This window comes from Pedobacter anseongensis (genome assembly GCF_037482965.1).
Lineage (GTDB): Bacteria > Bacteroidota > Bacteroidia > Sphingobacteriales > Sphingobacteriaceae > Pedobacter > Pedobacter anseongensis.
Map to the genome: position 1 here is coordinate 288,357 of NZ_JBBHKB010000002.1, position 57,671 is coordinate 346,027.

At 37.4% G+C, this 57,671-nt stretch carries 51 protein-coding genes (2 of these 51 cut by a window edge); 36 read left to right on the forward strand and 15 right to left on the reverse strand.

Annotated features, from left to right (window positions below; genetic code table 11):
• On the forward strand, positions 1 to 1,847 hold the 3' portion of the coding sequence (locus tag WG904_RS08360; protein WP_339578853.1) for a DNA polymerase III subunit gamma/tau. 31 nt of this gene lie to the left of the window's left edge; the window shows 1,847 of its 1,878 coding nt (coding positions 32-1,878); its start codon lies off the left edge, out of view; its stop codon occupies positions 1,845 to 1,847.
• A 13-nt stretch (positions 1,848 to 1,860) separates the two neighbouring features.
• Here the strand turns inward: WG904_RS08360 and WG904_RS08365 are convergent, their stop codons facing one another.
• Complete coding sequence (locus tag WG904_RS08365) at positions 1,861 to 2,271, reverse strand: hypothetical protein (RefSeq protein ID WP_339578854.1); 411 nt, start codon at positions 2,269 to 2,271, stop codon at positions 1,861 to 1,863.
• Between the two features lie 48 nt (positions 2,272 to 2,319).
• A complete protein-coding gene (locus tag WG904_RS08370; protein WP_339578855.1) occupies positions 2,320 to 3,513 on the reverse strand; it encodes a redoxin family protein in 1,194 nt (397 codons plus the stop codon).
• A gap of 123 nt (positions 3,514 to 3,636) precedes the next feature.
• Between WG904_RS08370 and WG904_RS08375 the strand changes: the two genes are divergently transcribed.
• Positions 3,637 to 5,139, forward strand: a complete 1,503-nt coding sequence (locus tag WG904_RS08375; protein ID WP_339578856.1) for a sensor histidine kinase — start codon at positions 3,637 to 3,639, stop codon at positions 5,137 to 5,139.
• Positions 5,136 to 5,825 carry a response regulator transcription factor gene (locus WG904_RS08380; protein ID WP_339578857.1) on the forward strand — a complete coding sequence of 230 codons (690 nt, stop codon included), beginning with the start codon at positions 5,136 to 5,138 and terminating at the stop codon, positions 5,823 to 5,825. The genes WG904_RS08375 and WG904_RS08380 overlap by 4 nt, the downstream gene beginning before the upstream one ends.
• 40 nt (positions 5,826 to 5,865) lie before the next feature.
• On the opposite strand, the gene WG904_RS08385 is transcribed toward WG904_RS08380, so the two are convergent.
• On the reverse strand, positions 5,866 to 8,085 hold the full coding sequence (locus WG904_RS08385; RefSeq protein ID WP_339578858.1) for an NADP-dependent isocitrate dehydrogenase: 2,220 nt from the start codon (positions 8,083 to 8,085) through the stop codon (positions 5,866 to 5,868).
• A 142-nt stretch (positions 8,086 to 8,227) separates the two neighbouring features.
• Here WG904_RS08385 and WG904_RS08390 point away from each other — a divergent pair, with 142 nt between their 5' ends.
• The 4 genes from WG904_RS08390 to WG904_RS08405 are packed head-to-tail and all read left to right on the forward strand — an operon-like array spanning position 8,228 to position 13,869.
• Entirely contained in the window at positions 8,228 to 9,541 is a 1,314-nt protein-coding gene (locus WG904_RS08390) for a PQQ-dependent sugar dehydrogenase (RefSeq protein WP_339578859.1), read from the forward strand.
• Positions 9,538 to 11,577, forward strand: coding sequence for a TonB-dependent receptor (locus WG904_RS08395; protein ID WP_339578860.1), 2,040 nt, complete (start codon positions 9,538 to 9,540; stop codon positions 11,575 to 11,577). Before WG904_RS08390 ends, WG904_RS08395 begins: the two co-directional genes overlap by 4 nt.
• Positions 11,578 to 11,622: 45 nt before the next feature.
• A complete protein-coding gene (gene glpK / locus WG904_RS08400) occupies positions 11,623 to 13,116 on the forward strand; it encodes a glycerol kinase GlpK (protein WP_339578861.1) in 1,494 nt (497 codons plus the stop codon).
• A gap of 24 nt (positions 13,117 to 13,140) precedes the next feature.
• Complete coding sequence (locus tag WG904_RS08405) at positions 13,141 to 13,869, forward strand: MIP/aquaporin family protein (protein WP_339578862.1); 729 nt, start codon at positions 13,141 to 13,143, stop codon at positions 13,867 to 13,869.
• 230 nt (positions 13,870 to 14,099) lie between these two features.
• On the opposite strand, the gene WG904_RS08410 is transcribed toward WG904_RS08405, so the two are convergent.
• Positions 14,100 to 14,456 carry a single-stranded DNA-binding protein gene (locus tag WG904_RS08410; RefSeq protein WP_339578863.1) on the reverse strand — a complete coding sequence of 119 codons (357 nt, stop codon included), beginning with the start codon at positions 14,454 to 14,456 and terminating at the stop codon, positions 14,100 to 14,102.
• 210 nt (positions 14,457 to 14,666) lie between these two features.
• Here WG904_RS08410 and WG904_RS08415 point away from each other — a divergent pair, with 210 nt between their 5' ends.
• The 4 genes from WG904_RS08415 to WG904_RS08425 all read left to right on the forward strand — a co-directional run bounded on the left by WG904_RS08415 (position 14,667) and on the right by WG904_RS08425 (position 16,212).
• On the forward strand, positions 14,667 to 15,020 hold the full coding sequence (locus tag WG904_RS08415; protein WP_339578864.1) for a hypothetical protein: 354 nt from the start codon (positions 14,667 to 14,669) through the stop codon (positions 15,018 to 15,020).
• Positions 15,021 to 15,170: 150 nt separating this feature from the next.
• Positions 15,171 to 15,311: a tyrosine-type recombinase/integrase gene (locus tag WG904_RS19620; protein ID WP_431844421.1), complete on the forward strand. Its 141-nt coding sequence runs from the start codon at positions 15,171 to 15,173 to the stop codon at positions 15,309 to 15,311.
• A gap of 271 nt (positions 15,312 to 15,582) precedes the next feature.
• On the forward strand, positions 15,583 to 15,885 hold the full coding sequence (locus tag WG904_RS08420) for a nucleotidyltransferase family protein (RefSeq protein WP_339578865.1): 303 nt from the start codon (positions 15,583 to 15,585) through the stop codon (positions 15,883 to 15,885).
• A gap of 33 nt (positions 15,886 to 15,918) precedes the next feature.
• On the forward strand, positions 15,919 to 16,212 hold the full coding sequence (locus WG904_RS08425; RefSeq protein ID WP_339579329.1) for a HepT-like ribonuclease domain-containing protein: 294 nt from the start codon (positions 15,919 to 15,921) through the stop codon (positions 16,210 to 16,212).
• Positions 16,213 to 16,762: 550 nt separating this feature from the next.
• Here the strand turns inward: WG904_RS08425 and WG904_RS08430 are convergent.
• On the reverse strand, positions 16,763 to 17,143 hold the full coding sequence (locus WG904_RS08430) for a Fur family transcriptional regulator (RefSeq protein ID WP_339578866.1): 381 nt from the start codon (positions 17,141 to 17,143) through the stop codon (positions 16,763 to 16,765).
• Between the two features lie 199 nt (positions 17,144 to 17,342).
• On the opposite strand from WG904_RS08430, the gene WG904_RS08435 reads away from it, so the two are divergent.
• The 3 genes from WG904_RS08435 (at position 17,343) to WG904_RS08445 (ending at position 19,914) form a co-directional block, all read left to right on the forward strand.
• Positions 17,343 to 18,251, forward strand: coding sequence for an NAD(P)/FAD-dependent oxidoreductase (locus WG904_RS08435; RefSeq protein WP_339578867.1), 909 nt, complete (start codon positions 17,343 to 17,345; stop codon positions 18,249 to 18,251).
• A 757-nt stretch (positions 18,252 to 19,008) separates the two neighbouring features.
• A complete protein-coding gene (locus WG904_RS08440; RefSeq protein WP_339578868.1) occupies positions 19,009 to 19,725 on the forward strand; it encodes a DUF3667 domain-containing protein in 717 nt (238 codons plus the stop codon).
• A gap of 3 nt (positions 19,726 to 19,728) precedes the next feature.
• Complete coding sequence (locus WG904_RS08445; RefSeq protein ID WP_339578869.1) at positions 19,729 to 19,914, forward strand: hypothetical protein; 186 nt, start codon at positions 19,729 to 19,731, stop codon at positions 19,912 to 19,914.
• 234 nt (positions 19,915 to 20,148) lie between these two features.
• Here WG904_RS08445 and WG904_RS08450 read toward each other — a convergent pair whose 3' ends face one another.
• Positions 20,149 to 20,475 (reverse strand): cysteine peptidase family C39 domain-containing protein, encoded by a 327-nt coding sequence (locus tag WG904_RS08450; protein ID WP_339578870.1) that lies wholly within the window; start codon positions 20,473 to 20,475, stop codon positions 20,149 to 20,151.
• 153 nt (positions 20,476 to 20,628) lie between these two features.
• Positions 20,629 to 21,942, reverse strand: coding sequence for a TlpA family protein disulfide reductase (locus WG904_RS08455; protein WP_339578871.1), 1,314 nt, complete (start codon positions 21,940 to 21,942; stop codon positions 20,629 to 20,631).
• A 360-nt stretch (positions 21,943 to 22,302) separates the two neighbouring features.
• On the opposite strand from WG904_RS08455, the gene WG904_RS08460 reads away from it, so the two are divergent.
• From WG904_RS08460 to WG904_RS08470, 3 genes are read left to right on the forward strand one after another with little or no spacing between them, the layout of a single operon-like run.
• The gene (locus WG904_RS08460) at positions 22,303 to 23,205 is read left to right on the forward strand and encodes a helix-turn-helix domain-containing protein (RefSeq protein ID WP_339578872.1); all 903 of its coding nucleotides are present in this window, start codon (positions 22,303 to 22,305) and stop codon (positions 23,203 to 23,205) included.
• 11 nt (positions 23,206 to 23,216) lie between these two features.
• On the forward strand, positions 23,217 to 23,981 hold the full coding sequence (gene map / locus WG904_RS08465) for a type I methionyl aminopeptidase (RefSeq protein ID WP_339578873.1): 765 nt from the start codon (positions 23,217 to 23,219) through the stop codon (positions 23,979 to 23,981).
• Position 23,982: 1 nt separating this feature from the next.
• On the forward strand, positions 23,983 to 24,582 hold the full coding sequence (locus WG904_RS08470) for a dihydrofolate reductase family protein (RefSeq protein WP_339578874.1): 600 nt from the start codon (positions 23,983 to 23,985) through the stop codon (positions 24,580 to 24,582).
• Here the strand turns inward: WG904_RS08470 and WG904_RS08475 are convergent.
• Positions 24,564 to 25,544 carry a GlxA family transcriptional regulator gene (locus WG904_RS08475; protein ID WP_339578875.1) on the reverse strand — a complete coding sequence of 327 codons (981 nt, stop codon included), beginning with the start codon at positions 25,542 to 25,544 and terminating at the stop codon, positions 24,564 to 24,566. The two genes, WG904_RS08470 and WG904_RS08475, sit on opposite strands and share 19 nt — an antisense overlap.
• 116 nt (positions 25,545 to 25,660) lie before the next feature.
• Here WG904_RS08475 and WG904_RS08480 point away from each other — a divergent pair, with 116 nt between their 5' ends.
• The 9 genes from WG904_RS08480 to WG904_RS08520 all read left to right on the forward strand — a co-directional run bounded on the left by WG904_RS08480 (position 25,661) and on the right by WG904_RS08520 (position 32,357).
• Positions 25,661 to 26,140, forward strand: a complete 480-nt coding sequence (locus tag WG904_RS08480; protein ID WP_339578876.1) for a DinB family protein — start codon at positions 25,661 to 25,663, stop codon at positions 26,138 to 26,140.
• Between the two features lie 6 nt (positions 26,141 to 26,146).
• Positions 26,147 to 27,058: an SRPBCC domain-containing protein gene (locus tag WG904_RS08485; RefSeq protein WP_339578877.1), complete on the forward strand. Its 912-nt coding sequence runs from the start codon at positions 26,147 to 26,149 to the stop codon at positions 27,056 to 27,058.
• Positions 27,059 to 27,286: 228 nt separating this feature from the next.
• The gene (arr, locus tag WG904_RS08490; RefSeq protein ID WP_339578878.1) at positions 27,287 to 27,685 is read left to right on the forward strand and encodes an NAD(+)--rifampin ADP-ribosyltransferase; all 399 of its coding nucleotides are present in this window, start codon (positions 27,287 to 27,289) and stop codon (positions 27,683 to 27,685) included.
• Between the two features lie 71 nt (positions 27,686 to 27,756).
• Positions 27,757 to 29,772, forward strand: coding sequence for a M1 family metallopeptidase (locus tag WG904_RS08495; protein WP_339578879.1), 2,016 nt, complete (start codon positions 27,757 to 27,759; stop codon positions 29,770 to 29,772).
• Positions 29,773 to 29,786: 14 nt separating this feature from the next.
• A complete protein-coding gene (locus WG904_RS08500) occupies positions 29,787 to 30,425 on the forward strand; it encodes a hypothetical protein (protein ID WP_339578880.1) in 639 nt (212 codons plus the stop codon).
• A complete protein-coding gene (locus WG904_RS08505) occupies positions 30,388 to 31,020 on the forward strand; it encodes a class I SAM-dependent methyltransferase (RefSeq protein ID WP_339578881.1) in 633 nt (210 codons plus the stop codon). The genes WG904_RS08500 and WG904_RS08505 overlap by 38 nt, the downstream gene beginning before the upstream one ends.
• 4 nt (positions 31,021 to 31,024) lie before the next feature.
• A complete protein-coding gene (locus WG904_RS08510; RefSeq protein ID WP_339578882.1) occupies positions 31,025 to 31,354 on the forward strand; it encodes a TfoX/Sxy family protein in 330 nt (109 codons plus the stop codon).
• A gap of 12 nt (positions 31,355 to 31,366) precedes the next feature.
• The gene (locus WG904_RS08515) at positions 31,367 to 31,708 is read left to right on the forward strand and encodes a TfoX/Sxy family protein (RefSeq protein WP_339578883.1); all 342 of its coding nucleotides are present in this window, start codon (positions 31,367 to 31,369) and stop codon (positions 31,706 to 31,708) included.
• A 226-nt stretch (positions 31,709 to 31,934) separates the two neighbouring features.
• On the forward strand, positions 31,935 to 32,357 hold the full coding sequence (locus tag WG904_RS08520; protein ID WP_339578884.1) for a secondary thiamine-phosphate synthase enzyme YjbQ: 423 nt from the start codon (positions 31,935 to 31,937) through the stop codon (positions 32,355 to 32,357).
• A 23-nt stretch (positions 32,358 to 32,380) separates the two neighbouring features.
• On the opposite strand, the gene ispG is transcribed toward WG904_RS08520, so the two are convergent.
• The 5 genes from ispG to WG904_RS08545 all read right to left on the reverse strand — a co-directional run bounded on the left by ispG (position 32,381) and on the right by WG904_RS08545 (position 37,489).
• Positions 32,381 to 34,378: a (E)-4-hydroxy-3-methylbut-2-enyl-diphosphate synthase gene (gene ispG, locus WG904_RS08525; protein WP_339578885.1), complete on the reverse strand. Its 1,998-nt coding sequence runs from the start codon at positions 34,376 to 34,378 to the stop codon at positions 32,381 to 32,383.
• A 59-nt stretch (positions 34,379 to 34,437) separates the two neighbouring features.
• A complete protein-coding gene (locus WG904_RS08530; protein WP_339578886.1) occupies positions 34,438 to 35,040 on the reverse strand; it encodes an RDD family protein in 603 nt (200 codons plus the stop codon).
• A gap of 2 nt (positions 35,041 to 35,042) precedes the next feature.
• On the reverse strand, positions 35,043 to 36,005 hold the full coding sequence (locus WG904_RS08535; RefSeq protein ID WP_339578887.1) for a toast rack family protein: 963 nt from the start codon (positions 36,003 to 36,005) through the stop codon (positions 35,043 to 35,045).
• Positions 36,006 to 36,115: 110 nt separating this feature from the next.
• The gene (locus WG904_RS08540) at positions 36,116 to 36,775 is read right to left on the reverse strand and encodes a PspC domain-containing protein (RefSeq protein WP_339578888.1); all 660 of its coding nucleotides are present in this window, start codon (positions 36,773 to 36,775) and stop codon (positions 36,116 to 36,118) included.
• An 18-nt stretch (positions 36,776 to 36,793) separates the two neighbouring features.
• Positions 36,794 to 37,489 carry an SDR family NAD(P)-dependent oxidoreductase gene (locus WG904_RS08545; protein WP_339578889.1) on the reverse strand — a complete coding sequence of 232 codons (696 nt, stop codon included), beginning with the start codon at positions 37,487 to 37,489 and terminating at the stop codon, positions 36,794 to 36,796.
• A gap of 144 nt (positions 37,490 to 37,633) precedes the next feature.
• Between WG904_RS08545 and WG904_RS08550 the strand changes: the two genes are divergently transcribed.
• From WG904_RS08550 to WG904_RS08575, 6 genes are all read left to right on the forward strand, one after another.
• Positions 37,634 to 38,368 carry an MlaE family ABC transporter permease gene (locus WG904_RS08550; RefSeq protein ID WP_339578890.1) on the forward strand — a complete coding sequence of 245 codons (735 nt, stop codon included), beginning with the start codon at positions 37,634 to 37,636 and terminating at the stop codon, positions 38,366 to 38,368.
• Complete coding sequence (locus WG904_RS08555; protein ID WP_339578891.1) at positions 38,365 to 39,117, forward strand: ABC transporter ATP-binding protein; 753 nt, start codon at positions 38,365 to 38,367, stop codon at positions 39,115 to 39,117. The genes WG904_RS08550 and WG904_RS08555 overlap by 4 nt, the downstream gene beginning before the upstream one ends.
• A 65-nt stretch (positions 39,118 to 39,182) precedes the next feature.
• A complete protein-coding gene (locus WG904_RS08560; RefSeq protein ID WP_339578892.1) occupies positions 39,183 to 40,067 on the forward strand; it encodes an RsmD family RNA methyltransferase in 885 nt (294 codons plus the stop codon).
• 86 nt (positions 40,068 to 40,153) lie between these two features.
• Entirely contained in the window at positions 40,154 to 41,194 is a 1,041-nt protein-coding gene (locus WG904_RS08565; RefSeq protein WP_339578893.1) for a hypothetical protein, read from the forward strand.
• Between the two features lie 121 nt (positions 41,195 to 41,315).
• Positions 41,316 to 43,145: a Xaa-Pro dipeptidyl-peptidase gene (locus tag WG904_RS08570; RefSeq protein ID WP_339578894.1), complete on the forward strand. Its 1,830-nt coding sequence runs from the start codon at positions 41,316 to 41,318 to the stop codon at positions 43,143 to 43,145.
• A 79-nt stretch (positions 43,146 to 43,224) separates the two neighbouring features.
• Positions 43,225 to 44,655, forward strand: a complete 1,431-nt coding sequence (locus tag WG904_RS08575) for a hypothetical protein (protein WP_339578895.1) — start codon at positions 43,225 to 43,227, stop codon at positions 44,653 to 44,655.
• Positions 44,656 to 44,670: 15 nt separating this feature from the next.
• Here the strand turns inward: WG904_RS08575 and WG904_RS08580 are convergent, their stop codons facing one another.
• Positions 44,671 to 47,598, reverse strand: a complete 2,928-nt coding sequence (locus WG904_RS08580; RefSeq protein ID WP_339578896.1) for a DNA gyrase/topoisomerase IV subunit A — start codon at positions 47,596 to 47,598, stop codon at positions 44,671 to 44,673.
• A 562-nt stretch (positions 47,599 to 48,160) separates the two neighbouring features.
• Between WG904_RS08580 and WG904_RS08585 the strand changes: the two genes are divergently transcribed.
• Entirely contained in the window at positions 48,161 to 49,192 is a 1,032-nt protein-coding gene (locus WG904_RS08585; protein WP_339578897.1) for an LLM class flavin-dependent oxidoreductase, read from the forward strand.
• A 4-nt stretch (positions 49,193 to 49,196) separates the two neighbouring features.
• On the opposite strand, the gene WG904_RS08590 is transcribed toward WG904_RS08585, so the two are convergent.
• Positions 49,197 to 49,685, reverse strand: coding sequence for a cytidine deaminase (locus WG904_RS08590; protein WP_339578898.1), 489 nt, complete (start codon positions 49,683 to 49,685; stop codon positions 49,197 to 49,199).
• A gap of 224 nt (positions 49,686 to 49,909) precedes the next feature.
• Here WG904_RS08590 and WG904_RS08595 point away from each other — a divergent pair, with 224 nt between their 5' ends.
• The 3 genes in view from WG904_RS08595 to WG904_RS08605 are tightly spaced (at most 4 nt apart) and all read left to right on the forward strand, a layout consistent with a single transcriptional unit that may run on beyond the window.
• Positions 49,910 to 54,829, forward strand: coding sequence for a translocation/assembly module TamB domain-containing protein (locus WG904_RS08595; RefSeq protein ID WP_339578899.1), 4,920 nt, complete (start codon positions 49,910 to 49,912; stop codon positions 54,827 to 54,829).
• Positions 54,813 to 57,131: a translocation and assembly module lipoprotein TamL gene (gene tamL, locus WG904_RS08600; RefSeq protein WP_339578900.1), complete on the forward strand. Its 2,319-nt coding sequence runs from the start codon at positions 54,813 to 54,815 to the stop codon at positions 57,129 to 57,131. The genes WG904_RS08595 and tamL overlap by 17 nt, the downstream gene beginning before the upstream one ends.
• A gap of 4 nt (positions 57,132 to 57,135) precedes the next feature.
• Positions 57,136 to 57,671: the 5' portion of a YihY/virulence factor BrkB family protein gene (locus tag WG904_RS08605; RefSeq protein WP_339578901.1), read on the forward strand. It continues 451 nt past the right edge of the window; 536 of the gene's 987 nt are visible here — the first part of the coding sequence; it begins with the start codon at positions 57,136 to 57,138; its stop codon lies beyond the right edge, outside the window.

The following is a 57,671-nucleotide window of genomic DNA, read 5'->3' on the forward strand; positions in this document are numbered from 1 at the left end:
ACCGTCCCGCTACATTCGAAACTGTAGTTGGGCAGCAACACATTACGGGTACCTTAAAAAACGCCATCAAAAACAATCAACTTGCTCAGGCCTTCTTATTTTGTGGTCCGCGTGGTGTTGGAAAAACCACTTGCGCACGCATTTTAGCTAAAACAATAAACTGTACTGCCCCAACGGCTGATGTAGAAGCGTGTGGTATATGCGAGTCTTGTGTTTCTTTTCAAACGGGTCACTCCTTTAACTTCCACGAGCTCGATGCCGCATCGAATAATTCGGTAGATGATATACGGAGTTTGATTGAACAAGTTCGCATCCCACCCCAAGCTGGAAAATATAAAATTTATATTATAGATGAGGTTCACATGCTTTCGGCGAATGCTTTTAATGCCTTTCTAAAAACGTTAGAAGAACCACCAAGCTATGCTATCTTTATCTTAGCAACTACCGAGAAGCATAAAATTTTACCAACCATTTTATCCCGTTGTCAGATTTTCGATTTCAATAGAATTCAGGTAGAAGATATTGCCACTCACTTAACTAAAATTGCTCTTCGCGAAAACATTAGTGTGGAGGCCGATGGTTTGCATATTATTGCGCAAAAGGCAGATGGGGGATTGCGTGATGCACTTTCGATGTTCGATCAGATTGTAAGTTACACCAATAAAAATGTAACCTATAAATCGGTAATCGATAACTTAAACATCTTAGATTACGATTATTATTTCAAATTGGTTAATTATTTAACTAGTGGCGATGTTAGTCAATCCCTATTGCTATTTAACGAGATATTGAACAATGGCTTTGATGGAAATAATTTTATCAATGGCTTAGCGAGTCACCTTCGCAATTTATTGGTGGGCAAAGATGGGCAAACCATCCAACTGCTTGAAGTGAGCGATAACATTAAGCAAAAATATTTAGCACAGAGTAAGCAAACTGATCTTGGCTTTATATTAACCGCTTTAAATCTGGCCAATCAATGCGATTTGGTATATAAAAACAGTAAAAACCAGCGTTTACAAGTAGAGTTGTCGCTCATTAAAATGTGTCATATCCATTCGGTTATTCAACTCGCATCAAATCCTGGCACTCCTCAAAAAGCAACTGACACCGATCAGGATAAAAAAAAAACTTTAATTAGTTCGGCGACTGGGAAGACCGAAAGCCGGGAAGAACGAAAGAACGAAAGATTAGAACAAATCGTCCAAACAACGCCCAACGACTCACACCCTACGCTAAGTGATTTAAAAAGTTTCTTGGATAAAGAGGATTTGCACGACTTACCTGATCATTTGAATGTGGCATTGCCAACTGAAATTCCTGAGGAACGCCCAAAACCATCTGTATCTACTAGCAGATCAATTAAAATTCAACCCCTCAGTACAAATGCAGTAGCTTCTTTAATCCCATCGCTTACCGATTTAGAGCGAATTGCAAGTGGGGAGGAAGAAAAAGGCCCTCAATATGTAAGTGGGAATGAAAAGCAAGATTTTAGTGAAGAACAATTTTTTGAGCTTTGGAAGGCATATACGCAAAAAGCAAAAGATCAAGATAAAATCCATCTTTACACCTTAATGAACAACACCCCGCTGCTCAATGGAACAGAAATTACGGTTTTAGTAGAAAACTCTGCCCTAGAAAGCACATTACAGGACGAAAAAATCGAGCTCTTAAACTTTCTGCGCACCGCATTAAAGAACTTCGATTTACAAATTGCCATTAAACGTGCAGAAAACGTAGGAACCAAACGTATTTATACCAATAAAGATAAATATGCCTACATGGTTGATAAAAACCCACAATTAGAAGAAATGCGTAGACGATTTAACTTGGATATTAATCCGTAGAGAAACTTCTCGACTAACTCAAAGAATCATTCTTCGGATACCCCTCTTCATCTAAATCATCCCTAAGATCTTCGTCTGTACGTGCTAATATTTCATCTTCAGCGCTCAACAACACGCTATCGCCATTGCTATCAATATGCATACCCAGTTCATCTAGCTTATCTTTGACCTTCTCCACATCGGTTGCATACTCATCACCAACATAAGGATTAGCCTCATCGTAGGTAGAATCATCATCAATAGACCCTGCGGCAACGGTTTCGTAGGGCATCGGATGGTCGTACTCTTTATCTTCTCCTTTTACATCCAATTCATAGCTTTGTTTCTCTTTATCAAAAGATAAATCGTTAAAATCTTTTGTTTCTCCAAGATCGCTTTTATGCAACTTATCGTTCGATGGCTTATTGTTCGGTGCTGTACTCATGATGATTTGTTTTAGTACTAAGATAACGAACTTAATCGACGTATTGTTTTAATACAATACTAACATCCTCATTTTCCGTTCCTGTTTTTCAATTTTAAGGCCTAATGCTGTAATTGATTTAAAAATCTCCTCCTGTGTTCTCATTTCTACAGTCGTTTTAATATCAAATTTGCCTTTTAAATTAGTTTCATCTACTACGGGAAGCGTGAGTTCATTGCTCAAATAATCGTTAGCAAAATCCCTTATAGTTACCGCGGTACCCTCGTAGCCACGACCGCTAAAACCATAACCTGTTTTCTTATCAGACAACGCCAAGTTAAAACCAGCATTCGTAATCACATATACAGGAATAGTTTTATAAGTTATCCTAGCCTTAACCGGTAACACTGCATTTAGCTTTTGCTGGAAAATAGTATATAAGCTATCCTTTTCTTCGGGGCTTACCAAAATATCGACACAATAACGTTGGCTTTTATCTTGATAATTATTTACCTTTCTCTCGTCCACTTCGTAAATAATTTGGTTAGTAGACACAATATCATAGGCGGTTTTATACAAATTTGTAATACCTACATTTACAAAACTAAGCCTTCTGTTTGCATAGGGGCTTGTACCGCTGTAAATTGTCGACATTCCTTGTTGTCCAACCATATAACTTCGTACCGTGAAATTCGATGCTAAGGTGGTATCCACATTAAACACATCGCTAGTTTTGGCAACTGGCTTTTCCTTTAACTCGGCATCTGACCTAACTTTTTCACCCTTAAATAAACTATCCAATAGTCCTTGAGTAATGGAATGCGTTTTCACCAATGCAACAATTTCCTTGTTTGCATTTAAAATAGCACTGTGACTAACAGACGAAAAATTAAAAAGATTGTATAATAACCATGTGGTGTCGGTTGCTAGCCAAATGGTGGTGGGTTTGGTTTTAAGGTAGTTGCGTAGTTTTACTGGAGGATCGTCTGATAAAGCGACGACTTGAACTTTACCCGCATTTGCCTTTTGCAATTTAGAGAGTGCATCCATTTCGGGTATGCAAGGACTACACCACGTACCCCAAAAATTAAGAATATAGAATTTTTTGTCTTTTTGCTGGCTGATGTCTATATGGGCAGTTGGCGCATTGATCATGTTCGTTATGGGAATAGCAGGAAATTGATCGCCAGGTTTAAGGATTAGGCCTTGACAAAAGCCACCTAGTGGCATCAAGGAAATAAAAAAGATGAATATTGATTTCATGTTTGTGTGATTGATGAGCAAAGTTGAACATTGTCGATAAGAAATACAGTTAACGTTTAGTTATCGAATGTTATACTATGTTAACGGAGCTAAATGAAGTAGCTTTAATTACTAAATTTGAGGATGCAAAAAAACGGTTTCTTACTTACCATTCTCTGCTTAGTTGCCATTGCGGTTCTTTTAGGCTTACAGGGCTACTGGATCAGTAAGTATTATGCGCTCACCAAAAAGAACTTTGCTACTGAAGTAAATCTAGCATTTGAAGATGCCATTAAAAAAGAATTCAGCAATCGCGCCGACTCGATCGAAAAAATACTGACGGAAAGATTATTGGATACCAGTTATTTTTTGCTAACCAGCAAGTTTAATAAAACACAAAATCGGGTAATTTACACGGTTAAAAGTAATAAAAACAAAACCGATAAGTATTCGAGTTCTTTCTCTTTGGCAGATCTTAATATCGAAATTGGGAAAGACAACAGTGTAATCATTAGAAATAAAATTGCAGTATCTTTTGCCAATCTTCTGCGAAATGAAGACCTAGAAAATCATATTGTGTACTACAGAACCCAAGACCTCGGCAACTTCATGTTCGAAATTGTCGGAAAAATGCAGTTTGACACGCTTAATCTGCGTCCTGTTTTAAATAAATATTTAACAGAACGGTCTATTTTTGTTGATTATACTTTTTACACCAAAGAGAAAGACAGCACTACCAACAAGAGCAATTTTAATAGCGCTTTATTGAAAAAATATCCCGTAATTACGCGTGCACTTCCTACATATAGTCGAAAACCTGGCCAAAACTACGTAAGAGTAATGTTTAAAGACCCCTATTCCTATATTTTATCAAACATGTGGTTCATGCTCCTTTCCTCCCTTTTCTTAGTCGTACTCATTGCCTTTTGCCTAAGCTATCTACTTCGAAGTTTAAGAAATGAAAAAAGATTGGCACTCATAAAAAATGATTTTATCAGTAATATTACTCACGAGTTTAAAACGCCAATTGCCACAGCCATGTTAGCTGTCGAAGCCTTAAATGATAAAACCGTACTTGCAAACGAAGAAAAGACCGAGCGCTATTTAAAACATGCCAAGAACGAGCTTACGAGAATAAGCGCCCTAACCGACAAAATTTTAAAACTCTCGGTATACGACAATAATAACTACAGCTTGAAAAAGGAGGAGATCCAGATCAACAGCCTGATCGAAGAAATTATCGAATTACATGCCTTTCAAAAGCCAAACTGTACGCTAACATTCGAGAATAATACAGTCATAACTTCGATAAGGGTTGATAAAGAACAATTTCAACATGCCCTATCCAATATCATAGAAAACGCCATTAAATATGGAAACGATCCTATTGCCATTCAAATTACTTGCCAGCTCGATTCTTCTTACTTCATCATTTCGATAAAAGATAACGGACCCGGTATTGATGCTGCTGAAGTGCCATTTATATTCGAAAAATTTTATCGTGCAAAGCAATCTTCCACTACCACGGTAAAGGGCTATGGGTTAGGATTAAATTATGTAAAACAAATTATGCACCAGCATAACGGTTGGTATAAACTAACGAGCAGTGCAAGTGGAACTGAATTAAAATTAGCTTGGCCAGTATGAAAGGCGTAAAAATACTATTCGTCGAAGACGAACCTGCACTTGCCGAAATTATCAAAGAAAGTTTAGAGGGCAAGGGATTTACTGTATGTCATGCAACAACGGTTGCAACCGGATTAACCGCACATCATAATGAGTTATTCGATATTCTTATTTTAGATGTGATGCTGCCCGATGGCGATGGCTTTTCGATGCTTAAAAAGATACGCACCACAGACAGAACTACGCCAACCATCTTTCTAACCTCGAAATCCTTACCTACCGATGTGGTTAATGGATTTGAAAGCGGAGCAAACGACTACCTCAAAAAACCTTTCAGTATGGATGAGTTGGTGATCAGAATTCGTGCTTTATTAGGAATGGTAAACCTCAAACCTTTCGAAACGCACAAAAAGGGCATTTTTCCTATTGGTGAATTCTCATTTCATTATCCTGAAGGAGTACTTGTTTATAAGGGGACAAAAAAACAACTCACTTTCCGCGAGGCAGAAATACTTAACATGCTGCGCGTACAACAAGAAAAAATAATCTCAAGAAAAGCGCTCTTGCTAACGCACTGGGAAAACGACGATTATTTTTCGGGCAGAAGTTTAGACGTATTTATTACGAAGCTAAGAAAGTACCTAAAAGCAGACCCCTCTATTGCTATCTTAAACTTTAGAGGGCAGGGGTATAAACTGATTTATTGATTTTACACCTCGCAGGTTGGGAACCTGCGAGGTGTAAAATTTACAAACTTGCTAAAATAGTATTCAAGGTTTCGCTTGGACGCATCGCTTTTGAAGCCAATTCATCGTTTGGATGATAATAACCTCCAATATCTTGCGGTTTCCCTTGCGAACCAATTAACTCTTCCACAATCTTGCTTTCGTTTTCAAGTAAACTAGCTGCAAGTGGTGCAAATCTAGCTTTCAAATCGGCATCTTTCGATTGTGCCGCTAACGCTTCAGCCCAATACAAGGCTAAATAAAAGTGGGATCCACGGTTATCTATTGTACCCAACTTTCTACCTGGAGATTTATCTGTGGCTAAAAATTTTGCATTGGCTTCATCTAATGCATCTGCTAAAACCTGCGCCTTTGGATTATTTTGCGTTTGTGCTAAATGCTCTAAAGAAGCTTGTAAGGCTAAAAACTCACCTAATGAATCCCATCGTAAATAGCCCTCCTGGATAAATTGCTCGATATGCTTTGGTGCCGAACCTCCAGCTCCTGTTTCGAACAAGCCACCACCATTCATTAATGGTACAATAGACAACATTTTAGCAGAGGTTCCTAATTCTAGAATGGGGAATAAATCGGTCAAATAATCACGCAAAACGTTACCCGTTACCGAAATGGTATCTAAACCTTGGCGAATACGTGCTAAGGTAAATTTAGTAGCTGCTATAGGGTCAAGGATGCGAATATCCAAACCCTGAGTATCAAAATCTGCAAGGTATTTTTGCACTTTAGCAATAATCTGGCCATCGTGCGCTCTGTTTTCATCTAACCAAAATACCGCAGGTGTGGCCGATAAACGGGCTCTATTAACGGCCAATTTAACCCAATCCTGAATTGGAGCATCTTTGGTTTGACACATTCTAAAAATATCGCCCTTTTCTACTTTTTGATCAAAAAATACCTTTCCCGAAGCATCCGTTACACGAATAGTACCGTTTGCCTTCGCTTGGAAAGTTTTATCATGTGAACCGTATTCTTCAGCCTTTTGCGCCATTAGGCCTACGTTTGGTACCGATCCCATGGTGGTTACGTTAAATGCACCATGCGCTTTACAATCCTCAATTGTTGCGGTATATACCCCCGCATAACAACGATCTGGTATTAACGCCAAAGTATCCTGTGCTTTTCCATCTTTATTCCACATCTGCCCCGAGGTACGGATCATTGCGGGCATCGAAGCATCCACAATTACATCAGAAGGTACGTGGAGATTGGTTATTCCTTTATCAGAATTTACCATGGCCAAAGCCGGTCCATTTTCTATTGCCGCAGCCAATGCAGCTTCAACTTCTGCTTGTTCTGGTGTGCCGGCAATTTTTGCATACACATCGCCCAATCCATTGCTGGTATCAATATTTAATTTTTTAAAAAGTTCGGCATACTTTTTAAATACGTTGGCAAAGTAAACTTCAACAATTGCTCCGAAAATAATAGGGTCCGAAACCTTCATCATCGTTGCTTTTAAGTGGGCTGATAATAGCACACCTGCTTCTTTAGCAACACTAATTTCTTTTGCCACAAAGGCTTTTAAAGCCGATAAACTCATGGCCGAGCAATCAATTATTTCTCCTGCTTTTAGATTAGCTAAACCTTTTAATTCAGTTACCGCCCCACTAGCATCTACAAATTCTATTTTAAATTGCGATGCTTCAGCTACAGTTACTGATTTCTCTGAGCCATAAAAATCGCCTTCGCTCATGCTTGCTACTCGAGTTTTAGAATCTGCAGACCAAGCGCCCATGGTATGTGGATTTACTTTTGCATAGTTTTTAACTGCCTTTGGCGCTCTACGATCAGAATTGCCTTCTCGTAAAACTGGATTTACAGCCGAGCCTAATACTTTTCCATATTTGGCTTTTATCTCTTTTTCTTCATCTGTTTGTGCATTGTCAGGATAATTAGGCAATGCATACCCTTGAGATTGAAGTTCAGTAATGGCATCAACCAATTGAGGTATCGAAGCCGAAACATTTGGAAGTTTAATGATATTTGCTTCTGGAGTGGTGGCAAGTGATCCCAATTCGGCCAATGCATCTCCAATTTTCTGGTCATCCTTTAAATATTCAGGGAAGTTTGCTAAAATTCTTCCTGCCAATGAAATATCTCTAGTTTCTACATCAATCCCAGCCGAGGCAGTAAAAGCCTGCACGATTGGTAGTAAAGAATAGGTAGCCAACATTGGCGCCTCATCGGTTTTAGTGTAGATAATCTTCGAAGTATTTGACATATATGATTAATATTAGTAGTGATAGTTAAAATCGGCTAAAGATAAAATAAACGATTGAATTTATAGACATAGAATGGTAATTATCTACGATTTAGATTGTAAATTTGACTAAACATCATCAGCTAACATTTGTTACCATTATATGAAATATCGATTACTCCGTTCCGCTTTATGCATTTTTATAATACTAGTTGGCTTTATAAATTCTTCGAATAGTCAGACTACCCCAAAAACCACTGTTAAAACGGGATCTGGCAAAATAATAGAATTGCCGGAAGCCGACTTAACTGCAAGTAAAACCAATTTCAGTAAAGTAGTGCCATGGCCTGAAGGTAAAACACCTGTAGCTCCCGAAGGCTTTGTGGTGAGCAAATTTGCAGAGGGAATGAAAAGTCCGAGGAACATTGTAATTGCGCCAAATGGCGATGTAATTGTGGTGCTTTCGAATTCGCAGCGAACGCGGGTAGAGCAGGCGGCCAATGTGCTTTCGGGAAAGGCCCAGAGCGAAGTTCAGGGGAAAAGTGTAAACACGGTAATGTTATTTAGGGATGCTGATAAAGATGGAAAACCAGAGGTAGTTTCCACGTTCTTAACGGGGTTAAATCAGCCTTATGGCGCAGCATTCATAGGAAATTCGTTTTATATTGCCAATACCGATGGCGTTTGGATGTATCCATATCAAACTGGGGATATCGAGATAAAAGGGTCTGGCAAAAAAATACTGGAGTTGCCAGCAGGTGGTTATAATAATCATTGGACCAGGAACTTAATTGTAAATGCTGAAAAAACAAAAATCTATGTTACAGTAGGTTCTGGTAGCAATGTGGCTGAGCGCGGCTTACCGAATGAGGTGAGAAGAGCAAATATTTTAGAGATCAATCCAGATGGTTCTGGAGAAAAAATATATGGAAGTGGATTACGCAATCCTGTTGGGATGGCATGGGCGCCGGGTACAAATGCATTGTGGACAGCCGTTAATGAGCGCGATGGCCTTGGCGATGATTTAGTGCCGGATTATATCACCAGTATTAAGCCTGGGGCATTTTATGGCTGGCCTTTTTCGTATTTCGGACAAAATGAAGACCCCCGTTTAAAGGGTCAAAATCCCGAATTGGTAGCGAAGGCTATTGTTCCTGATATTCCGGTTGGTGCGCATACTGCATCGTTAGGTTTAGCGTTTTACACGGCTAAAAAATTCCCCCCAAAATATCAAGGAGGAGTATTTATCGGTCAACATGGCTCTTGGAATCGCTCTGAATTTGTGGGATATAAGGTAGCTTTTATTCCGTTTAAGCAGGGTAAGCCGACAGGTGCGATGGAAGATTTTTTAACAGGCTTTGTGAAAGACAATAAAGAGGTATATGGCAAACCCGTTGGCGTAGCTGTTGCGGAAGATGGAGCTTTATTAGTAGCTGACGATGTAAGTGGCATTATCTGGAGAGTTGCGGCAAAATGATGTTAAAATCTGTTTTTTCTTTTTTATTAAGTTTGTCGCTCATCAATTGTTTCGCACAGGTTAAAACTGCAGACAGCGTAAAGAAATTGGATGAAATTACAGTTAAAGGTTTTTATAATCAGCAGCCTTTGCTACGTTCGGTTAGTGCGGTTAGCCTAGTTGATTCTTCGCTAATCCGCTATCAAAATACGGCGTCTTTTGTTGGCTTAGCGAACACTGCCGCAGGTGTACGGATGGAAGAGCGTTCGCCAGGAAGCTATCGCTTTTCGCTACGGGGGAGTTTATTGCGTTCACCATTTGGTATTCGGAACGTTAAAATGTATGTAGACGACTTTCCGTTAACCGATGCAGGCGGTAATACTTATCTCAATTTAATCGATGTAAAAAGTGTAAGTGGATTAGAAATCTATAAAGGTCCAGAGGCGAGTACCTTTGGCGCAAATACAGGCGGAGCGATTTTAATTAACAGTACTTCGCTAGATAAAAATAGTATCGAAATAGGCACCTCAGTAGGCTCTTATAGACTCTTTAAACAATATGCAAATGTTGTACACACCTTTAAAAATTATCGTTTTAGTTTAACCCAAGGCTATCAAAAAAGTGATGGGTATAGAGAAAATAGCGCGCTAAAGCGAAACTTTATCCAAACCACACAGGCATGGGATTATAGTTCGAAAGGGCAGCTAAAAGCATTGATTTTCGTGAGCGATTTGTCCTATCAAACACCTGGGGGTTTAACTGCTTCACAATTCGCGTTAAATCCTCGTTTAGCGAGGCCAGCCACCCCTACCTTACCTGGAGCCCTTACCCAGCACGCCGCTATTTATAACAAAACCATTTTCGGAGGGTTATCGAATTCATATATATTTAACTCGAGGTTAAAGCATGTTATCGCCCTATTTGGAAGTTATACCGATTTTAAGAATCCATTCATCACGAATTACGAAAAACGGTATGAAAATACGGCCGGAATGCGGACTTTTTTAGATTATGCTATCCGTGGGGCCAATTTTAACTGGAATGCGCAATTAGGAGCAGAAAGTTCGTCTACAGGAACCGTATTTCATAATTTCAACAATGTTGCGGGCAATGCAACTTCATTACAGGCAAAAGACAATTTAACTGCCGCTCAAACTTTTGCTTTCTTCAGAGTTAATTTGGATATTGATCAGCGCATATTGGTCGAATTAGGAAGTAGCTTAAACTTCTACAAATATAGGTATATGAGCATTTTTCCAACGGCTATTTCACAAAAGCAAAAGAGATTTGCAAACCAACTTATGCCAAAGTTGGCGCTATCTTATCTCATAAAACCTTCATTTTCTATCCGCGGATCGATGAGTAAAGGTTATTCACCCCCTACCTTAGCCGAAGTACGCTCGTCAGACAACCTCATTAATATCAATTTACAACCTGAGTACGGATGGAATTATGAACTTGGATTCCGGTTTAAATCAATGAACAATAGATTCTATTCAAACTTCAATATTTTTTCCTATCACTTAAAAGACGCTATTGTTAGGCGACTAAACATAAACGACACCGAATATTTTGTAAATGCCGGCGGCACAAAACAACAAGGCCTTGAAATTGAAGGCATAGGATGGCTTATGCCACATGTTCTGCAAATACGAAGCAGTTATACCTATAGTAAATTTAGATTTCAAGATCTTTCCAATGCTGGTAATAACTATTCTGGAAATAAATTAACTGGCGTACCTGATCATTCTCTTGTAAGCAGTGCAGAAGTAACGTTTGCGAAAAGTGCTTTCCTTTTTGCACAACATAGTTATACCTCATCTATTCCCTTAAACGATGCAAATAGCATTGAAGCAAAATCTTATCATGTTACTGAATTAAAAGCAGGGTTAAGAAATTTAAGGATAGGAAAAGCTAAGGCAGAATTATTTTCAGGCATAAATAACTTATTTAGTGCAAATTATAGTTTAGGTAACGATTTAAATGCTGCAAATGGCCGCTTTTTTAATGCTGCTGCAAAAATTAACTACTACTTTGGGCTGGGTGTAAAGTTTTAATTTGTAATTACTTTACCTATATTCAAACTTTAAATCTAACCAAATATGTCGCAATATATCCTTTCCCTAGATCAGGGAACTACAAGCTCAAGAGCAATTATTTTTGATAAGAAAGGCGAAGTAATTGCCGTAGCTCAAAAAGAATTTACACAGATTTTTCCACAATCGGGATGGGTAGAGCACGATGCTTTAGAAATATGGTCGTCGCAGGCCAGTGTGGCCGCCGAAGCCACAGTTAAGGCCGGAATTAACGGAAAGAACATCGCTGCAATGGGTATTACCAATCAACGTGAAACCGTTATTGTATGGGATAAAAACACAGGTAAGCCAATTTATAATGCAATTGTGTGGCAAGATAGAAGAACAGCTCCTTTTTGCGAAGAATTAAAACAAGCGGGAAAAGAAGAGATGATCCGAAACAAAACAGGCTTACTCATCGATGCTTATTTTTCGGCTACTAAAATAAAATGGATGCTCGATAATGTTCCCAATGCTCGTGCAGAAGCTGAGGCCGGAAATTTAATCTGCGGTACGGTAGATACTTGGTTAATTTGGAATTTTACTAAGGGCGAATTGCATGTTACGGATGTAACCAATGCGTCGCGCAGCTTGCTTTTTAATATCCATACCATGGCATGGGATGATGAATTATTAGCCTTATTTACCATTCCGAAAAGCATGCTTCCCTCAGTTAAGCAATCTAGCGAAGTGTATGGAGAAACAAAATCTACCCTATTTGCCCACCCCATTCCAATAGCGGGTATAGCCGGCGATCAACAAGCAGCTTTATTCGGCCAAATGTGTACCCAACCGGGTATGGTGAAAAACACCTATGGTACAGGTTGTTTTATGTTAATGAATATTGGTAAAGAGCCTAAACTTTCGAAAAATAATTTATTAACTACCGTTGCTTGGCAGATAAATGGTGAAACAAATTACGCCCTAGAAGGCAGTATTTTTATTGCAGGGGCGGTAGTGCAATGGTTACGAGATGGGCTAGGTATAATTAAAACCGCTGCCGATATTGAAGAGTTGGCCTTAAAAGTTGAAGATACCGGTGGTGTTTATTTTGTTCCCGCATTTGCAGGCTTAGGTGCACCATATTGGGATTCTAATGCAAGAGGCACCATTGTTGGCTTAAGCAGAGGCACTACGGCTAGCCACATTGCACGTGCAGCAATCGAATCGATAGCTTACCAAACAGCCGATGTGCTAAAAGCAATGGAGGCGGATGCCGGCGTAAAGATTAAAGAACTACGAGTAGATGGCGGAGCAACGGCAAACAACATTTTAATGCAGTTTCAAGCAAACCTATTAAATTGTAAGGTAATTAAACCGCGAGTAGTCGAAACCACGGCACTAGGGGCTGCCTATTTAGCGGGCTTAGCTACCGGCTTTTGGAAAGACATTGCCGAAATACAGCAATTATGGGAAAGCGATACTGTATTTGACCCTATAGCAGCAACTAGCGAAACCGAAAAAGGTTTTGTAGAGTGGAAAAGAGCAGTACATGCTACCCAAAGTTGGAGCAAATCTTAAAAACTTAATTAAAATCTTATAAAAATGACACCAATTATTGCAGAATTTATAGGCACAGCCATCCTTATTCTTTTGGGCGGTGGCGTGGTAGCTAATGTTGTATTAAACGAAACCAAAGGAAATAATAGTGGGTGGATCGTGATTACCACGGCCTGGGCACTTGCCGTTTTTATCGGAGTAACCATTGCAGGGCCTTATAGTGGTGCCCATCTTAATCCTGCCGTAAGTATAGGCTTAGCTATTGCTGGGAAATTTGCTTGGGCCGATGTACTGCCTTATTGTGCTGCACAACTAGCAGGTGCGATGCTAGGTTCTACCTTAGTTTGGGTTTTTTATAAAGATCATTTCGATAAAACTACTGACAAAGGTTTACTCGCAGCCCCTTTTGCTACATCGCCAGCCATCCGTAATTTAGCGTCTAATTTAGTGAGTGAGATTATTGGAACATTTGTACTTATTTTTAGTATATTTTATATTACAGGCGCAGAGTTAAGTGAACCTAAAACGCCAATTGGTTTAGGGGCAGTGGGCGCCATTCCAGTTGCTTTTTTAGTTTGGGTAATTGGTTTAGCTCTAGGTGGAACAACGGGTTATGCCATTAATCCAGTAAGGGATTTAGGGCCTCGAATTATGCATGCCATTTTACCAATTAAGAATAAAGGCGGTAGTGATTGGGGTTATGCTTGGGTGCCAATTTTAGGACCGATAATTGGCGCGGCAATGGCAGCTTTGTTATATTTACAGTTGTTGTAGATTCTGTAATCTTTTTCACCCACTGAACCACCTTGGTAGCTGGCAACATTATATGGAAGCCAAATGGTTCAAGCATAGCTAAGCTACATTGGTTTTGGTTTGCACTTGCTAATTTTTATTTACCGATATGCCCTAAGATTTACTTGTGTCTCTGAAACGTTAACTATTAACGTAAACTATATAAAAATGCCAGCAACCAACAGCTGGCATTTTCGTCGCATTCTGAACAATTATACTTCAGTTTCTGTATCAGTAGGTTTTACTACCAATTGAACATCATGCACTACAATTTCCGTAGTGTAGCGCTTTTGTCCATCTTTGGTGGTATAAACCTGGCTGACTAGTTTTCCCTCAATTGCAATTTCTGCTCCTTTTTTTATTAATTTGACTGCATCGTCTGCCTTCGCATTCCAAAACACCAAATTAAACCATTGGGTTTGCTTACTGTCTTCGCCAGTTTTAGTTTTGTAGTATTCATTAATAGCAACACTTACCCGGGCAACTTTCTTGTTGCTTTCAAAAGGTGTTACAATTAAATCACTTCCTGCAAATCCTACTAAATGTACGCTGTTTTTTAAATTGTTCATTCTCTTAACTATTAAGGTTTCTGATTGTTAACGAACAGTAGTCAACCCGACTACCGACAGAACAAAGATGCAACTCAAAAAAGCGTTAGTCGTATGATAACCATATATATCCGGATAAAAACAGATAAAAATTTCCAGCATAATATTTTCTTTTCTTCAATACTATTTTGTAGGTTTAGGGTAATCATCCCATAATTAAATCTAATAATTATGGAACGTTTCTGTTTAGAATGTAAAACCCTGCTCAATGGTAGGGCAGATAAAAAATTTTGTGACGATCACTGTCGCAGCAGCTTCAATCACCACTTAAGAGCGGATGAATTTACCTTCGTAAATAGGGTGAATCAAATTCTTAAAAATAATAGAAGAATCTTAAAAAGCCATTATCAATTCACCAAAAACAACGTAAAACGGGAATACCTTTCCATTAAAGGGTTTGATTTTAATTATTATACATGTAGCCATCTGGCAGAAAAAGGCAAAACTTACTTCTTTTGTTATGAATATGGCTATTCGGTTCTTGAAAACGATGAATTGCTGCTTGCAAAAAAGGAGGAAAAGTGAACGAGAATGTAATTATTAATACGAGGACACAGCTTATTTTAAAAGAATTTAAAGAGAGACAACGTCTTTTTCGATAGATCACGGCCTAAAAGGCATGTTCAACTACCTAAAGTTATCAGCGAAGAAAAAATAATTGCTGGATTATTAATTATAGAAAACCTCAAACATCGAACATTATTATTACTGGCTTACAGTTACGGATTAAGGGTATCGGAAGCTGTAGGAATACGTGTCCAAGATATAAATAGCGACAGAATGCAAGTTTCGATTGTGAAAGTCATGGAGCAATAGCGATCAACAATGGAGAAAGTTTAACGAAAAAGAGATCAAGTTAATAAAAAGCATTGAGTAACCTTTCTCTAACAATTGAATACGCCTAACAGCGGTTTTACAAAATTGGCGGAAATTCAACTTCAACCTGTTATATTGCATAGAATTTAACGCAACCGCCAACTTGCGTAAAGCCCCCGGAACGTTATATGTAATGCCCAAGCGCCCCTGCATTTCGTAAAACAATCAGAATTAAGAAAAACTTTGTAAATTTGTTAAGCTATATTTGAAAATGGATAGACCTAAAGCATTCATACCGGAAATCAAAAAGCTTTGTAAAACGTACAAGGTCAAGACCTTATATGCTTTCGGATCGATTTTAACGGATAAATATAATAATAAAAGCGACATCGACTTAATTGTAGATTTCTCTAACATCCCTGTGGAAGATTATGCAGACAATTACTTTGACTTTAAATTCTCACTTCAAGACATCCTTAAAAGACCTGTTGATTTATTAGAGGAAAAGGCAATAAAAAACCCATACTTCCGACAATCTGTCGACAAACAAAGACAACTTGTTTATGGACAATGAAATAAAGCTTGGCTTTATGATATCCTAAATGCTATCATGGAAATCGAAAGTTTCTTTAATGATAGACCAAAAGAATTTATTAACTATCAGAACGATCTTCGAACAAAAAGAGCCGTCGAGAGAAATATTGAAATTATTGGCGAAGCTCTAAATAGAATCTTGAAACGTAATGAGACAATTGAAATAAAAAATTCAAGAAAAATTGTTGATGCAAGAAATAGAATAATACACGGATATGATTCTGTTTCAGACGATGTTGTTTGGGGAATTGTTGTACGACACCTTCCTATTCTGCAAATAGAAATTCAAACCTTACTGGAAGAGTAGCCAAGCACTACAAATAACAACAGTTTGACTAAATTGGTTGGAAATAATCTAAAAACTTTCCACCGCCTTAAAAATTTATCGTAACCTCCAACTTCGCCAAGCTGCGGCTCGTTATATGCAATACTGGACTCATACCTTTCTATCGGCTAGCCTCCAGTAGAACAACCATTTCAAGACCAATAATCCGTAACATTATTTGATAAATTGAGGATTAATGCCGATAAAAATCATCACTAGGCACTAACCTATCAATACTTAACTGATACATCTTGGGCTGAATATCGTTGCGTCCCTGCATAGTAGAATTATAAATTACTAACACAAGAATAAGAATAACGATTTGATTTACAATATTTTAAATTAATAAAACATCCTTTAAGCATAACTATTTATAGTGTATTTTTTTTGGAAAACAAGTTGTGCAACAAGCACAAAGGTTTTACAAAATTGGCGGAGAATTGAATTCCCACCTATTCCAATGCATAAAATTTATTGTAACCGCCACCTTCGCCAAACCCCAGAACGTTATAGGCAATTTTAGAGCAACACCCTACAACGTACAGGCTTTGCAAATACCGACAAGGACACAGTTCATTTGTTGGACTTGATATTTTTCGGGAACTGAAAATTCGACGAGTGTGGGCAGACACTCAATAGTTTCACATTTGGTGCATCTAAAATGAAAATGATTCCCCGGGATAATTACATCATCACATTTCACACAGACAGCAAAATACTGTTTGCCATCATCCGCAACAATTCTATGGACAATTTCATCTTCACAGAAACGGTTCAAAATTCTGTAAATAGTAGCTCTGTCAGCATTCACATCCATTTGCTTTACAATAGCATCTTGGCTCATTGCCCTTCTTTTGCTTGTTAAGACAGACAAAACAGCCTCTTGGGTTGCGGTATTTCTTCGTTTCATCATAAAACAAAGTTAGTCAAAAAAAACTAATGCGACAAATTTGCAATAATTATCGCGACAATGTTGCATTAATGAAATTAAATCCTATCTTTGCCCAAAATATTTGCAGAAATGACAAGAAGAGAAATCATAAAACAAGGCAGATTTGCACTTACAGCTTTGGCATTCCCCTTTTCGTTAACTGCATTCAAAATTCAATAGTATGACAGACAATAAAAATTTTGAAGTAATTATCATTGGTGGCAGCTATGCAGGTCTTTCTTCTGCAATGGCATTAGGGCGTTCATTACGAAATGTGTTAGTTATTGACAGTGGGAAACCCTGCAATATTCAAACACCATATTCACATAATTTTTTGACGCAAGACGGAAAAACACCTAAAGAAATTTCAACTATTGCCAAGCAACAAGTTGAAAAATATGAAACCGTTAAATTTTATCAAGGTCTTGCAACAATTGGAACAAAAACCGAAAATGGCTTTGAAATAACTACTAGCACAAACGACATCTTCACAGCGAAAAAAATAATTTTTGCAACGGGAATAAAAGACACAATGCCCAACATTAAAGGCTTTGCAGAATGTTGGGGTATTACAGTTATTCATTGCCCATATTGTCATGGATACGAATTTCGCAAAAAGGCAACAGGAATATTTGCCAATGGTGCAAGGGGATTTCATTTAGCAACTTTGGTAAATAATCTTTCTGATAGTGTTACTCTACTAACCAATGGTAAAGCTGATTTTAATGAAGAGCAATTTTCCAAACTCAAAAAACATAACATAGAAATAATAGAAACAACCCTAACAGAAGTTGAACATGAAAGCGGAAAAATCAAGCAGGTAATTTTCTCAGACGGCACTAAAAAAAGCTTTCACGCACTTTATGCGGCTTTACCATTTACACAACATTCAGACCTGTTAAAATCATTAGGTTGTGAATTTACAGAGCAAGGCTATATTAAAGTAAGTCCGTTTCAAGAAACAAATATCAGCGGTGTTTTTGCTTGTGGCGACAATACAAATATGTTGCGCTCTGTTGCCAATGCTGTGCATTCGGGCAACCTAACTGGTGCAGTAGTAAATGCAAAATTAGCAGAAGAAAAATTTTAAAAATGGTAGAAGTTTTTATAACCAATATTCAACGTAAAATTCAAGCAGAAGATATTTTAGACGCCATTCAAAACGCTGACTTGACCTTAATGAAACCGATTTGCCTTTTCCTTGTGGACATACAATTTTACGAGTTGAAGGTAGCCAAATCAATTCGGAAAACATCTTGGCGAAAGTCAATGACTTAGGTTTTAAATGCAAAATTTTGCAAGACAAAATTTGCATAAATAATTAAACCAATGACAGATACGGCTAAATTTACTTATTAGATAAAGCCGAAAGAGAAAAGCTAATCCAAGACTGCTACAATCAGCTTAATGAAAAGGGATTTATGGTTTTCACAGCAATTACAAAACAAGCAGAAATTTATGGGCAAGGAACACAAATTGGTATAGATAGATTTGAAATGTTTGGTGGCGTAAAAAATTTCTTCTGCGACAGCGAAACTATTTAAGAAGAGTTTGGTAAAACAGGCCATTTTGAAACGACAGAAGTAATAGAAAACTACCCCTTTAATCAAATGCCGAAAAACATAAAAACAAACTCCGCACAGAAATGAAGAAAAACTCCTATAACTGCGGCTTTGCATAATGGAGGATTTCGTTCTTCGTATGAACATTTATGCTATCTTTGAAGCGTGTGCTACGTATCAACATTTGTGGTATAAATCCGCCACTAAGCATAGCCGCCAACCATTAGTGGCAATTTTGCCTAACAACCTTAAACATAAGAACTGAAAAAATATTTGACCAAACAAATGAACTGTAAAAACTGTAATACCGAACTGAATTCAAAATTTTGCCCAGATTGTGGACAACCAACAAATCTTAAAAGAATTGATGGACATTATATAATTCACGAAATTGAACACGTTTTACATTTTGAACGTGGAATTTTGTTTACGGTCAGAGAACTTATAACAAACCCAGGTCAAAATATTAGAAATTATCTTTCTGAAAACAGAAGCCGGCTTGTTAAACCCATTATATTTATTATTGTAACTTCATTAATCTACACCATAATAAGCCACTTTTTTCATATTGAAGAGGAATATGTAAATTATAAAGGATTAGAAAAATCAAGTATTGGAACAATATTTAAATGGATACAAGGTAATTATGGTTATGCAAGTATATTGACGGGAATATTTATAGCAATTTGGCTTAAATTATTTTTTAGAAAATATGGCTATAACTTTTTTGAATTGCTTATAATGTTATGTTTTGTACAAGGAATTTCAATGTTAATTTTTGCTGTTTTTGCATTTGCTGAAGGACTTTTACATTTCAAATTATTAAGGGTTGCAGGAATTATTGGAGTAATTTATGTAATATGGGCAATCGGAAATTTCTTTGAAGCCAAGAAACTTGGAAATTATATGAAAGCATTAATTTCATTCCTTTTGGGTACAATAACTTTCTACATAATTATTTTTGCTATTGGAATAACAATTGACATACTAACTAAACATTAAAATATGAAGAATAAAATAGGCTTTAACTTGGGTTTTGCATTACTTGCATTTCCAATAGGAATTGCATTGTTCCGTGAGTTTGACTTTGAAACTTTCGCTTTCAAAAAAACTGCATTAGGTATTCTTTACCTAATTACATTTATATTTTGTATAATTTTTATGCTGAAAAAGAAAAAACAACAACCTTAAAAATAAAAAAAATTCTTTCATTAAACAGAATTCAAAAATTGACGGATAAGAAATTTGCGATGGAAATATCTTACGGTTAAATTAACATTCTATAGTCGCAAGGATGCAGTAACCGAAAATATAGCTTAGACTTAATCATTGCTCCTTATCTCCATCTTGTGAGTAGAATTCTGGAGCTGGCGAGAGCATTAACAGAATTCCTTGATCCTCTCCATCTTCATTAGTAGTGCCAAGCTAAAGCTTGAGAAATTCTTCATGAGTGTAGATAATTAAGCCACTTGAAGGATCGGAAATGTAATACTTTTTATTTTTTATACGATAGAGAACAACAAAATGGTTTTGCCTCCAATGTAATATAACTGGCAAGCTTACCTCATCGAGTGTTTCAAGGTTGACCTTTGCACCACTTGTTCTAAACCCGATTTTTTCAGCAGCTTCACTAATTCCTAAAAGGGATACACCCTCTCTGTTAATCCCACAAATCTCCCGAAGTCTTTGAATGCTGTAATTCTTGCCAAAGTGTTTTGCAACCATGCGCAAAAAGGTTGGACCACAATCCATTTAGTCTGGTTGCTTATAATTAGGAAATGATTTCAAAAATTATAAAGTTTATTAATACACATTTTTAGAAACTAAATAGGTTGTTTTATATGGCTACATATATAAGAGATTTTTATTTAATAATTTTATACTATAGATATGTAACAGAAAATATTATTTTCCTTTAAAAATCGTTGTCAAATATTGGCTTGCACTTTCTAGTCCTTCCTTTGCAACTGACCTAAAAACAACGTTCCCTTTAGGGTCAACTAAAATTGTCGTAGGGAATTCTTGAACTTTATAGGCATTAGAAATACTTTGTTTTCCTGCTTCCATATTATCGAATACATGATGCCAAGTCATGTTATTTTGATTAATTAGATTTTCTAATTTTTTCTTGTCTTGTAATTTATCGTACGCAATACTAACAAATTCAACTTTTCCTTTAAACTGTTCATAAGCTTTTTTCAGATCAGGGATTGCCTTAATGCATGGATTGCACCACGATCCCCAAAAATCAATTAATATATATTTTCCACTATTCTTTTTTAATGAAAATGATGAATTCTTAATAAGTTCAACTTCTTCTATAGGAGGAGCAGGAGTATTTAACTCCGCACCTGCATAACTTTTACTTCCTACATAGGTTAGCTTTAACTTACCTCGCTGGAATTCTTTGAACATATAATTTCGATACCTAATTGATATTGTATCTTTTGACGTATATGCAAATTTCATAAATGAATTCACAATTGGCTCCACCTTTTGAACTTCAATAAAAAAATTAGGTAATTCATAACATTGCTTTTGATTAACAACTGAAATGTTATATTCTTCCTTGCCAATTTTTAGCTTCCCACTATAATCTTGATATAACTTAAAAATTGTAAGGTCTAAGTCTTTATCCGTTTTGTTAGGATAATTAGCACTTGGAAACGTTATGCCGTAAGCATCTATCATTATAGGTATATTAGTACTTTTTAATAATTGTCCATCAAAATAATCAATTGAAACCATAATTTCAGGATAATTTTTTTGGCTTGATTTTAAATCAAAACTGAAAATTTTATCATCAGAAAAATCTCTATTATTGTTAGCGTCTACAGAAACATATTTAATTCCATTCGCGTCAATACCACTAGCTACATGAACATAATTGCGTACAACCTTAGTTTTCGAAATACGCGAAGTATCTAGCTTATATTCATTTGCAAACCAAACCCAGTTTTTTTGATCCATTTTCCCATCGATAACACGTTCATAGGATGCCTGTGTAGGGTCAATAGCTACTCGCCTTAAGCTCTTGTAAGGAAATATTTTAAAAGGGACATTTTTACATGTTAAGGTATCGGTTAAAGCCCTTACGGCAAGGCCTTCTCGAGAATAACCTTTTTTTGATAATTGCACTTCTACATCTTGTCCTTTTAAAGCTTGTATTGAAGTAATAGCAAAAAGGAACAGCAATATTGTTCTTTTATATGTAATCATTGATTTAAAAATATGAAAAATAATTGGCGATCTGTCATGACCGCCAAAAATTTGCTACTCTGGAGTTTGACAAGCTGTAGGACAAGACAAAAGGCCGAAGTCTCCTCTATGTACACCTTCACCAGCAGACCCGCAACCATACCCATAGTTAAATCGAAAATACAAGAAGGAATTATTGGAACTGCAGTACGAAAGCCGATAGAAGAAAATTAAGCGGAAATTTGTGGTAACTGAGAAAAACCATCCAATAATTGCCAAAAAACAACTAATAGTAGCACATTTACAACAAAAAGTAACCTAATTAACTCGCAATTAACTAGATTACAAAATACATTTGTCGAAGTAAAAAACAATTGTACCATGCTAAATTCAAAATCAATCGGTAATAAAATTGCCACAGCACGAAAAAAAATTAATTCTTCGCAAGCAGAACTTGCACAGCAAATATCCATAAGCCCACAAGCAGTAGGCAAATGGGAAAGAGGAGAATCAATGCCAGACATCGTCACTTTAAACCGACTTGCACAAATATTAGGAGTAGATCTAAACTATTTTTCCGACGACTTTCCATCCAATGCAACGCTAAAAGGAAATGAAAAACCTAACCTACAAGCGTTAGAAATACCAGAACCCAAGCCAAAGAAAAAATTTAACTGGAACTGGGACATGTCGAAAGCAAATTGGGTAGATGCCGACTTTTCTGGATTAAAAAATTTGAAAGAAAAATTCAGTTCATCGAATATGAAGAACTGTAAGTTTTTAAACTCCGATTTATCTGCACTTATCATCGCAAATAACAATATCGAAAGATGCGATTTTTCCTCCTCAAACCTCAGAAACACTAAAATTCAATCTTCCAACATCTTAAATAACCAATTTAATAACTGCTCTTTTATCGACACCGAATTTTCGAAGAATAATATCGAAAAATGTAATTTCTCTGAAGTTAATTTTTCAGGTGCAGAACTGATTAATTCAAATTTCGAGAATAATATCCTTAAAAATGCAATATGGAAATTTACATCCTTTAAAAATACCGGTATTGGCAATGTTACTTTTGAGGGGATCTTAGAAGATTGCCATTTTGAAAACTGTACATTTTATAATGTTATATTTGAAAATGCTACGATTTTAAACACATTTTTTAAATACAATGAGAAATTTAAACGCGTTAATTTTATAAATTGTAGCGTAGATAAAATCACCTACGCTTTTTTGCAAAGCAATCAAGCAAATTTGACAGGAATTACCTTGTTAGCATAAAAGAAAAAAACATGTCCATAACCACAGAAGCAGAATTAATCGGAATGCAAAAAGCTAGTGAAGCAGTTGCCTACGCCCTAAAAGAAATGAGAAACTTCGCCAAAGCAGGAATATCAACTAAAGAACTAGATAATTTTGGGGGACAACTACTTAACGATTTAGGCGCAAAATCGGCACCATTTTTAACCTATGGCTTCCCAGGCTACACCTGCATAAGTGTAAATCACGAATTTTGCCACGGCATACCCTCCGATAAAAAAATACTTACAGAGGGCGATTTAATTAATATCGACGTTTCTGCAGAATTAAATGGGTTTTGGTCAGACAATGGCGGCTCATTTGTAATCGGAAAAGACAGTAATCATCACCAAAAACTGATCGAAGCCTCCAAACAAATTTTACACAAAGCCATATACGCCATAAAAGGTGGCGTTCGCATTTCAGACATTGGGCACTTAATAGAAACCGAAGCTAAAAAACGTGGCTATCGGGTAATTAAAAATCTTACGGGTCACGGTATCGGACGAAGCCTGCACGAAGCACCTAGCGAAATCGCAAATTATAGAGATAAATATAACCAAACACGATTTAAGAAAAATAGCGTAGTAGCCATCGAAACTTTTATTTCAACCACCTCTACCTATGCAGAAACCCTGCAAGATGGGTGGACAATGATTGGAAATATGGGCGGCTTTATGGCTCAGCACGAGCATACCATCGTAGTTACAGATGGTAAACCTATCATCTTAACGGAAATGAACGAAATCTGGAATTAACATGAGAAAAATTATCGTACTTTCAATGATTTCATTGGATGGAGTGATGCAAGCACCTGGCGGACCAGAAGAAGATCAATCGAACGGATTTAGTTATGGTGGGTGGACAGCACCGTATAGCGACGAAGTCTTTGCTAAAGTGCTAAAAAAAGAATTGCAACCCGCCGATTATCTTCTGGGAAGAAAAACTTTTGAAATTTGGGAAGCCTATTGGCCTCAACATGGTGATTTTTGGCCTGCCATTAATGAAGGCGAAAAATACGTTATGTCTACGACAAGAGAAAAATCTGATTGGAAAAATTCGAAATTCGTAAATAATATTGCTACCATAAAAGAACTCAAAACCACCTCAGGCAAAGATATTCAAGTTTGGGGAAGTAGCCAACTCATCCAAACCCTACTCGAAAATGATTTGGTTGATGAACTCTCGCTTAAAATCTACCCCATACTCCTTGGTAATGGGAAAAAATTATTTCAGAACGGTAGGTTCGCATCCGCCTTCGAATTAACGCAAAGCACTGTCACCACAAAAGGGGTAATCATCGCCAATTATAAACGAACTGGAAAAGTCATCACCGGCGATCAAACCGCATCTTTATAAAATTTATCCTTGTAAGCTAAAGGCGACATCCCAGTAATTTTTCTAAATACTTCCCTAAATGCCTTAACATCGGTATATCCTACTTCATACATCACTTCGTTAACGGTTTTACGGTTCGCTTCGAAAGCCTTTTTAGCCGCTTCTACTTTAACACGCTGCGCATATTCTATTGGCGTATTTCCAGTAGCCCTAATAAATCTCCTGTCGAAATTCCTTCGCCCCACATTTAAAGCTGCCGACAAATCTTCGATAACAATTCTTTTATCTACATTCCTTTCAATATAGGCTTGCGCTTGTTGAACCACCTCATCATCGTGTGCTTTTTGTGGTGTAAATATTGCAAATTCAGCCTGTTGATTCCGATCCATTTCAATCTGAAAAACCTTTGAGCAATAAATGGCGGTGCTTCTATCGTAATATTTTTCAATGAGATAAATAATTAAATTAAGAAAAGAATAAGCCCCACCGTTAGTATAAATGCCATTCTCATCGGTTATTAATCGATCGGCCTGCAGCTTCACTTTCGGAAATAATGTCCTGAAATTATCTGCGGCAGACCAATGGGTCGAACAACTTTTCCCATCTAATAAACCCGTTGAGGCCAATAAGAACGCCCCGGTACAAATGCTAGCAACCTCAGCACCGTTTTTATATTGAGCTTCAATCCAATCGATTAACAATCGATTCTCTGCAACCGCTTTTAGATAATTATGATTTAACGAGGGAATAATTACGAGATTGGTTTTCTCAATCGCTGCAATCGTTGTGTGCGGTTTCACCTCGAATAATCCGCCATAAAACTCAACCTTAGTCGAAACACCAACCAACTGAATGTTAAATACAGGCGCATTCCCTTCGCACGCCCAAAAATCGTTGGCCCTACTAAATATTTTGTATGACCCAACAATGCTGCTTAGATTATTCTCCTCCCCTTCGGGAATAAGTATAGTGAGATCTTTCATTTTACAAAGATAAATAATAAATTTGTCCAAATCAACCCACTAAATTGTCTATTTTACACATCTTATAAGTACATTTTAGACTATACATTTGTAAACACATTAATAAAATTAAAACTATGACAACCACAGAAATTGCAGTTAAAATGATTTTCGATCGCTGGAATGCCTCGTTAACTAATTTCGACACGCTATTAAATTCACTCAGTAATGAGCAACTACAAAATGAGATTGCTCCCGGAAAAAACAGAGGTATTTATTTATTAGGACACCTCATTGCGGTACACGACGAGATGCTTATACTCTTAGATATGGGCGAAAAATTATATCCCGAATTGTATGAACCCTTTTTAAAATTAGCGGATAAAGCAACTGATCAATTACCTTCTGTTACAGAATTAAGGGCTTATTGGACAAATCAGTGCGCGGTGCAAAATCAAAAATTTTCAAACGTGGCACTCGAAGGATGGTTCGAAAAACATACAGCTGTTTCTGCAGAAGATTTTGCTAAAGAACCGCACCGTAATAAGTTAAATATCATCATTACACGAACCTCCCACTTGCAATACCATATTGGACAAGTGCGTTTACTTAAATAACATAAAATGACAGCTAATTATACAACCACACTTTTAGTGGATCACTCGGCACAGGAAGTTTTCGATGCCATAAATAATGTGCGTGGCTGGTGGAGTGAAGAAATTGAAGGTCAAACCAATAAACTTGGCGAAGAATGGGAATATCATTACCAGGATGTACACCGTTGCAAAATGAGAATAATCGAATTTGTTCCCAACCAAAAAGTAGTTTGGAAAGTGCTGGATAACTATTTTAGCTTTACCAGCGACAAAGAAGAATGGAAAAACAATACACTTGTTTTCGAAATCACTGAAAAAGGAAATCAGACGCAACTTCAAGTAACCCAAATTGGGTTAACTCCTGAATATGAATGCTATGATATTTGTGAGAATGCGTGGAATACCTACATTCAAAAAAGTTTACGTAGTCTCATCACAACTGGAGTTGGACAACCAAATAGCAAAGTAAATCCCCAAACTGAAGATGAAAAGAGGATGGCAAAATCTAACTTTACGACGACATTGTTCGTTAAACAGTCGCCCGAAGAAGTATTTACGGCAATAAATAATGTACGTGGCTGGTGGCAAGGCGACATCGAAGGGAATACGACCCAACTAGACGATGAATTTAGCTACCGAATGAATGATGTTCATTTTTCGAAGCAAGAAATCGTTGAACTAATCCCTAACGAAAAAATAACGTGGTTAGTTAAGGATAGTAACTTAAGTTTTACCAGAAAAACGGATGAGTGGACTGGCACGTCTATCAGTTTCGAAATCGCCGAGATAAATAATAAAACTCAAGTTCGTTTCACCCACGTAGGTCTAGTTCCCGAAATTGAGTGCTACGATGGATGTTCGAGTGCATGGGAACAGCTTATTCAAGAAAGTTTACAAAGCTTAATCACAACCGGAAAAGGAACCAAAGTTTTTGAATAAAATAATGGATGGGTTATGCTGCATCGCGATCTCGATTCACTCCCAAATCCGTCATCTCGATTCCCCCAGCCAGTTCGTCATCTTGATTCCCTCCCAAATCCGTCATCTCGAACGAGGAACGAGGAGAGAACTAACGAGGTGACGACACCCCAGTGTAAACTAATAGATAATTCTTAAAAATTCGCGATATTTATGTTTTGAAACCCAAAGACCAAAAAACTATCTCCTATGACTTCACCAACCTACTATCATGGTACCAAAGCCAACTTAAACGTTGGCGATTTAATTGAGCCCGGTTTTAACTCAAACTATGGGCAACAAAACAAAGCCAAATACATTTATTTAACCGCCACTTTAGAGGCTGCCACTTGGGGCGCAGAATTAGCTTTGGGAGAAGGTATAGGCAGGATTTATATTGTCGAACCAACTGGCGAGATCGAAAATGATCCAAACTTAACGGATAAGAAATTTCCCGGCAATCCTACAAAATCTTACCGCTCACTGCATCCTTTTAAAGTTATTGGGGAGATAACCGATTGGAAAGGCCATTCTGAAGAACAGCTTAAAACCATGAAAGATCATTTAGCAAAATTGAAAGACCAAGGGGTAGAGGCCATAGAAGATTAACTCGCGTTGCTTTTCCCCCAATTTTTTACTAAGTTAGCATCAACTAACTAAAAACCTTAACCGCTCATATCATGATTAAGCGCCTTACCTTTCTCGCCTTTTTAGCTACAATTACCGTTGCATCTGCTCAACAAACTACACCTATTCGTAAATCCTTAGAAACTACAAAACGTTCGATTAGGCTAGATGTACCGATGACCAATTCAATTAAGAAAGCTTTTGCAGCTGGTACACGAGATTTTTCGGGTAAACCTGGGCCAAATTACTGGCAAATGGAAGCCGATTACACCATTAACGCAAGTCTTGATCCTTCCACATCAACCATTACGGGCTCAGAAAAAATTAGGGTACACAATAATAGTAAAGATGATCTAAGAATACTCGTTTTGCGTCTTGACCATAACATATTTCGTCCTGAAGCGCAAAGGGGTTCTTCAGTGCCTGCTGAAGCAACAGAAGGCATGGTACTTACTAGTGTGAAAGTTGGCGGACAAGAAGCAGATCTAAAAGCCGCACCGGCATTTGGTCGTGGAAACAACGGTGGCGGTACAGCACCTACAAAAATTACAATTTCTGGGCTTACCCAAACCATTGCAACAGTTAACCTTATCGAACCTATAAAAGCAGGTGCAACTGCCGAAGTAGAAATAGCATGGCATACTAAACTTCCTGGCGGACCGAATGGCAGAGGTCACCGTATGACCCAACGCTTCGATAATAAACTTTTCCAACCTACGCAATGGTACCCTCGTTTGGCCAAATACGACGATTTACGCGGTTGGGAAACGAGCCCCTATTTAGGCCCGTCAGAATTCTATAACAACTTTGGCAAGTTCGATGTTTACCTTACCGTACCCGGTGGGTGGATTGTAAGCGGCACTGGTGTACTACAAAATCCAAAAGAAGTACTAACCGAAACCGCCAGACAACGCCTTTCTACCATACTTAATTCAGATGAAGACGTAATTATTGTAGGTGAAAACGAAAAAGGCCCAGGTAAATCTACTGCTCCAGGTGATAAGCTAACTTGGCATTTCCTAGCCGATAAGGTAAATGACTTTGCTTGGGCAACTGCCGAAAACTTTATCTGGAAAGCCACAAGAGCAACTATTCCGGGCAAAGGACCCATTCCTCTCCACATGGTATATGCGCCAGAAAGAGCAAGATCTTTTGAGAACGCTGGTAAAGTAGCCCGTCACGCCCTGGAATATTATTCCAATCTTTGGGCACCTTATCCATTCCCACAATTTACCATGCAAGACGGACCAAGCGCAGGTATGGAATACCCTATGGTGATTAACTCGAACCAAGGCGCTGCAGATCACGAAACCGCCCACCAATGGTGGCCAATGATGTTAGGTACAAATGAAACCCGTTATGGCTGGATGGACGAAGGTTTTAACCAGTTCATGAATATTTACTCAGGTGCCGACTCAAGAGGAAGACCTGTTAATCTAGATGGAAGAGGCCAAAGCTATGGCCTTAACAGCGGAAACGAAAGCGAAGCCCCAATGATGTGGAGTGCAAATGATGCAGGAATTGGATATAGCTTTCAAACCTATGGCAAAGCACCTTTGATGTTATCGATGCTTGGTGGAATTGTAGGCGATGAAGCAGTTGTTAATGCCATGAAAAAATACACCACAACTTGGGCCTTCAAACACCCTTCACCGTGGGATTACATGTTCTTTATGAACAACGAATTAGGCCAAGATTTAGAATGGTTTTGGTATTATTGGTTGTTTACCACCGAAAGTGTTGAGGGATCTATTAAAGACGTGAAAACGGTGAAAGGGAAAACAACGGTAACGGTTAATCAGGCCGGACAAATGCCATCTCCAATAGTATTAAAAGTAGAATTCGAAGCAACAGGCCCAGCGCTTAAAAAAGTAACAAACGCAAAAATGATCGATGCCACTACTGCCGAAGTTACCTGGCCAGTATCGGTTTGGTTTAATGGTAATCGTACCTACAATGCCGTAATGGATTTTGGTGAGCGCAAGATTAAAAAAATAACCTTTGATCCGCATAATCGTTTCCCAGATTCGAATACTGCTGATAACGTTTGGCCAGTTGAGAAAAAATAAAGATAAAACGGCTTATGCTTAAAAAACATGCTATCTTACTCTGCATTCTCGCGTCGTTGATGTTATTGATCGTGGCCACAATATACTATCCAGGGGGTACAAATTTCGATACCAACACCATTGGTTTTAGCTGGAAGAAAAATTACATCAGCAATTTATTTGCCGAAAAAGCAGTAAATGGAATGGAAAATGGCGCCCGATATTGGGCCATAGTGGGAATGATGTTTCATTCCATTAGTTTTTCGATTTTTTTTACTCAATTCTCTAAAAGAATTCCTGTAAATAGTGCCGCCAACGTAATAAAATTCTTCGGAATTGCGGGAATGGTATTTACATTTTTAATTGCCACACCCCTGCACGATATCATGGTAATGATCTCAAGCACCATCTATTTAGTGTGTATGTTTTATATTACCGTTTTCGTGTTCAAGTCTAAACTTCATCTTTTCAAAGTGTTTTGTACGCTCTACCTTCTTGTTTTTTATAGCATAATGTATATTTATGGTTCTGGTGATTTCCGCCCCTATCTACCCATCATTCAGAAAGTACTATTTGGTAGCACCATCCTATTAATTTTAGGACTGCACTATTTTACAAAGAAAGAAGATTTTCAAAATGGATCGCTACAAAGAAACCTTCGAAACGTGGAATAAAGTGGCTTCTTTATACGAAAATAAGTTTATGGACTTACAGATGTATAACGAAACCTACGATTTGATCTGTGATGCAATAACGGTTAAGCATGCGAAGATTTTGGAAATTGGTTGCGGACCAGGAAATATCACTAAGTATCTGTTAAGCAAACGTCCTGATTTTACGATTTACGGAGTTGATGTTGCCCCCAACATGATCGAGCTTGCCAGAAAAAACAACCCATCCGCACAGTTTATGGTAATGGATTGTAGAGAAATACACACCATCACAACAAAGTTTGATGGTATTATCTGTGGTTTCTGCATCCCCTACCTGGCGCCAACCGATTGCGAAAAACTAATTTCCAACGCTCATCAATTATTAAATGAAAATGGCTTTATCTATATCAGTTTTGTGGAGGGTGATTATGACAAATCCGATTTTCAGGTAGGAAGTAGTGGACATAAAAGTTACTTTTATTTTTATAATTTAGATAAACTAAAACAGTACTTAACTGAAAATGGGTTTCACAGCCTAAAAACAATGGAAGTCGTCTATAAAAAATCACCAAGCGAAGAAGAAATACACACCATATTAACCGGTATCAAACTTTAACAAAATGGCATCTGATCAAAAATTCGTAGATTTTATCATCGAACAAATTGATATTCCTGAACAAATAAGCTATAAAAAAATGTTCGGAGAATATGGGCTTTACTTTGGCGACAAAATAGTTGCGCTCGTATGCGACAATAAGCTTTTTGTAAAGCCAACCGTAACAGGAAGAGCCTTTATTGGCGATGTTGTTGAAGCTTCGCCCTATCCGGGCGCTAAGCCGAGCTTTTTAATCGAAGAGCAATTAGAAGATAGAAAATGGTTAAAAGAATTGATCACTATCACGGCTAAAGAACTGCCTAATCCGAAACCCAAAAAAAAACGCATCAAGTAATTAAAACTGTAAATGGCCTACAACGCTGAGCTAGCTAACCGTATTGCCGAATATTTAATAAAATTTCCGGATTTAAAAATTGAGGAAAAACCAATGTTCAGCGGACTTGCCTTTATGGTTAATGGTAAAATGTGTATCAATGTAAGTGGCGAAAATCTGATGTGTAGGTTTGACCCAAAATTAACCGAAGATATCGCAGAAAAACGAGGTTTTCTACCAATGATAATGAAAGGAAAACAATTAAGTGGGTATTGCTACATTGAGCCTACTGGTTTTGAACGTGAAAACGATTTTGAATATTGGGTGAATTTGTGTTTAGAATTTAACGAAAGAGCAAAATCCTCAAAAAAATAATAGGTGTAAAATGCAATTCTCCAAATAATTATTCAAGAAAACAGCACCGTACACGCTTCAATTAAAGGGCACGTAGGCGAACAGCTATTTGCTATGAAAAGGTTAAACGATGCACGACTAAAAGTTTTAGCTATTTACCTTCTATAGAAAGAAGCGAGAAACAGAGTAAAAGAGCTGGAAATTAAAAAATAGTTGCTAATTTATTTCGTAAAAATCATTAAACTACATGCAAATTTTTCAAAAAGAACTCGCCTTAAGAGCAAGAAGCAGAGGTTTCCATCTCATCACCACTGAGATTTTAAGCGCTATACCCGAAATTAAAAATCTAAGCACGGGCGTGCTACAGGTTTTTATTCAACACACATCGGCATCGTTAACCATTAACGAAAATGCCGACCCAACAGTTAGGAAGGATTTCGAAATGTGGTTTAACAAAGCTGTTCCAGAAAACGATCCCAATTACGAACACGATTACGAAGGTTCAGACGATATGCCTGCGCATTTAAAAGCCGCTTTGCTCGATGCATCGATACTAATTCCCATCACTAATGGAAAACCTGCTTTTGGAACTTGGCAGGGCATCTATTTATGCGAGCATAGAAATCATGGCGGAAATAGAAAGGTTGTGATAACTGCTTGGGGTATTTAGTTATTAACTAATCAGCAAATTTGCTAATTTAATTCTACCCAGTTCCCATCTTCTCGAATAATCTCTATCAACTCGTCTAATGCCGAAGGCGTATTTACATTTTTCTTTACCACTTCCTTACCTCGATATAAGGTAATTTTACCCGGACCTGTGCCTACATAACCATAATCGGCATCGGCCATTTCGCCCGGGCCATTTACGATACAGCCCATAATGGCAATTTTTATTCCTTTTAAATGATCGGTTTTTGAACGTATATATTGAGTAGTTTCTTGCAAATCGAATAAGGTTCGTCCACAACTCGGGCAAGAAATATACTCAGTTTTGCTGATGCGTGTTCGAGTAGCTTGCAAAATCCCAAAACTAGTTGAATTCACTAAAGGTAATGCTATTTCTTCTGGCGCACCTATCCAAACCCCATCCCCAAAACCATCGGTTAATAAAGCACCTAAATCGCTAGCAGCATACAGCATCAATTGATTGGCATTAACCGTCGAATATGATCGTTTGATAATAACGGGTACTTGAATAGCCTGTTCTTGAAGGGCAACAAAAAATGCGCGCTGTTGCTGCATTCCGAACTCATGATTCGTCTGCAAGATAATTATTGTATTTGATTCCGTAAGAATGAAAGTCGGGAAGTCCGCTTGCGCAAATTCTTCTACGGTTATGGCTAGAAAATTTAAACTTTCTGCCTTCCAACCTTCTGTCTTGGTGTATTCTTCTACACTAAACAACGGATAACAATTTAGCTTATCGCTAAGTTTAAGCCAAGTTGAATAATTGTACACTTGCTTTAAATTTCCTGGGAAAGAAAATGAAGGGAGTTCATCGCCCAAATAAACCAAATCGCAAGCCAAATCGGTTAAATTATACTTATCTAACCCTGCACTATAGTTATAACCCAACTGCCCTAAAAAATAAGGATCTTTTAAGTTTTGTTTGGTTACATCGATCATTACCACCGGGTGATAATGCCCACCAATTTGTTGCACAGGCTTGGTAATTCTGCGAGAGTACTGGTAAGGGTTATAAGTTGGGAGTTGGGAGTTTAAACTCAAGACTGTGGGCTCAGGACTTCCAGACATCCAGACTTCACGGCTTTCGGTCTTCCTTTCAAACCTATCTGCCAGAGCTCTCGCAACTGGCGCTTCAAATTCTGGATCTTCAGTTAACGAAACCCTAATGGTATCACCCAATCCGTCTGCCAGCAGCGTTCCAATACCTACCGCCGATTTAATTCGTCCGTCTTCGCCATCGCCCGCCTCGGTAACCCCTAAATGAAGTGGATAATTCATCCCCTCCTTTACCATGGTTTGCACTAATAATCTATACGCTTGTACCATAACCTGCGTATTGCTAGCTTTCATAGAAATGCAGAGATTATAATAATTGTGATCTTCGCACATGCGGATAAACTCCATTGCCGATTCGACCATACCTCTGGGGGTATCGCCATAATGGCTCATAATTCGATCTGATAATGAACCATGATTGGTACCTATGCGCATAGCGGTACCATATTCTTTACAGATTTTAACTAGCGGTGTAAATTTTTTATATATTCTTTCCAGCTCTGCCTGATAAGTAGAATCGGTATATTCTAAATTTTCGAAACGTTTTTTATCGGCATAATTTCCCGGATTTACGCGCACTTTCTCTACTAAACGTGCCGCCGATTCTGCCGCATTTGGCGTAAAATGAATATCTGCAATGAGCGGTACATCGTAACCTCTAGTACGTAATTCTTTCTTAATATTGGCTAAGTTTTCAGCTTCTTTAATGCTTGGAGCTGTAATACGCACATACTCACAACCCGAATGTACCATCCGAATGGTTTGTTCTACCGTTGCTAGCGTATCCATGGTATCGGTAGTGGTCATCGATTGAATTCGTATTGGATTTAGCCCACCCATTGGCAAATTTCCAATTGCTATCTCTCTCGTTAGAAAACGCGAATAGGTAGTGAGGCTATTGCAATAACCGCCATCCAATTCATGATTTATCGATAAATTTTCCATGCGAAGCAAAGATAAGGTTTAAGAATGGAAGATGGAAGATTGAAAATGGAAGAGGTAAGCTAAATCAACCGTTGTTTAACCACCAACGTTTCTGCAATGATATCGTGCCAACATTGTTGCTTTTTATTCAGGAAACTATATAAGTAGCCAAAAAATAGAGGAGCTGTAGAAATGGCCTTTGCAAGGTTTCTCCCCAAAGAAACACCAAGATTAAGTCGATTCCCCATCATGTCGGTAACCTTAATATCTAATAATCGCTTTCCAATGGTGGCTTGTGCTGGTGAAGCTTCAGCAAAACTACTGTACACAAATTTAGCAATAGGAATGAGTGGCAACAAAGTTAGGCCAACCACAATACGTTGCATTTTCTCTTCCACAAAGATGAAAACAAACAACATAAAGATGACATAGCCAAGCGTTAAAAAAAAATAATCGATTACCGATGCAAGCAAACGTTGGTCGAATGAAGCAAAGTATTGGGGCGCCGTTTGTTGATAACGAAAACCAAAAAGCTCACGTAGTTCTTCAAACTCGTGAGCTTCTTTATAATCTTCCATTCCCGGTTTCCTTATAAAAGTTCCAGGTTTTATGGCTAATGTTTTTAATTGCTCAAATTCGTACGGCCCTTCGGGCTTACCATTTATGACAACTGTATAATTCATTCTTAATTTCGCCTCACTTCAAAGTTACTAAAGCCACCATCTAAGTTAATAAATATTTTTTTAGTAGAGCTCTTGTAATTTGAGGTTTCATAGGTGCCGTCTTCCATTTTAGTAAAACCGTTGAAATCTTTTGAAGAGAAACCAGTTTTTGTTTTAATTCTGCATCCAGAGTTTTTCGGGATTTCGATGTTAATATTAGCCATTCCCACCTCCATGGTTACATCAGTAATAGGTAATAAATCGCCTAATTTTATTTCAACATCTGCAGCACCGCCATCAAAATTTAACGTTCTTACTTTATACTTTGCAAGATCAAAATTAAGTTTACCTGCGCCCATCGCTAAGTTCACGTCCCAGATAGGCAATACATTCATGTAAAAATTAACTTTATCGCCACGTTTACCAAAATTTAAGCCATTAGACTTACCATTTAACTTAAATGTAAGTGTGTTTACTGAGTCAGTTGCTTGTTTTTTAAGCATGTATTTCATGCCTCTTATATTATTAACGTGTATATCGGCACTAAATAAACTATCTGTTTCACCTTTTAATTCATAAGTGCTTGCTCCACCACTAATATTCAAAATTGCCTTTCTATCACCATCACCTGTTAAAAAGGGCTCAGCATAACTTAGCTTACTGGGTTCTTTATCACTATCCCAAACCTCATCATCGTCGGCATTTATATGTACATTTTTATCCCACCAAACATGGTTGCCTGGTTCTTCTTGTCCTTTAAAAAACAGAAAAGTTAAGGTTACCACTAAAATTCCTATCGAAATAATATTTCCTGTTTGCGAATTGTTCTTATTGAACAAGATATTTATCCCCAGGATAATTAAAAATACTGGCCAAAAACTCCACACATTTCGCCAATAAAATTCGATAATATCGAAATTATCTAACAATATTACGCCTCCTACAAACAATAGTAGTACGCCCCAAATTATTCTATCAAGTTTCATCTGTTTATATGTTTTTAGTTGTCAGATTGCCTTACCATGATTAAATAATCACACCTCTGTGTTTAATAATTCTTTAATCATGGTCGGTTCGTATCTAATTATAATTAAATCTATGCGGTTGGAGTATTCGAATCAGCGCTTCCTGTAGGCTCAACAACGGCCTCAACTGGGTGCTCAGTTTTCGATTTTTGTGCTTCTTCGGTTTCCTTTTTAAATTGTTCCCATTCATTCCTACGCTTATTCTTAAAGATTAGGCTAATACCAAGCGCAACAATAACGAGTGGCCACAACTTAAAAATGCTAAACCAAGCTGGAATAAAGAAAAATTTCTTCGCAAGAAAAAAACATCCTAAAAGAATAAGAACTAAACCTGCAATTGTTCTACCGGTATCATTTCCTTGTGGTGCGGTAGTAAAATCGGGCTGGTTAGGCATGGTAAAATTAGGTCCTACATTTTCTGTATTCCATTTTGTTTGCGGCCCTGAATTCGAAGGGTTACTAAACGCATTTGGTGAGTTAAATAGCTGATCGTTAGGTGAAGTAGGCCGACCATGATAAAATTTCGCAAAACGTGCTGAAGGATCGTTGTTCACTGGTATTACTATCCATAAAATGATATAAGCTACAAGGGTAGCACCTAACGTAAAAAGTGCGGATGCAACAAATAAAATCCTAATCAACATTACATCATAGCCCAAATATTCGGCTAAACCGCTCGAAACACCTGACAAAACTTTATCGTGTTCGTTTCTATATAATCGCTTTTCCATTTCTATATCTCCTTCTATTTAATTGTTAAACTTTAAAGGCGTTAGAATTAACTCATCAACATTTACACCACTACTTAAACTTAAAATGGAGTAAAGTGAATTGGCAACATCTTCGGGCTGTACAAATGTTTCGTGGGGTATTTTAGTGCCTTCCCAAGAAGCAGTTAATGTAGAACCAGGCAAAATTGCCGTCACCTTTACATTGTAATCGGCTAACGCTGCCCGAAATACATTATTTAGACTTAACAGTGCTGCTTTTGTTACAGTATAACTACCTGCAGTTTCAACCACTTGTATACTGGCAATAGAGCAAACGTTAAAAATATGTCCAGATCTGGCCTCACGCATCATTTTACCAAAATTCTTGCTTAAATAATAGGCGGCATTTACATTTAACCTTTGCTGATTCTCGAAAACGCTGTCATCCTCGTCGAGTATATTTCCTGGCCAGAAGGTACCAACGTTATTCACTAAAACGTCAACGTTTTGCATTTGGGCTTTAACACGTTCATAGAAAGTAATAACCTCATCCTTACGGCTACAATCTACCACTACAGCTTGTACACGTACACCATACCTCATTAATTCTTCAGCAAAATCTTTCAATTCGATTTCATTACGGGCACATATAGCCAAATTATAGCCGCTTTGCGCCAATTTTAAAGCAATAGCTCTACCTATTCCTTTGCTTGCTCCTGTTATAACTGCATTCATTCGATGTGGTATTTGATTCTTTTGACAAAAAAAAGAGTATTTATATCGATAATCAAAACTATTTTTGCATAAATACGTATGGCAAGAACAATTTTGTTGTTTCTTTGTATATTATTGTAATTTACCAAGCTAATCATTTAACTAATGAATTTTACCAATTTTGGCAAATACATTCTGCTTTTAAAGGCGGTTTTCAGAAGACCAGAAAAAACAAAAATATATGTTAAGGCCATTTTTCAGCAAATGGATTTCATTGGGGTAGGTTCTTTGGGTCTAATTAGTATCATTTCTACTTTTATTGGAGCGGTTATGACCTTGCAGATTGCCTTCCAATTAGTGAGCGATTTTATTCCTAAAACGATTATCGGTTCGGTTAATAGAGATTCGAGTATTTTAGAATTAAGTCCAACTATTAGTGCGATTGTATTAGCAGGTAAAATCGGTTCGGCTATTTCTTCTGAAATTGGAACCATGCGGGTAACTGAGCAGATAGATGCGCTAGAAATCATGGGGATAAATGCCCCCGGTTACTTAATTCTTCCAAAAATTATTGCAGGTATTACCATGGTTCCGGTTTTAGTTATTATATCAATGGTATTAAGTATTGGTGGGGGTTATTTGGGCGGAACGTTGTCTGGAGCAGTATCAGCAGCAGAATATATTCAAGGGATTACTACTGATTTTAACCCATATACAATTACCGTAGCATTAACAAAAGCTTTCGTATTTGGGTTTATTATTACATCGGTGCCTGCCTATGAAGGCTTTTATGTGAAAGGTGGCGCCCTAGAGGTTGCACAAGCAAGTACACGTGCAGTTGTGGTAAGCTGTATCAGCATTTTAGCCTGCGATTACATTGTAACTCAACTGTTATTATGATCGAGATTAAAGATATTTATAAATCGTTCGGCGATAACGAGGTTTTAAAAGGGATCTCTGGAAAATTTGAAGCTGGAGTAACCAATTTAATTATTGGCGGTTCGGGCTCAGGAAAAACCACATTACTTAAATGCATGATTGGCCTACATCAACCAGAAAAAGGCAGTGTATTATATGATGGGCGTGAGTTTACTCAGCTAAATTTCGAGCAACGGATAGAAATCAGAAAAGAGATTGGTATGCTCTTCCAAGGATCGGCCTTATTCGACTCGATGACGGTTGAAGAAAATGTAATGTTTCCTTTAAATATGTTTACCGAGCAAAGCAAGAGCGAAAAGTTAGATCGTGTAAATTTTTGCTTAGACCGTGTAAATCTCGAAGGAAAAAATAATTTATACCCTGCTGAACTTTCAGGAGGGATGAAGAAACGGGTGGGTATTGCACGTGCTATAGCGATGAATCCGAAGTACTTATTTTGCGATGAGCCCAATTCAGGCCTCGACCCTAAAACGTCGATCGTAATTGATGAATTAATTAAAGAACTTACTGAAGAATATAACACCACCACGATTGTGGTTACCCATGATATGAATTCTGTAATGGGCATTGGAGATTATATCATCTTTTTACATGAAGGCAAAAAATTCTGGGAGGGTTCGAATAAAGAAATAGCAAAAACCGACATCGAAGAATTAAACGACTTTGTTTTTGCCAGCCGATTTATGAAAGCTGCTAAAGGCAAGTTTTAAATTTAGCTATGAGTATTGAAATATGAGATGTGAGAGATGACAAACCAACAACGAACAAACTAAATATGATACACCTGCTCACACCTACGCACTGGAAAGATTACGAATTGATAGATTGTGGAGATTTTGAAAAATTGGAACGTTTTGGCAACCTAATATTGAGCAGACCCGAGCCTCAAGCGGTATGGAAAAAGATTCTATCGCCCCAAGAGTGGAAAAAGAACACTCATATATATTTTAAAGGACGTTCTGCCACATCGGGCGAATGGATCAAAGCAGAAAAGAATATTCCAGATCGTTGGAATGTAAATTATAAGAATGATGAAATTAGTATCAATCTACGTTTAGGGCTTACTTCCTTTAAACATGTTGGTGTGTTTCCCGAACAAGCCGTAAATTGGGATTATATCTCATCTTCCATTAAAAAATTTAAAAATCCATCTCCAAAAGTCTTAAACTTATTTGCCTATACCGGAGCCGCATCTTTAGTGGCTAAAGCAGCGGGGGCTGATACCACACATGTCGATTCGATTAAGCAAGTGGTAAATTGGGCCAATGAAAATCAAGAGTTATCAAATTTAAAAGATGTACGCTGGGTAGTAGAAGATGCGCTAAAATTTGTGAAAAGAGAATTAAAACGAGGCAAAAAATATAACGGAATTATTTTAGATCCACCAGCTTTTGGGCACGGGCCTAATGGCGAAAAATGGAAATTGGAAGATCATATTCAAGAAATGATGCAAGATGTTGTTCAATTATTAGACGAAAAAGAACATTTCTTAATCTTAAATACCTATTCCCTCGGATTTTCCTCAGTCATCGTAGAAAATCTAATCAAAACATCCTTTCCACAAGTTAAAAACTTAGAAACTGGCGAACTTTATTTGCAGGCAACTTCTGGCATAAAATTGCCATTGGGGGTTTTTGGGAAGTTTAATACATTTTCTTAACGGTTATAAACAGAATGTTAATGTGTTGATAATTATACCATGCCTCTTATCTGAAATAGTGTATTTTTGAGCACTAAACTATCACTATGAAACTAACAAAGATCACAATTGCATTATTTTTAGGAGTAGCTACATTTGGAACACTCACTTCTTGCAGTTCTGATGAAAAAAAGGCTGGAAATAAAACCGCAGCAGCTAAAGATTCAACAGCAGTTGAAGAAACGGAAAACTTACGTGCTCCAGTAGATACCACTAAGTATAACGAATTAATAAAAAAGCTAGCCAATGGCGATACCACCGGCAAATGGCCTGTAAAAAACCAACCTTATCCTCTTGATGGTGCAATATTACCATTTAAACGAATTATCGTTTATTATGGTAACCTTCACTCTAAAAAAATGGGTGCTTTAGGCGAATATGCTCCAAAAGAAATGTGGAAACGTTTAACCGTTGAAGTTAAAAAATGGGAAAAAGTAGATCCATCAACACCTGTGCAAGTGGGTCTACATTATATTGCTGCAGTTGCGAGCGGGACACCGGGAAAAGATGGCAAATACATTAATAGAATGGGCAATAAACAAATCGATTCGGTATTAACAATTGCTAAAATGCGTCCTAATACCATAGTATTTTTAGATTTACAAGTGGCCTTAAGTACCATTAAAGCAGAATTGCCTCATATCGAAAAATACTTGGAAATGCCGCAAGTTCATTTGGGTATTGATCCAGAGTTTTCGATGAAAGATGGATCGTTACCTGGAAAAAAAATTGGAACCTACGATGCAGCAGACATTAATTTTGTAACGGGTTACCTTGCAGATATTGTTAAAAAGCATAATCTCCCTCCTAAGGTTTTTGTATTACATCGCTTTACTAAAAAGATGGTAACGAATAGTCCGCTTATTAAATTAAGACCAGAAGTACAAGTGGTGATGCACATGGACGGGTGGGGCGAACCTGATTTGAAATTGGGCACTTACCGTCACTTTATTTTTGGAGAGCCAGTTCAGTTTACCGGATTTAAATTATTCTATAAAAACGATTTAAAAAAGGAGCCTAAACGTTTAATGACTCCTGAAGAATTAATGAAACTTAAACCTATACCAAGCTATATCCAGTATCAATAGTACGCTATATTCGTAATAATTAAGATAGAAAATCCTCGCTTCGGTGGGGATTTTCTATATTTAATGGAAATTAAACCTAGATATTACTAACAAAACTCAAAATATGATTAACGCTAATTTAATGAAAATCAAGACACTTGCTTTCTCATTTCTAGTATTCACAGCAACTTTTTCGGTTTTTGCCCAAGATAAAGCAAAGCCGGTATTTAAAGATGGCGAGGCGCAAATTGTTCCTGCATTCGAAACGCCCGAGAAATGGATTCGCCACGATCTTTGGGTTGAAACATCATTCGATACCGATGGTGATGGCAAACTCGATCGCATGCATGTAGATGTAACTCGACCTTTTCAAACAGAAACAGAAGGATTAAAGCTTCCTGTTATTTATGAAAGTAGTCCGTATTATGCCGGAACTGCTGGCACAGCCCCCGGAACTTTTTGGGATGTAAAACATGAAGTTGGCGAAAAGCCTCCAATAGCACGGATTCATCCAACAGTGAAACGTACGGGCGCTAGACCTATCATTTCGAATTCATTAATTAGAGAATGGGTAAGAAGAGGGTTTATCATTGTTCATTCATCATCTCCTGGAACTGGACTTTCACAGGGTTCGCCTACAGTGGGCGGAATTAACGAATCGCTAGCACCAAAAGCAGTGATCGAATGGCTTTCGGGAAAAGACAATGGCTACACTACACCCGATGGAAATGAAAAAGTTAAGGCATTTTGGAGTACAGGTAGTGTGGGCATGACTGGAACATCTTATAACGGCACCTTACCCGTTGCAGCTGCAACTACAGGTGTTGAAGGTTTAAAAGCAATTATTCCAGTTTCTCCAAATACATCTTACTATCATTATTATCGCTCGAATGGGTTAATTAGAAACCCTGGAGGCTATTTAGGTGAAGATGTGGATGTATTGTATGATTACATTCACAGCGGTGCGGAAGACAAAAGAGCCTACTCAGACAAAACCATCAGAGACGGAGAAATGGCAAAAGGCATGGATCGTGTTACGGGAGATTATAATGATTTTTGGGCAGGAAGAGATTATTTAAATGCCGTTAAGCCTTGGAAAGCAGCCCTCCTAATGTCGCACGGTTTTAACGATTGGAATGTAATGCCAGAACATAGCTACCGCATTTACAAAGCGGTAGAAGCTAAAGGTGTACCTGCACAAGTGTACTATCATCAGAATGGACATGGCGGTCCACCCCCTCTAAAAATGATGAACAGATGGTTTACCCGCTATTTATTTGGCATCGAAAACGGAGTAGAAAAAGAACCGAAAGCTTGGATTGTGAGAGAAAAAGATCTCCCTGCAAACCCAACAGCTTATGCCGATTACCCTAATCCTGCGGCGGCTGATGTAAAATTATATCTTGGAGGCGGTGGCGCAAGTGCTGGAAAACTTTTAACGGCTAAACCTACTAGTCAAGGTTCAGAAAAATTAGTTGATGATGTTTCTTTTGCAGGAAAGGATTTAGCAAAAGCCGAGAAATCAGAGCATCGTTTAGTATATGTAAGTCCGATTTTAAAAGAAGCAGTACACCTATCGGGACTAAGCCAAGTTACTGTTAAACTTGCAAGCAGTAAAGCTGCAGCTAATTTTTCGGTATGGCTAGTGGCATTGCCATGGAGTGAAGGAACGGGTACGAAACTGATGGATAATGTAATTACACGGGGCTGGGCTGATCCTCAAAACAGCAAATCATTAACTAAAAGTTCACCATTAACGCCAGGTAAATTTGTTGAGTTGAAGTTTAATCTTCAGCCTGATGATCAGATTATTCCAGCGGGTAAACAAATTGGATTAATGCTTTTCTCGAGTGATAAAGAATTCACTCTGTGGCCAAAGGCAGGCACAGAATTAACCATAGATTTAAATGGAACTTCACTTACCTTACCGGTTGTAGGAGGAGCGAATGCTTTTGAAAAGGCGATAAAATAGTAGACAATGGTCGTAGCCTGAGGCTACGACCATAAAATTGCCAATAAGATTCTTATATTTGGAATACCTAATCTCTTCTATGAAAATCTATCTTAAACTAATTTTTGCGATTATGCTCCCGCTTTGCGGATTTTCTCAGCAAAAATTGAGTGATGCCACTTCCTTTAGTCACGCAATCGAGCTTGCCACAACGAACAAAAAGCCCCTATTGATTATTATCGGAATTAAACTTCCTGAAAATGTAACCTTTCCCGTTGTTCCAAACAAAGCAATTAGCGATCCGGAGGTGTTTCAAAAAATGAAGACTAATTTTGTTGTTTATGAAACCGATAGAGGAAACGAAGAGATCAAACCAATCATTACCAAATTCAAGATCGTAAACTTTCCTACTTTTTTGTTCATGCACGCCAATGGTGATGTTTTTCATTCGGAGTTTGGTTATGGCGTAAATAAAAACAAATACCTTTTAATGCTCAATAGGGCGATTTCATACAGCAAAGAGAAATCTTTATCCGAGTTGGAGGACTATTATGTTTCGCATAAAGAGGACAATGTTGCTTTAAAAAAGTTAATTGAAACCAGAGTAAGAAACGGATTAACAGACAATAGCAAGCTGATTGAAAGCTATGTTAATAATCTAAAAATTGCGGATCTCAGTGATTACGAAACTGTGCTCTTTATACTGAAATCTGGACCACTGGCTGATGGAAACGCATTTAAAATGGCTTATAGTAATAGGAAAATAGTTGATAGCATTTTTAAAGTGGAGCCAATCCAGTCTCGAATAGCCATAAATAACACCATCATTGCAAATACAATGGCTAATGCCATTAAAACCAAAAATAGGAGTCAAGCGATTACTGCGGCTAATTTAGCACGGAGTACAAATGGGAGCGATTACCAAGCTGGCAATAGAGGTTTCTACACTAATATTTTAAATTATTATAGAGCCGTAAAAGACACCGCAAATTATATACGAACGGCGATTTCGTTTTATGATTCTAATTATATGACCATCAGTGCCGATTCGATTAAAAAAATTGAAGCAAAGCAAAGGCAAAGAAATGTAGTACCCCCAAGGGTTTTTCCTGGCCAGGCTTATAACCCTAATAACCTTAGTCAAAGACAAATCGATAGTTTAAAGGCTGATCCCAGAACAGTAGTTAGAAGGGAAACATCTGGGGTGATGACAAGTATGGTTAGCATGTCTAACAGTTATGCAAGCGCATTAAATTCAGCTGCTTGGGCTTTTTATATGACGGGAACGAAGAATATCAATTTTCTGTTAAAAGCAGTCTCTTGGGCCACCCGATCTCTTGAATTAAACAAAAGTCCTAACGCTTACGATACCCTTGCCAGATTATTTTATCAATTAGGCTATTTTGAACAAGCTATTAAGACAGAACAAACGGCAATAGAACAGGCGCAGCAGAATAAGGTGCCATATGAAAATCTTCGAGATGTTTTGAAGAAAATGAAAAATAAAACACTTACAATTGAGGGGGATTAACGATTCAGATTGACTTTAAAAAAAGCCGAGCTGTCCTTTATCATCAATCTTAATATCGTCTGGATTGGTAATTTCGAAATCTACTTTTTTTGTTGGTTTAGGTTCCTCTTCTTTTGTTGATTTCTTAGTCTCAATGGGCTCATCATTTTGAGTTTCTGAAGTTTTTGCTGTGCCCTCTGTCTCTACTTCTTTCAAGTTTCCGGATTTAAAAACTGGCTTCTTTTTTGGCATGTCAGGTACAGATTTCTCAATTTCTTCCCGTAATTCGGTTACTTCTGGAGTCACTTCATCAATGCTAATTTCAGTTAGGGTTTCAGATTTTGCATGGTCATTTACATCACTTTCTTCATCCACTTCAAGCGCTACCCCTAAAGGTTCTACATCATCAACTACAATTGGTTCGACCAATTTAATTCCAATTTCCGATTCAGCACCTACCAAACTTACCTTTTTTACATCGTGCTGCGAAAGTCGATTACCATTTGCCTTTAAGCCTTTAACATCTATCAATCCTGCTAAATCTACCGTTAATGTTTCTGGCGTTTTAGACTTTCCTTTTTCTACATCGATTTGCACTTGTGCATCTGGTTTTCCGGTGATAAAAACCATCTTCGACCCTGGTTCTTCACTAATAATACTTACTTCTTTGCCTGCGGGTTGCATTTCAAATGTAAAACGTTTAACAAAGTAGTTTTTTGCTTTGGTATCGTAATGCACGAGTCCATACACCCGTTCAGGGTCGAATTTTTGCATAAGCACAATTCCTGGATCGAAGTGATTACTGAGGTCGAACGAAGTTAATTCGTACCAACCCGCTGCGTTTACTTGCAAAATTTTATCATCACCATCGAACTCACCCAAATATTTACCTCTTCCATCAACATTTAAGCGCTTTAAGAGTTCGTCGTACCAAATTTTAAGCCCAGATAAGGTAGAAACACCTTTACTTTTTAAGGTTACCTTTTTTATAGGGTATTTAGATACAATGTTTCCTTGCGATGCTCTGCCTTTTATGGCCGTTTCGGCAAAATCGATATCAAATTGTAATTTTTTTAATTTAGAATGGGGCTTTAACTGAATATTAATCACTTCAGCTTCGCCATTCGGATTAGCTGTAAAGTATAAAATTTTAGAGCCTTTTGTGCCTTTCGTTAAATCATATTCTTTATCGCGTGTAACGCCTAAAACTGCAAAACGTTTAATGTAATTGGTTCCACTCGCCCCATCACGATAAATAAGATTATAAATTGTACGTTCATCACCCTTTTTAAACACTTGGGCATGAATAATGCCTTTACCAACAAATGTTTTCTCTGCTACTTTGGTTACGATGTACTTTCCATCTTCCCTAAACACGATAATTTCATCAATGTCAGAACAATCGCCCACAAACTCATCTTTACGCAAGCCGGTTCCAATAAAACCATCTTCCCTATTCATGTACAATTTCACATTCGCCAAAGCTACTTTTGAAGCTTCAACTTTATCGAACAATCGGATTTCTGTTTTACGCTCTCTGCCTTTGCCATACTTATCTTTAAGTTTTTGGAACCAAGCAATGGTATATTCAGTTAAATGACGTAAATGGCCTTTTACTATTTTAATCTCATCCTCTAAAGCTTTCATCTGATCGTCGGCCTTTTTCACATCAAATCGGGTGATGCTACTCATGGGTTTATCAATCAATTTTTTAAAATCCTCTGGTAAAATTTCGCGATACAATGAGGATTTAAACGGTTCGAATAAAATATTCAATACCGTATTTACCGCATCAAAATCTGCAGCATTTTCATACTCAGGATTTTTGTACATTCCTTCCTGAATAAAGATCTTGAGCAGCGAGCTGAAGAAAATTTTCTCCTGCAGTTCATGTAATTTAATCTCCAATTCACGCTTTAGCAATTGCTTGGTAAACAGCGTATTTTGGTTTAAAATATCATTAACGGTTAAAAACTGCGGTTTGTCGTCTTTAATGATACAGGTATTAGGTGAAATAGAAACCTCACAAGCGGTAAAGGCATAGAGTGCATCGATGGTTACATCGGGAGAAATACCAGGCGCTAATTGAACTACAATTTCAACCTGTGCAGCAGTATTATCTTCTATTTTTTTGATTTTAATCTTCCCTTTCTCATTAGCAGCCAAAATGCTATCAATAACAGAACCCGTAGTTGTGCTGTAAGGGACTTCGGTAATGACTAAGGTTTTTTTATCTTTCTCCGTAATTTTTGCCCGAACCCTAATTCTTCCACCCCGCATGCCCTCATTATAATTAGAGAAATCGGCCATTCCGCCAGTAAAGAAATCAGGCAGAATATTAGACTTATTGCCCTTTAAAATCTCTATAGAGGCATCTAGAAGCTCTACAAAGTTATGAGGCATCACTTTGGTGGCTAAGCCCACTGCAATTCCTTCGGCTCCCTGAGCTAATAATAAGGGGAATTTAACCGGCAAGGTTATCGGTTCGTTATTTCTACCGTCATAACTTAATTGCCATTCGGTAGTATCGGCATTGAAGACGACTTCGTTGGCAAATTTCGATAAGCGCGCTTCGATATAACGAGGAGCTGCTGCACTATCGCCCGTAATGGGATCACCCCAGTTACCTTGGCAGTCGATCAATAAATCTTTTTGTCCAATTTGAACCATGGCATCGCCAATAGAGGCATCGCCATGGGGATGATATTTCATCGTATTCCCGATTACGTTAGCTGCTTTATTGAAACGCCCATCGTCCATTTCCTTTAGCGAGTGCATAATACGACGCTGTACGGGTTTTAAACCGTCGTGAATATGCGGTACCGCACGGTCTAGAATTACATAAGAAGCGTAATCGAGAAACCAGTTTTCATACAATCCGTTAATCGGAATAACGGTATGCTTATGTTCTGTACCATCCGGTAGGTTTGTCTCGTTTACATTATTGTCTAATTCTTCGCTCATTCGCTATCAAAGTATTGGGATGCGTAAATATAACAGTTGGGATTAAAATTTACGAAGGAAGTTTTAAACAGTTGGCAGTTCTTAGTGGGCAGTTGACGGTTTGGTAGGATAAACTTTTAGTACAAAATAAGAATTCAATTTACTACGTTCTGCAAACATTTAGCTCAAAATCTGCGGCTCTGCTTTTTCTGTGAAAAACTCGGGGCTCTTTGTGTTGAATCTTTGCTGTTTTTAACATCGAGAAAAAGAGTTCTCACAGAGATCACAGCGCAGGCAGGTTTGCCAAACTACTTAAACCGCGAACGCCAAGAGCGCAAAGTTAGGGGTTGTTCTTTTAACACCGAGAAAAAAAGAGCCCACAGATAGAAACGGAGCTATTTTTTAACTGCAAAGAGCAAAGGGTTTAAGTACTCGTTTGCTTGAACCGGCTGTGTTTTCCGTGAAAATCACTCGGCGCTCTCTGTGTTAAACTAAGACGCTAACATAGCCTTTTTAACTTTCTTATCCTATATCAATTCTTGTTCGCTCCTTTCGTCTTAACTTTGGTAAAAATTACAACGTTATGGAATTAGGAATAGGCATGTTTGGCGATTTGCAGGTGAATGCAAAAGGCGAAATACAATCGGCACAACAACGGTTACAAGAGATTATTGAAGAAGTTAAACTGATGGATGAAGTAGGTCTAGATTTCTTTGGTATTGGCGAGCATCATCGACCAGATTATGCGGTTTCGGCTCCAGAAATCATATTAGCAGCTGCTTCTACGGTTACCAAAAATATAAAGTTAGGAAGTGCGGTTTCTGTGCTAAGTTCTTCAGATCCTGTTAAATTATATCAAAGTTTTGCTACCGTCGACTTGATTTCGAACGGTAGAGCCGAGTTGATGGCTGGGCGGGGCAGTTTTATCGAATCATTCCCGCTTTTTGGCTACAATTTGCAAGATTATGATGAATTGTATGAAGAAAAATTAGCGTTGTTATTAAAGATAAATACATCGGAAAAGGTTACTTGGGCAGGAAAATTTAGACCTTCTTTAAGTAACCAGCAGGTTTTACCCCGTGCAGTAAACGATAAGTTGAAAATTTGGGTGGCCATTGGCGGAACGCCTGAATCGGTAGAACGGGCCGGAAGATTAGGCTTACCTGTAATTTTTGCAATTATTGGAGGCAATCCTGCTCAATTTAAACCCTTGTTCGATTATTATAAGGCTGTTTATATAGAACATGGGCATGATCTTTCTAAATTTGAAGTAGGTGTACACATGCATTCTTTTTTTGGGGAACATAGTACAGAAATTGCCGATTACTACTACCCTCTTTATTCATCACAAATGGATCGCGTGGGTCGTTCGCGCGGATGGCCTCCCTATCAAAAACAACAGTTTGATTTTGGGCGCAGCAAAACAGGCGCATTGATTATTGGCGATGCCAATGAGGCAATTGACAAGATTTTAGCGATGGAAGAGCTATTTGGCTTAACGCGGTTCTCTGCGCACATGGATGTTGGCGGACCTTCGCATAAAGCCATGATGAAATCTATAGAAATTTTTGGGACGAGGATTGCACCGAAGGTTAAGGAAGCGTTGGGAAAGTAAAATACTAATTCCCCAACCTATCCTCCACAAAGCCAAATGGCAATAAATTTTTAATGCTCTTAATTTTTAAAATAGGTCCATCAATGCAATAAAACAACACTTCTATTGGCGAACCTTGTCTCTTTTCAGCTTCAATCATAACTTGTAAGCAAGCTCCACAAGAAGTTACGGGGTTTATGATTTTAAAACTGTCTGTATGGGCTGTTATCGCCATGGTTTTAATCACGGCAGTTGGGTAGTTTGCTCCAATTGTAAATAAGGCTACTCGTTCTGCACATAAACCAGATGGGTAGGCCACATTCTCTTGATTACTCCCCAATACAATTTGAGTGTCTGCTAATAAAATGGCCGTTCCTACTTTAAATTTAGAATAGGGCGAATGCGATGTTGTTAATGCATCTTTTGCCTTTTCACACAGCATTTTGTCGCTTTCCGAAAGCTCTTCTATACGATCAAAGGTTTCGTAAGTGATTGTAAAATTTTTAGTGTCCATAAATTAAACTTAGTGATTATTTGTGGCATTATAAACGGAAGTTCAATTGGATAAGTTTTTATAAATAATTCCAAGAACTTTTTTAATCGTCATTTGTTTAAAAACTGGGTGTTTATGGCATGGTATTAGTCATAACTATAATTATCATCTAAAATTTATCTCACTTGAACAAGAATTTACGGAAAGGCTTAAAAATATTTCTATGGATCATCGCTAGCATAATCATGCTCCTTGTTCTTGCAGCCCTTTCGTTAAACATCCCCGCTGTACAGAATTTTGTGAAAGACAAAGCAATTTCTTACATCAAAAAAAAGACGAAAACCGAAGTTAGCCTTGAAAGCATAAAGATTGCTTTGCCAAAAGATGTAGTGCTTAACAAATTTTATATTGAAGATCTTAAGGGCGACACGCTACTTTATGCGGAGAAATTACAGGTTGATATTAGCTTATTTAAACTATTAAAAAATACCGTCGAAATCAATAATATTGAACTAAAAAATATACGGGCCAATGTGAAAAGGGTTCGTCCCGATACTGCATTTAACTTTGCTTTTCTGGTCGATGCTTTCATGTCTGAAGAAAAAAAATCAACAGCAGACACCACAGCACCACTTAGGTTTAGAATCGATAAAGTTCTATTAACCGACATTGGAATTCACTACCGTGATGATGTTGCTGGGAACAATGTAAAATTATACTTAGGAGAATTTAAATCGAAAATAAAGGATTTTGATTTAATAAAACAGCACTTTGTTATAAAAACACTGAGCCTAAAAAACACTTCGTTAAATTATTTACAACAAAAGCCCCTAACCCAATTGGTTCAAAATATAGCCAATAGTGTAGATAGCGCAAAAAAGACCACCGGAAAACTACCTACCATCGAAGTTGAAGATTTTGCCTTTAGCAATGTGAAGGTTAATTACAATGATCAGCTCTCTACGACTAAAGCCATTGCCGATATTAACGATTTAGGTCTCATCAATTTAAAAGTTGATTTAACGAATGGAAAATACGCTGCAGATGAGGCCAGGTTAAATAAATCCAAAATAATATTTGCCTTTAAGCCTGCTCCTAGTAATTCATTGAAAAAAGCAAAAGACACCGTTTTGGACCAAACTTCACCATTATCTTTTTTGATCAAAAAAGTTGATTTTAACGAAAATAATGTACAATTCGACAATTTAGCATCAAAACCTACCAAGAGCTTAGATTTCAATCACCTTTTAATTACAAATTTAAACTTAGGAGCTGAGCAATTTAATTTTAAGAATGGAGAAATTGCGGTTAAAGTAAATAATGCTTCTTTAAAAGAGAGAAGTGGCTTTATTTTAAACGAATTAAAAGGCGATGCAATATATACTGATCAACAAATTAAATTGACAGATGTAGTGCTAAGAACGCCGAATACAAGCATTAACAGTGCTACTGAACTTAATTTTACCTCGCTCGACGATTTAACTAAGCATCCTGAGAAAGTAAGGTTAAACCTCAATTTTAAAAACACAATTATTGGGTTAAAAGATGCTGTATTTTTTAGTGAGGCCATTCCTTTAGCCTATCGAAATGAAAACATCAAGCTAAATGCAAATGTAAATGGTTATTTAAACAACTTAATCATTCAAAAATTACAAGTTAGTGGATTAAAAAGCACTCAGATCGATATCAGCGGAAAAGCAAAGGGCTTACCCGATCTTAATAAAGCCTATTTAGATTTGAATATTAAGAAACTCTATATTACCAAGCAGGATGTGCTTTTAGTTCTTCCAAAAAACACTTTGCCCCCTACAATAGAATTGCCTAACGCCATAAATGCTAAAGGAAATTTTAAAGGATCAATGACCAATTTTGGAACAAATTTAGCCATCCAAACCGATATGGGAAGCGCTACGATTGTTGCTTCTATGAAAGGCCCAGAAGGCAAAGAAAATTATACAGCGCGCATTGGTTTAAATAATTTCAATGTAGGTAAGTTTTTAAAACAGCAAGAAACATTAGGACGTATTTCTGCAAAAGCAGACATAATGGGTAAAGGATTAGACCCTAAGAAAATAAATGCAAAATTTAGCGCAAAAATTTTAAGCGCTACTTACAATAAATATAATTACAGAAATTTAAGTTTAAATGGAACCTATGTTAATCAGCTAATTAATGTTAAAAGTAACTTGCCGGATAGCAATGCTAATTTTAATTTAACAGCAAAGATTAATTTAGCCGGAAAATATCCTGCTATAAAAACAGCTATTGCGCTTAAACAAATTGATCTTCAAAAACTAAATTTTAGTGAAACTCCGTTTGTCATCGCCGGAAATATAAAAGCAGATGTAGCAACTGCTGATGTAGATTACTTAAACGGAAATGTTTTTGCAACTGGATTACAAGTAGTTAAAGATGGCAAACGATTTAATGTAGATACAGTTAAAATAACTGCACTTTCTACGGCAAACGAAAACAAACTCAGTCTGAACTCTGAATTGCTAAGTGTTAACCTTGATGGAAAATACCAGTTAAGTAAAATTGGAAATGCCCTCATTAACCAGCTAAACAAATATTATCAATTTGGAAAAGTTGTGCCCATTCCCAATCAACGCATTAGATTTGCAGTAACGATCTACAACCCAAAATTTTTAAAAGATCTAGTCCCTCAATTAACCACATTTTCATCCTCAACTATACGTGGGGTTTTAGATACGCAAAAAGATAGTTTAGCGATGAATGCTAACTTTCCGAAAATCGTATATGGTGATTTTAAGGTAGATAGTACTAGGCTAACCCTACAAAATAGCGGTCAGAAATTAAATTATAACCTTACGGTTAAAGCCATTCAAAGTTCGGCAATTGCACTCTTTAACTCACAAATTAATGGTGCTGCCACAAATAATCAACTCGACCTCAATTTGTTTTTACGCGATCGGCAACGAAAAGACAAATACGTTATTGGAGGAGTTTTTAAATCATTAAATCAAGACTTTAAGTTCAGTATCGAGCCAAGCAAACTATTGCTCGATTATGAAAAATGGGCAGTTTCTCCTCAAAATTTTATCCAGTTTGGGAAATCGGGTATCATAGCTAATCAGTTTAACTTGAGCCAAGGGGGGCAACTTTTGAGCATTAATAGCATTAGCAATAGGCCAAATTCACCCTTAAAAGTTGAATTCAGAAACTTTAAGATAGAAACCTTAACTCGTTTTGCCGAAACCGACACCACTTTAATTGGCGGCACAATTAATGGGATGATAGATGTGAAAGATGTAATCACCAATCCGAAATTCGAAGCCAACTTAAATGTGAGTAAACTGCGCTATTTAAAAGATGAATTTGGAGATTTAAGTTTACAGGTAAATAACAATACTGAAAATGCCTTTCAAATAGATGCTCAATTAAAAGGCATTCATGAATTGAGAGCAAGCGGATATTATTATACTGCACCTCAAAGTGCCCTTAATATGGTAGTAAACATTGATAAAATAGATTTACGCGAAATAGAAAGTGTAAGTTTAGGCCAAATTAGACAAGGAAAAGGAACGGTAAGTGGCGAACTTTCTGTTAAAGGAGAATTAACTGCTCCAAAAATTTTGGGCGACCTTAAATTTAATGATGCAGCCTTTAATGTGGCCTTTATTAATTCGTATTTTACCATGCCTGATCAAGAGATTAATTTTACCAACCAAGGCATACAATTTAATGATTTTACCTTAATCGACTCCTTGGGTAAAAAAGCCGTGGTGGACGGAATGATATATACCGATAATTTTAAGACCATAAGATTTGGCTTGGATATCAGAACCAATAATTTTAGAGCGATGAACTCGACCGCTTCCGATAATGATATGATTTACGGAACCGTATATTTAACGAGTACGATTAAGGTTCGTGGAGATTTAAATCAGCCTGATGTAAATATGAATGTAAGGGTAAATAAAGGAACTAAGTTTTTTTATTCTTTACCAATTAACGATCCATCCGTTATCGATCAAGAAGGAATTGTTCAATTTATAGATGCTGATGCTCCTCCCTTTAATGGACAAAAAGCGCTGCATGCCGATAGCTTGAGCAAAGCCCCTATGAAAGGGATAAATTTAGTGGCCGACATTACGGTTGACCCTGAAGCGGAGCTAAATGTTGTGGTTGATCCCGCAAATGGCGATGCATTAAAAGTAAAAGGCAATGCCAATCTAAATGCAACAATCGATCCGAGTGGAAAAATTAGCTTAACCGGAAGATATGAAGTGGTAGATGGGTCTTATAATTTATCGGTTGGTCCGCTCGGCAAAAAAGAATTCAGGCTGGTAAAGGGCAGTACAATTATTTGGACCGGTGAACCCACCGCCGCAACAGTAAATTTATCCGCCTTATACGAAGTTAATGCCGCCCCAATAGATTTAATCAACGAACCAGGAAACGTTCAAGCGAAAACAAAATTACCGTTTCAGGTTTATCTATATATGAAAGATGAATTACTTAAGCCAACCATTTCATTTAAGCTAGACTTGCCAGAAAATGAACGTGGAGCTTTAGAAGGTACCGTTTACACACAATTACAAAAAGTAAACAGAGACGAGAGTGAGCTGAACAAACAGGTTTTTGCTTTGCTTGCCTTAAACCGATTTATTGCAAACAATCCTTTCCAAAGTTTAGCAGGTGGTGGTGGTGGCGTTTCTACCTTAGCTAGATCCAGTGTAAGCAGACTATTAACCGAGCAGTTAAACAATTTGGCATCCGATTTAATTCAGGGCGTAGACTTAAATTTTGGCGTAAATTCATCTGAAGATTATTCATCAGGTGCCCTTGAACAAAAAACCGATCTTGAAATAGGCCTATCTAAAAAATTACTAAATGATAGATTAACGGTTACAGTTGGAAGTTCGTTCGGTCTTGAAGGGCCTAAAACGCCCGGTCAGAACTCCACAAACATCGCTGGCAATGTTAACGTAGAATACGCGCTTTCGGCCGATGGAAGATATCGTTTAAGAGCCTATAGGCGTAACCAGAATGAGGGCGTAATCGAAGGTCAGATTATCGAAACAGGGCTTGGATTCACCTTAGTGGTAGATTATAATAAGTTTAGAGAAATCTTCCAAAAAAGAAAAAACAGAAATAGAGCAAAATTAGAGCAAAGACCAAAGAATGAAAGCGCAAACTAAAACTTATACCTTTTTATTTGCTTGTATTATTTTGGCAAGCTGTAGTACGACTAGGAGATTAAAACCTGGTCAGCTATTATATGTTGGCTCGGAAGTAAAAATCAACCCAGACTCTTCTGGCAAAATTGATAATGAAAAAACCATAAAGAAAACATTAGAGACGAAAACCCGACCACGGCCAAACAAATCATTACTCGGCATAAAATGGAAACTACAACTTTATAATTTAGCGGCCGACACAGTAAAACCAAAAGGAATTGGTAATTGGCTGAAAAATAAAATTGGTGAACCACCAGTTTTACTAAGCGAAGTTAAAATAAAATACAATAACGATGTCTTGAAAAGTTATTTAATTAGTCAAGGTTATTTGCAAGCCGAAGTAACCGGAGATACTGTGGTTAGAAATAAAAAAGGGAAAGCCATATATACCGCTTACACAGGAATTCGATATAAAATGAATTCGGTAAGCTTTCCAAAAGATACAGGAACCCTTACCAATAACATTAATGCTAACAAAGATAAGTCGCTGTTAAAAGTTGGTGGTTTTTACGACTTAGATAGCTATAAAAACGAACGAATTAGAATTGATAATGATTTAAAAGAAAGAGGATACTTCTATTTTAGTCCCGATTATCTAATTTTACAGGTTGATAGTACCATTGGCAAAAACTTAGTTGATGTAAGGGTTAAAGTGAAAGATATTGCACCAGATGCCGCATTAAAACCGTATACCATTAGAAACATTAATATTTACCCTAGTTATAATCTAAGGCGAGATAGTTTACTAAGAAGTTTAAAGCCAATTGTATACAACGATTTTAACATCTACGATAATCGAAATACCTTTAAACCAAAAGTTTTTAACCGATTGGTTTTCTTCAAAAAGGGAGAGAATTACAATCGAAAAGACCATAATCAATCGTTAAACCGGATGGTTAACATTGGTGCCTTTCAAGATGTACGGGCAGAATTTTTACCATTAGATAGTTTTAGAAATAATCAATTAGACTTAAATATTTATCTCACACCCTTAAAGAAAAATGCGCTCTCTTTTTCGGTTACGGGAACAAATAAATCGAACAACTTTATAGGTTCGGAAGTTAAAATTACGCAAACCACTAGAAACCTATTTAGAGGAGCAGAAATTCTAGACATGAGTGCCAGTGGCGGCTTCGAAACTCAATACAGTGGGCAGTCTAAAGGCATAAATTCCTATTCATTTACCGCAGAGGGCAAACTTACCTTTCCCCAATTTATTGTTCCGTTTTATAAGCCAAGAAGTACTACTGCATTTATCCCAAAAACGGTAGCTTCACTTTCTTATCAATTATTAAGCAGAGATACGGTATATAAATTAAATTCTTTTAAAGGAGAATTTGGCTACAATTGGAAAGAGAATAGGCATAAAGAGCATAATTTAAACCCTATTGCCATTAATCTTGTACAACCAACCAAGCGCGATTCGGCCGACTTGGTAGCATTATATGCCAAAACACCAGGTTTAGAAAACACCCTACAAGAACAGTTTATTATCGGAAGCAATTATAATTTCACCTTCACCAATCAGATGGAGGAAAGCCGTAGGAATAACACCTATTTCTATGGCAGTTTAGAAACTGGAGGAAATGTATGGGGGGCATTTGTAAGCAAAGATGAGAATGGGAAAAGGGCACTTTTTAACATCCCATTAACTCAATTTATAAGACTAGAAACCGATTTAAGAAATTATCATAAGGTTAATAGGAACTTGATTTGGGCAAATCGCGTGAATTTAGGATATGGATATGCTTATGGCAATAGCACTTCTTTACCTTTTGTTAGGCAGTTTTTTGCAGGCGGAAGCAACGATATTCGGGCCTTTAGAGCACGTTCTTTAGGCCCAGGAAGCTACAAAGTAGATCCTAATCAAGCTTTTGCAGATCAAGCTGGCGATATTAAATTACTATTAAATTCTGAATTAAGGTTTAAGATTACTGGGGTTTTACATGGGGCTATTTTTGCAGATGCCGGAAATATTTGGCTTCGAAAAGAAGATACAGGTGTGCCAGGAACCTCGAATACGGGTAGGCCAGGTTCGGCTTTCAAATTCAGCAATGCCTTAAATGAACTCGCTGTAGGTACCGGTGCAGGCTTGCGTTTAGATGCAACCATATTTGTAATTCGCTTAGATGGCGCCTTTCCACTGCGTAAACCCTATCTCCCCAGTGGACAACGATGGGTGGTAAATGAAGTCGATTTTGGAAGCAAAACCTGGAGAAAAGAAAATTTTATTTTAAACATTGGTATCGGATATCCGTTTTAGCTACATGAAGAAGATAAAAACAGTCGCAGTGCATACCTTTCATCTATTTCTGGCAGCCGGAAAAGGTTTCGCTGAAGATAGGGTTATGAAGTTAAGTGCTTCTTTGGCATATTATACATTATTTTCGCTTACACCTTTAATTATTATTATCATTTCTGCTGCAAGTATATTCTTAGGTGAAAATATGGATCCAAATACTAAACTATTTGGAGAAATTAGTAAGATGATTGGTGTTGATGCGGCAACTCAGTTAAGGGGTTTTGTGAATAATGCCAACCTCTCTGGTAAAAGCACATTTGGATTAATTGTTGGTATTGGCACATTAATTATTGGCTCTACTGCAATTTTTATTGAAATACAAGATAGCATAAACCTTATATGGAAAGTAAAAGCTGTACCGAAGAAAGGGTGGAAAAAATTAATTAAGAACCGATTATTATCTTTTTCATTGATTGCGTCTTTAGGCTTCTTACTTTTAGTCTCATTGGTTATTAATAGTGTAGTGGTTGGAATTGGAAGTAAATTGGAAGTTTACGCAGC

What these genes read in the sequence shown, in the direction of transcription:
- WG904_RS08365 (WP_339578854.1), bottom strand. Translation starts at nt 2,271, where the DNA reads ATGAGTACAGCACCGAACAATAAGCCATCGAACGATAAGTTGCATAAA.
- WG904_RS08370 (WP_339578855.1), bottom strand. Translation starts at nt 3,513, where the DNA reads ATGAAATCAATATTCATCTTTTTTATTTCCTTGATGCCACTAGGTGGC.
- WG904_RS08375 (WP_339578856.1), top strand. Translation starts at nt 3,637, where the DNA reads ATGCAAAAAAACGGTTTCTTACTTACCATTCTCTGCTTAGTTGCCATT.
- WG904_RS08380 (WP_339578857.1), top strand. Translation starts at nt 5,136, where the DNA reads ATGAAAGGCGTAAAAATACTATTCGTCGAAGACGAACCTGCACTTGCC.
- WG904_RS08385 (WP_339578858.1), bottom strand. Translation starts at nt 8,085, where the DNA reads ATGTCAAATACTTCGAAGATTATCTACACTAAAACCGATGAGGCGCCA.
- WG904_RS08390 (WP_339578859.1), top strand. Translation starts at nt 8,228, where the DNA reads ATGAAATATCGATTACTCCGTTCCGCTTTATGCATTTTTATAATACTA.
- WG904_RS08395 (WP_339578860.1), top strand. Translation starts at nt 9,538, where the DNA reads ATGATGTTAAAATCTGTTTTTTCTTTTTTATTAAGTTTGTCGCTCATC.
- glpK (WP_339578861.1), top strand. Translation starts at nt 11,623, where the DNA reads ATGTCGCAATATATCCTTTCCCTAGATCAGGGAACTACAAGCTCAAGA.
- WG904_RS08405 (WP_339578862.1), top strand. Translation starts at nt 13,141, where the DNA reads ATGACACCAATTATTGCAGAATTTATAGGCACAGCCATCCTTATTCTT.
- WG904_RS08410 (WP_339578863.1), bottom strand. Translation starts at nt 14,456, where the DNA reads ATGAACAATTTAAAAAACAGCGTACATTTAGTAGGATTTGCAGGAAGT.
- WG904_RS08415 (WP_339578864.1), top strand. Translation starts at nt 14,667, where the DNA reads ATGGAACGTTTCTGTTTAGAATGTAAAACCCTGCTCAATGGTAGGGCA.
- WG904_RS08420 (WP_339578865.1), top strand. Translation starts at nt 15,583, where the DNA reads ATGGATAGACCTAAAGCATTCATACCGGAAATCAAAAAGCTTTGTAAA.
- WG904_RS08430 (WP_339578866.1), bottom strand. Translation starts at nt 17,143, where the DNA reads ATGATGAAACGAAGAAATACCGCAACCCAAGAGGCTGTTTTGTCTGTC.
- WG904_RS08435 (WP_339578867.1), top strand. Translation starts at nt 17,343, where the DNA reads ATGACAGACAATAAAAATTTTGAAGTAATTATCATTGGTGGCAGCTAT.
- WG904_RS08440 (WP_339578868.1), top strand. Translation starts at nt 19,009, where the DNA reads ATGAACTGTAAAAACTGTAATACCGAACTGAATTCAAAATTTTGCCCA.
- WG904_RS08445 (WP_339578869.1), top strand. Translation starts at nt 19,729, where the DNA reads ATGAAGAATAAAATAGGCTTTAACTTGGGTTTTGCATTACTTGCATTT.
- WG904_RS08450 (WP_339578870.1), bottom strand. Translation starts at nt 20,475, where the DNA reads ATGGATTGTGGTCCAACCTTTTTGCGCATGGTTGCAAAACACTTTGGC.
- WG904_RS08455 (WP_339578871.1), bottom strand. Translation starts at nt 21,942, where the DNA reads ATGATTACATATAAAAGAACAATATTGCTGTTCCTTTTTGCTATTACT.
- WG904_RS08460 (WP_339578872.1), top strand. Translation starts at nt 22,303, where the DNA reads ATGCTAAATTCAAAATCAATCGGTAATAAAATTGCCACAGCACGAAAA.
- map (WP_339578873.1), top strand. Translation starts at nt 23,217, where the DNA reads ATGTCCATAACCACAGAAGCAGAATTAATCGGAATGCAAAAAGCTAGT.
- WG904_RS08470 (WP_339578874.1), top strand. Translation starts at nt 23,983, where the DNA reads ATGAGAAAAATTATCGTACTTTCAATGATTTCATTGGATGGAGTGATG.
- WG904_RS08475 (WP_339578875.1), bottom strand. Translation starts at nt 25,544, where the DNA reads ATGAAAGATCTCACTATACTTATTCCCGAAGGGGAGGAGAATAATCTA.
- WG904_RS08480 (WP_339578876.1), top strand. Translation starts at nt 25,661, where the DNA reads ATGACAACCACAGAAATTGCAGTTAAAATGATTTTCGATCGCTGGAAT.
- WG904_RS08485 (WP_339578877.1), top strand. Translation starts at nt 26,147, where the DNA reads ATGACAGCTAATTATACAACCACACTTTTAGTGGATCACTCGGCACAG.
- arr (WP_339578878.1), top strand. Translation starts at nt 27,287, where the DNA reads ATGACTTCACCAACCTACTATCATGGTACCAAAGCCAACTTAAACGTT.
- WG904_RS08495 (WP_339578879.1), top strand. Translation starts at nt 27,757, where the DNA reads ATGATTAAGCGCCTTACCTTTCTCGCCTTTTTAGCTACAATTACCGTT.
- WG904_RS08500 (WP_339578880.1), top strand. Translation starts at nt 29,787, where the DNA reads ATGCTTAAAAAACATGCTATCTTACTCTGCATTCTCGCGTCGTTGATG.
- WG904_RS08505 (WP_339578881.1), top strand. Translation starts at nt 30,388, where the DNA reads ATGGATCGCTACAAAGAAACCTTCGAAACGTGGAATAAAGTGGCTTCT.
- WG904_RS08510 (WP_339578882.1), top strand. Translation starts at nt 31,025, where the DNA reads ATGGCATCTGATCAAAAATTCGTAGATTTTATCATCGAACAAATTGAT.
- WG904_RS08515 (WP_339578883.1), top strand. Translation starts at nt 31,367, where the DNA reads ATGGCCTACAACGCTGAGCTAGCTAACCGTATTGCCGAATATTTAATA.
- WG904_RS08520 (WP_339578884.1), top strand. Translation starts at nt 31,935, where the DNA reads ATGCAAATTTTTCAAAAAGAACTCGCCTTAAGAGCAAGAAGCAGAGGT.
- ispG (WP_339578885.1), bottom strand. Translation starts at nt 34,378, where the DNA reads ATGGAAAATTTATCGATAAATCATGAATTGGATGGCGGTTATTGCAAT.
- WG904_RS08530 (WP_339578886.1), bottom strand. Translation starts at nt 35,040, where the DNA reads ATGAATTATACAGTTGTCATAAATGGTAAGCCCGAAGGGCCGTACGAA.
- WG904_RS08535 (WP_339578887.1), bottom strand. Translation starts at nt 36,005, where the DNA reads ATGAAACTTGATAGAATAATTTGGGGCGTACTACTATTGTTTGTAGGA.
- WG904_RS08540 (WP_339578888.1), bottom strand. Translation starts at nt 36,775, where the DNA reads ATGGAAAAGCGATTATATAGAAACGAACACGATAAAGTTTTGTCAGGT.
- WG904_RS08545 (WP_339578889.1), bottom strand. Translation starts at nt 37,489, where the DNA reads ATGAATGCAGTTATAACAGGAGCAAGCAAAGGAATAGGTAGAGCTATT.
- WG904_RS08550 (WP_339578890.1), top strand. Translation starts at nt 37,634, where the DNA reads ATGAATTTTACCAATTTTGGCAAATACATTCTGCTTTTAAAGGCGGTT.
- WG904_RS08555 (WP_339578891.1), top strand. Translation starts at nt 38,365, where the DNA reads ATGATCGAGATTAAAGATATTTATAAATCGTTCGGCGATAACGAGGTT.
- WG904_RS08560 (WP_339578892.1), top strand. Translation starts at nt 39,183, where the DNA reads ATGATACACCTGCTCACACCTACGCACTGGAAAGATTACGAATTGATA.
- WG904_RS08565 (WP_339578893.1), top strand. Translation starts at nt 40,154, where the DNA reads ATGAAACTAACAAAGATCACAATTGCATTATTTTTAGGAGTAGCTACA.
- WG904_RS08570 (WP_339578894.1), top strand. Translation starts at nt 41,316, where the DNA reads ATGAAAATCAAGACACTTGCTTTCTCATTTCTAGTATTCACAGCAACT.
- WG904_RS08575 (WP_339578895.1), top strand. Translation starts at nt 43,225, where the DNA reads ATGAAAATCTATCTTAAACTAATTTTTGCGATTATGCTCCCGCTTTGC.
- WG904_RS08580 (WP_339578896.1), bottom strand. Translation starts at nt 47,598, where the DNA reads ATGAGCGAAGAATTAGACAATAATGTAAACGAGACAAACCTACCGGAT.
- WG904_RS08585 (WP_339578897.1), top strand. Translation starts at nt 48,161, where the DNA reads ATGGAATTAGGAATAGGCATGTTTGGCGATTTGCAGGTGAATGCAAAA.
- WG904_RS08590 (WP_339578898.1), bottom strand. Translation starts at nt 49,685, where the DNA reads ATGGACACTAAAAATTTTACAATCACTTACGAAACCTTTGATCGTATA.
- WG904_RS08595 (WP_339578899.1), top strand. Translation starts at nt 49,910, where the DNA reads ATGCTCCTTGTTCTTGCAGCCCTTTCGTTAAACATCCCCGCTGTACAG.
- tamL (WP_339578900.1), top strand. Translation starts at nt 54,813, where the DNA reads ATGAAAGCGCAAACTAAAACTTATACCTTTTTATTTGCTTGTATTATT.